General features: G+C 69.8%; 57 protein-coding genes (2 of these 57 only partly in view). 33 read left to right on the forward strand and 24 right to left on the reverse strand.

Features of this window, described 5'->3' with window-relative positions; all coding sequences use genetic code 11:
* From ggt to J3P44_RS01785, 11 genes are all read left to right on the forward strand, one after another.
* On the forward strand, window positions 1-99 hold the 3' end of the coding sequence (ggt, locus tag J3P44_RS01735) for a gamma-glutamyltransferase (protein ID WP_255888501.1). The gene continues 1,761 nt to the left of window position 1, outside the view; only the last 99 of its 1,860 coding nucleotides appear in the window; its start codon lies off the left edge, out of view; it ends in the stop codon at window positions 97-99.
* A gap of 28 nt (window positions 100-127) precedes the next feature.
* Window positions 128-913 carry a diaminopimelate epimerase gene (dapF, locus tag J3P44_RS01740; RefSeq protein WP_255888502.1) on the forward strand — a complete coding sequence of 262 codons (786 nt, stop codon included), beginning with the start codon at window positions 128-130 and terminating at the stop codon, window positions 911-913.
* A gap of 78 nt (window positions 914-991) precedes the next feature.
* Window positions 992-1,768 carry an SDR family oxidoreductase gene (locus tag J3P44_RS01745; protein WP_255888503.1) on the forward strand — a complete coding sequence of 259 codons (777 nt, stop codon included), beginning with the start codon at window positions 992-994 and terminating at the stop codon, window positions 1,766-1,768.
* Between the two features lie 20 nt (window positions 1,769-1,788).
* Window positions 1,789-2,802, forward strand: coding sequence for a thrombospondin type 3 repeat-containing protein (locus tag J3P44_RS25720; RefSeq protein WP_372496448.1), 1,014 nt, complete (start codon window positions 1,789-1,791; stop codon window positions 2,800-2,802).
* Window positions 2,803-3,025: 223 nt separating this feature from the next.
* Window positions 3,026-4,060, forward strand: a complete 1,035-nt coding sequence (locus J3P44_RS01755) for a thrombospondin type 3 repeat-containing protein (protein WP_255888504.1) — start codon at window positions 3,026-3,028, stop codon at window positions 4,058-4,060.
* A gap of 148 nt (window positions 4,061-4,208) precedes the next feature.
* On the forward strand, window positions 4,209-4,937 hold the full coding sequence (locus J3P44_RS01760; RefSeq protein ID WP_255888505.1) for an NYN domain-containing protein: 729 nt from the start codon (window positions 4,209-4,211) through the stop codon (window positions 4,935-4,937).
* A 101-nt stretch (window positions 4,938-5,038) separates the two neighbouring features.
* Entirely contained in the window at window positions 5,039-5,818 is a 780-nt protein-coding gene (locus J3P44_RS25725) for a thrombospondin type 3 repeat-containing protein (RefSeq protein ID WP_255888506.1), read from the forward strand.
* A 43-nt stretch (window positions 5,819-5,861) separates the two neighbouring features.
* Window positions 5,862-7,430: a GTPase HflX gene (gene hflX / locus J3P44_RS01770; protein WP_255888507.1), complete on the forward strand. Its 1,569-nt coding sequence runs from the start codon at window positions 5,862-5,864 to the stop codon at window positions 7,428-7,430.
* 128 nt (window positions 7,431-7,558) lie between these two features.
* Complete coding sequence (gene secD, locus J3P44_RS01775; RefSeq protein ID WP_255888508.1) at window positions 7,559-9,844, forward strand: protein translocase subunit SecD; 2,286 nt, start codon at window positions 7,559-7,561, stop codon at window positions 9,842-9,844.
* 139 nt (window positions 9,845-9,983) lie between these two features.
* Window positions 9,984-10,118, forward strand: a complete 135-nt coding sequence (locus J3P44_RS01780) for a hypothetical protein (protein WP_255888509.1) — start codon at window positions 9,984-9,986, stop codon at window positions 10,116-10,118.
* A 148-nt stretch (window positions 10,119-10,266) separates the two neighbouring features.
* The gene (locus J3P44_RS01785; RefSeq protein ID WP_255888510.1) at window positions 10,267-12,270 is read left to right on the forward strand and encodes an ATP-dependent DNA helicase; all 2,004 of its coding nucleotides are present in this window, start codon (window positions 10,267-10,269) and stop codon (window positions 12,268-12,270) included.
* On the opposite strand, the gene J3P44_RS01790 is transcribed toward J3P44_RS01785, so the two are convergent.
* The 4 genes from J3P44_RS01790 to lexA all read right to left on the reverse strand — a co-directional run bounded on the left by J3P44_RS01790 (window position 12,252) and on the right by lexA (window position 15,414).
* Window positions 12,252-12,647, reverse strand: a complete 396-nt coding sequence (locus J3P44_RS01790) for a DivIVA domain-containing protein (RefSeq protein ID WP_255888511.1) — start codon at window positions 12,645-12,647, stop codon at window positions 12,252-12,254. The genes J3P44_RS01785 and J3P44_RS01790 overlap by 19 nt on opposite strands.
* Window positions 12,648-12,649: 2 nt before the next feature.
* Window positions 12,650-13,381 carry a sulfotransferase family 2 domain-containing protein gene (locus tag J3P44_RS01795; protein WP_255888512.1) on the reverse strand — a complete coding sequence of 244 codons (732 nt, stop codon included), beginning with the start codon at window positions 13,379-13,381 and terminating at the stop codon, window positions 12,650-12,652.
* Between the two features lie 26 nt (window positions 13,382-13,407).
* On the reverse strand, window positions 13,408-14,625 hold the full coding sequence (locus tag J3P44_RS01800; RefSeq protein WP_255888513.1) for an NAD(P)/FAD-dependent oxidoreductase: 1,218 nt from the start codon (window positions 14,623-14,625) through the stop codon (window positions 13,408-13,410).
* 66 nt (window positions 14,626-14,691) lie between these two features.
* A complete protein-coding gene (gene lexA / locus J3P44_RS01805; RefSeq protein ID WP_255888514.1) occupies window positions 14,692-15,414 on the reverse strand; it encodes a transcriptional repressor LexA in 723 nt (240 codons plus the stop codon).
* Between the two features lie 138 nt (window positions 15,415-15,552).
* Between lexA and J3P44_RS01810 the strand changes: the two genes are divergently transcribed.
* From J3P44_RS01810 to J3P44_RS01825, 4 genes are all read left to right on the forward strand, one after another.
* Window positions 15,553-16,338, forward strand: a complete 786-nt coding sequence (locus J3P44_RS01810) for an SDR family NAD(P)-dependent oxidoreductase (protein ID WP_255888515.1) — start codon at window positions 15,553-15,555, stop codon at window positions 16,336-16,338.
* Window positions 16,339-16,536: 198 nt separating this feature from the next.
* Complete coding sequence (locus J3P44_RS01815; RefSeq protein ID WP_255888516.1) at window positions 16,537-16,890, forward strand: LysM peptidoglycan-binding domain-containing protein; 354 nt, start codon at window positions 16,537-16,539, stop codon at window positions 16,888-16,890.
* Window positions 16,891-17,207: 317 nt separating this feature from the next.
* Window positions 17,208-17,726, forward strand: coding sequence for a hypothetical protein (locus tag J3P44_RS01820; protein WP_255888517.1), 519 nt, complete (start codon window positions 17,208-17,210; stop codon window positions 17,724-17,726).
* Complete coding sequence (locus J3P44_RS01825; RefSeq protein WP_255888518.1) at window positions 17,723-18,496, forward strand: hypothetical protein; 774 nt, start codon at window positions 17,723-17,725, stop codon at window positions 18,494-18,496. Before J3P44_RS01820 ends, J3P44_RS01825 begins: the two co-directional genes overlap by 4 nt.
* Window positions 18,497-18,580: 84 nt before the next feature.
* Here J3P44_RS01825 and J3P44_RS01830 read toward each other — a convergent pair whose 3' ends face one another.
* A complete protein-coding gene (locus J3P44_RS01830) occupies window positions 18,581-18,919 on the reverse strand; it encodes a hypothetical protein (protein ID WP_255888519.1) in 339 nt (112 codons plus the stop codon).
* A 336-nt stretch (window positions 18,920-19,255) separates the two neighbouring features.
* Here J3P44_RS01830 and nrdR point away from each other — a divergent pair, with 336 nt between their 5' ends.
* The 3 genes from nrdR (at window position 19,256) to J3P44_RS01845 (ending at window position 23,849) form a co-directional block, all read left to right on the forward strand.
* The gene (gene nrdR / locus J3P44_RS01835; protein WP_255888520.1) at window positions 19,256-19,732 is read left to right on the forward strand and encodes a transcriptional regulator NrdR; all 477 of its coding nucleotides are present in this window, start codon (window positions 19,256-19,258) and stop codon (window positions 19,730-19,732) included.
* Between the two features lie 103 nt (window positions 19,733-19,835).
* Window positions 19,836-22,736: a vitamin B12-dependent ribonucleotide reductase gene (locus tag J3P44_RS01840; RefSeq protein WP_255888521.1), complete on the forward strand. Its 2,901-nt coding sequence runs from the start codon at window positions 19,836-19,838 to the stop codon at window positions 22,734-22,736.
* Between the two features lie 183 nt (window positions 22,737-22,919).
* The gene (locus J3P44_RS01845; protein ID WP_255888522.1) at window positions 22,920-23,849 is read left to right on the forward strand and encodes a hypothetical protein; all 930 of its coding nucleotides are present in this window, start codon (window positions 22,920-22,922) and stop codon (window positions 23,847-23,849) included.
* Here the strand turns inward: J3P44_RS01845 and J3P44_RS01850 are convergent.
* On the reverse strand, window positions 23,846-24,250 hold the full coding sequence (locus tag J3P44_RS01850) for a very short patch repair endonuclease (protein WP_255888523.1): 405 nt from the start codon (window positions 24,248-24,250) through the stop codon (window positions 23,846-23,848). The genes J3P44_RS01845 and J3P44_RS01850 overlap by 4 nt on opposite strands.
* Before the next feature lie 16 nt (window positions 24,251-24,266).
* Window positions 24,267-25,415, reverse strand: a complete 1,149-nt coding sequence (locus J3P44_RS01855; protein ID WP_255888524.1) for a DNA cytosine methyltransferase — start codon at window positions 25,413-25,415, stop codon at window positions 24,267-24,269.
* A 225-nt stretch (window positions 25,416-25,640) separates the two neighbouring features.
* Here J3P44_RS01855 and J3P44_RS01860 point away from each other — a divergent pair, with 225 nt between their 5' ends.
* The 3 genes from J3P44_RS01860 to J3P44_RS25355 are packed head-to-tail and all read left to right on the forward strand — an operon-like array spanning window position 25,641 to window position 28,922.
* Window positions 25,641-27,596 (forward strand): hypothetical protein, encoded by a 1,956-nt coding sequence (locus J3P44_RS01860; protein ID WP_255888525.1) that lies wholly within the window; start codon window positions 25,641-25,643, stop codon window positions 27,594-27,596.
* 40 nt (window positions 27,597-27,636) lie between these two features.
* A complete protein-coding gene (locus J3P44_RS01865; RefSeq protein WP_255888526.1) occupies window positions 27,637-28,050 on the forward strand; it encodes a hypothetical protein in 414 nt (137 codons plus the stop codon).
* A 32-nt stretch (window positions 28,051-28,082) separates the two neighbouring features.
* A complete protein-coding gene (locus J3P44_RS25355; RefSeq protein ID WP_255888527.1) occupies window positions 28,083-28,922 on the forward strand; it encodes a DEAD/DEAH box helicase in 840 nt (279 codons plus the stop codon).
* Here J3P44_RS25355 and J3P44_RS01875 read toward each other — a convergent pair.
* The 5 genes from J3P44_RS01875 to J3P44_RS01895 form a co-directional block, all read right to left on the reverse strand.
* Window positions 28,919-29,374, reverse strand: coding sequence for an endonuclease/exonuclease/phosphatase family protein (locus tag J3P44_RS01875; protein ID WP_255888528.1), 456 nt, complete (start codon window positions 29,372-29,374; stop codon window positions 28,919-28,921). The genes J3P44_RS25355 and J3P44_RS01875 overlap by 4 nt on opposite strands.
* Window positions 29,375-29,749: 375 nt before the next feature.
* Entirely contained in the window at window positions 29,750-30,343 is a 594-nt protein-coding gene (locus J3P44_RS01880; protein WP_255888529.1) for a hypothetical protein, read from the reverse strand.
* A 97-nt stretch (window positions 30,344-30,440) separates the two neighbouring features.
* Window positions 30,441-30,644: a hypothetical protein gene (locus J3P44_RS01885; protein WP_255888530.1), complete on the reverse strand. Its 204-nt coding sequence runs from the start codon at window positions 30,642-30,644 to the stop codon at window positions 30,441-30,443.
* Between the two features lie 168 nt (window positions 30,645-30,812).
* Entirely contained in the window at window positions 30,813-31,262 is a 450-nt protein-coding gene (locus J3P44_RS01890) for a methyltransferase family protein (protein WP_255888531.1), read from the reverse strand.
* Window positions 31,259-31,561, reverse strand: a complete 303-nt coding sequence (locus tag J3P44_RS01895) for a hypothetical protein (RefSeq protein WP_255888532.1) — start codon at window positions 31,559-31,561, stop codon at window positions 31,259-31,261. The genes J3P44_RS01890 and J3P44_RS01895 overlap by 4 nt, the downstream gene beginning before the upstream one ends.
* A gap of 169 nt (window positions 31,562-31,730) precedes the next feature.
* On the opposite strand from J3P44_RS01895, the gene J3P44_RS01900 reads away from it, so the two are divergent.
* The 3 genes from J3P44_RS01900 (at window position 31,731) to J3P44_RS01910 (ending at window position 36,470) form a co-directional block, all read left to right on the forward strand.
* Window positions 31,731-33,608: an ATP-binding protein gene (locus tag J3P44_RS01900; RefSeq protein ID WP_255888533.1), complete on the forward strand. Its 1,878-nt coding sequence runs from the start codon at window positions 31,731-31,733 to the stop codon at window positions 33,606-33,608.
* A 10-nt stretch (window positions 33,609-33,618) separates the two neighbouring features.
* The gene (locus tag J3P44_RS01905; protein ID WP_255888534.1) at window positions 33,619-35,001 is read left to right on the forward strand and encodes an FAD-binding oxidoreductase; all 1,383 of its coding nucleotides are present in this window, start codon (window positions 33,619-33,621) and stop codon (window positions 34,999-35,001) included.
* Window positions 35,002-35,099: 98 nt separating this feature from the next.
* A complete protein-coding gene (locus J3P44_RS01910; protein WP_255888535.1) occupies window positions 35,100-36,470 on the forward strand; it encodes an FAD-binding oxidoreductase in 1,371 nt (456 codons plus the stop codon).
* 80 nt (window positions 36,471-36,550) lie between these two features.
* On the opposite strand, the gene J3P44_RS01915 is transcribed toward J3P44_RS01910, so the two are convergent.
* The 5 genes from J3P44_RS01915 to J3P44_RS01935 all read right to left on the reverse strand — a co-directional run bounded on the left by J3P44_RS01915 (window position 36,551) and on the right by J3P44_RS01935 (window position 41,438).
* Window positions 36,551-38,170 (reverse strand): LuxR family transcriptional regulator, encoded by a 1,620-nt coding sequence (locus J3P44_RS01915; protein WP_255888536.1) that lies wholly within the window; start codon window positions 38,168-38,170, stop codon window positions 36,551-36,553.
* Window positions 38,171-38,202: 32 nt separating this feature from the next.
* Window positions 38,203-39,330 (reverse strand): flavin-containing monooxygenase, encoded by a 1,128-nt coding sequence (locus J3P44_RS01920; RefSeq protein ID WP_255888537.1) that lies wholly within the window; start codon window positions 39,328-39,330, stop codon window positions 38,203-38,205.
* Window positions 39,331-39,416: 86 nt separating this feature from the next.
* Window positions 39,417-40,070 (reverse strand): nucleoside/nucleotide kinase family protein, encoded by a 654-nt coding sequence (locus J3P44_RS01925; RefSeq protein ID WP_255888538.1) that lies wholly within the window; start codon window positions 40,068-40,070, stop codon window positions 39,417-39,419.
* Between the two features lie 45 nt (window positions 40,071-40,115).
* Entirely contained in the window at window positions 40,116-40,697 is a 582-nt protein-coding gene (locus J3P44_RS01930) for a hypothetical protein (RefSeq protein ID WP_255888539.1), read from the reverse strand.
* Between the two features lie 9 nt (window positions 40,698-40,706).
* Window positions 40,707-41,438, reverse strand: coding sequence for a YwaF family protein (locus J3P44_RS01935; protein ID WP_255888540.1), 732 nt, complete (start codon window positions 41,436-41,438; stop codon window positions 40,707-40,709).
* A gap of 165 nt (window positions 41,439-41,603) precedes the next feature.
* On the opposite strand from J3P44_RS01935, the gene J3P44_RS01940 reads away from it, so the two are divergent.
* Genes J3P44_RS01940 through J3P44_RS01950 form a run of 3 tightly spaced genes read left to right on the forward strand, consistent with a single transcriptional unit; the run spans window position 41,604 to window position 44,905 of the window.
* Window positions 41,604-42,545, forward strand: coding sequence for an ABC transporter ATP-binding protein (locus J3P44_RS01940; RefSeq protein WP_255888541.1), 942 nt, complete (start codon window positions 41,604-41,606; stop codon window positions 42,543-42,545).
* A gap of 12 nt (window positions 42,546-42,557) precedes the next feature.
* A complete protein-coding gene (locus tag J3P44_RS01945; protein ID WP_255888542.1) occupies window positions 42,558-43,733 on the forward strand; it encodes an ABC transporter permease in 1,176 nt (391 codons plus the stop codon).
* Between the two features lie 8 nt (window positions 43,734-43,741).
* Entirely contained in the window at window positions 43,742-44,905 is a 1,164-nt protein-coding gene (locus tag J3P44_RS01950; RefSeq protein WP_255888543.1) for an ABC transporter permease, read from the forward strand.
* Between the two features lie 4 nt (window positions 44,906-44,909).
* Here the strand turns inward: J3P44_RS01950 and J3P44_RS01955 are convergent, their stop codons facing one another.
* On the reverse strand, window positions 44,910-46,361 hold the full coding sequence (locus J3P44_RS01955) for a PhoX family protein (protein WP_255888544.1): 1,452 nt from the start codon (window positions 46,359-46,361) through the stop codon (window positions 44,910-44,912).
* Window positions 46,362-46,407: 46 nt separating this feature from the next.
* Window positions 46,408-49,530 carry a M14 family metallopeptidase gene (locus tag J3P44_RS01960; protein ID WP_255888545.1) on the reverse strand — a complete coding sequence of 1,041 codons (3,123 nt, stop codon included), beginning with the start codon at window positions 49,528-49,530 and terminating at the stop codon, window positions 46,408-46,410.
* Window positions 49,531-49,813: 283 nt separating this feature from the next.
* Between J3P44_RS01960 and J3P44_RS01965 the strand changes: the two genes are divergently transcribed.
* Window positions 49,814-50,035, forward strand: coding sequence for a hypothetical protein (locus tag J3P44_RS01965; protein ID WP_255888546.1), 222 nt, complete (start codon window positions 49,814-49,816; stop codon window positions 50,033-50,035).
* A gap of 6 nt (window positions 50,036-50,041) precedes the next feature.
* On the opposite strand, the gene J3P44_RS01970 is transcribed toward J3P44_RS01965, so the two are convergent.
* Entirely contained in the window at window positions 50,042-50,410 is a 369-nt protein-coding gene (locus J3P44_RS01970; RefSeq protein WP_255888547.1) for a hypothetical protein, read from the reverse strand.
* Between the two features lie 84 nt (window positions 50,411-50,494).
* Here J3P44_RS01970 and J3P44_RS01975 point away from each other — a divergent pair, with 84 nt between their 5' ends.
* The 3 genes from J3P44_RS01975 to J3P44_RS01985 are packed head-to-tail and all read left to right on the forward strand — an operon-like array spanning window position 50,495 to window position 52,111.
* Window positions 50,495-50,734, forward strand: coding sequence for a hypothetical protein (locus J3P44_RS01975; protein ID WP_255888548.1), 240 nt, complete (start codon window positions 50,495-50,497; stop codon window positions 50,732-50,734).
* 4 nt (window positions 50,735-50,738) lie between these two features.
* Window positions 50,739-51,239 carry a mycothiol transferase gene (locus tag J3P44_RS01980; protein ID WP_255888549.1) on the forward strand — a complete coding sequence of 167 codons (501 nt, stop codon included), beginning with the start codon at window positions 50,739-50,741 and terminating at the stop codon, window positions 51,237-51,239.
* A 5-nt stretch (window positions 51,240-51,244) separates the two neighbouring features.
* Complete coding sequence (locus J3P44_RS01985) at window positions 51,245-52,111, forward strand: MOSC domain-containing protein (protein ID WP_255888550.1); 867 nt, start codon at window positions 51,245-51,247, stop codon at window positions 52,109-52,111.
* Here J3P44_RS01985 and J3P44_RS01990 read toward each other — a convergent pair.
* Window positions 52,023-52,763 carry a matrixin family metalloprotease gene (locus J3P44_RS01990; protein ID WP_255888551.1) on the reverse strand — a complete coding sequence of 247 codons (741 nt, stop codon included), beginning with the start codon at window positions 52,761-52,763 and terminating at the stop codon, window positions 52,023-52,025. The two genes, J3P44_RS01985 and J3P44_RS01990, sit on opposite strands and share 89 nt — an antisense overlap.
* Window positions 52,764-53,132: 369 nt before the next feature.
* Between J3P44_RS01990 and J3P44_RS01995 the strand changes: the two genes are divergently transcribed.
* Window positions 53,133-54,356, forward strand: coding sequence for an HNH endonuclease signature motif containing protein (locus tag J3P44_RS01995; protein ID WP_255888552.1), 1,224 nt, complete (start codon window positions 53,133-53,135; stop codon window positions 54,354-54,356).
* Window positions 54,357-54,428: 72 nt separating this feature from the next.
* Window positions 54,429-54,944 (forward strand): hypothetical protein, encoded by a 516-nt coding sequence (locus J3P44_RS02000; RefSeq protein WP_255888553.1) that lies wholly within the window; start codon window positions 54,429-54,431, stop codon window positions 54,942-54,944.
* A gap of 47 nt (window positions 54,945-54,991) precedes the next feature.
* Here the strand turns inward: J3P44_RS02000 and J3P44_RS02005 are convergent, their stop codons facing one another.
* The 3 genes from J3P44_RS02005 to J3P44_RS02015 all read right to left on the reverse strand — a co-directional run.
* Window positions 54,992-55,339, reverse strand: a complete 348-nt coding sequence (locus tag J3P44_RS02005; RefSeq protein WP_255888554.1) for a DUF7674 family protein — start codon at window positions 55,337-55,339, stop codon at window positions 54,992-54,994.
* Between the two features lie 249 nt (window positions 55,340-55,588).
* Window positions 55,589-56,020 carry a DUF7674 family protein gene (locus tag J3P44_RS02010; protein ID WP_255888555.1) on the reverse strand — a complete coding sequence of 144 codons (432 nt, stop codon included), beginning with the start codon at window positions 56,018-56,020 and terminating at the stop codon, window positions 55,589-55,591.
* A gap of 45 nt (window positions 56,021-56,065) precedes the next feature.
* Window positions 56,066-56,181 carry the 3' portion of a contact-dependent growth inhibition system immunity protein gene (locus J3P44_RS02015; RefSeq protein ID WP_255888556.1) on the reverse strand. It continues 169 nt past the right edge of the window, so the window shows 116 of its 285 coding nt (coding positions 170-285); its start codon lies off the right edge, out of view — the gene reads right to left on this strand; its stop codon occupies window positions 56,066-56,068.

Here is a 56,181-nt window from a genome sequence, read left to right on the forward strand (position 1 = left end):
GCGACCGCGATCGAGTTCGGTCCGGGCGGGCTGATGACCGCGGTGGCCGAGCCCACTCGTCGCGGTGGCGGAGCGGCCAGGGTGGTCGACCGCCAATGAGCCCCCGCCGTCCTGTCACACTGGGGGCGTGAGCTACCCCTTCCTCAAGGGCCACGGAACCGAGAACGACTTCGTGGTCCTGCCCGACCCGGACGGCTCGGTCCACGGTGACCTGCCGGCCGAACGGGTGCGCGCGCTGTGCGACCGTCGCGCCGGTCTGGGCGCCGACGGCGTGCTGCGTGCCGTACGCCGCGGGGACGGCTGGTTCATGGACTACCGCAACTCCGACGGCTCGGTCAGCGAGATGTGCGGCAACGGCATCCGGGTCTTCGCGCGCTATCTCCACGAGCGCGAGGGCGAGGACTTCCCGATGCAGGTTCAGACCCGCGACGGCGTCAAGACCCTCGAGCGCGCCGGCGACGAGCTCACCGCCGACATGGGCAGGCCCGAGGTCTTCGGGGACACGAAGGTGACGGTGCTGGGCACGACCTGGGCCGCCCGTCACGTCTCGATGGGCAACCCCCACGCGGTCGCCTTCGTCGACGACCTCGCCGACGCCGGGCCGCTGCTCCAGGCGCCGGAGCACGACGAGGCGATCTTCCCCGACGGCGTCAACGTCGAGTTCGTGGTCCGTCGCGGCGAGCACCACGTCGCGATGCGGGTCCACGAGCGGGGTGCGGGCGAGACGCGCTCCTGCGGCACCGGCGCCTGCGCCGTCGCCGTGGTGGCCGCGCTGGCCGACGACGCGCCCCGCGGCACGGCGTACCGGGTCGACGTCCCCGGCGGCACGCTCAGCGTCGTCTGGACCGAGGACGACCGGGTCCTGATGACCGGGCCTGCCGTGCTGGTGGCCGAGGGCGTCACCGACCTCTGAGGTCTCGCGGCGCAGTCGAGTGCTGAGGCCGTCGTAGCGGTCGCGGGGCCGCGCACTCGACTCGCTAGCATCCGCGGCATGGACATCAACGGATCCACCGCCATCGTCACCGGCGGCGCCAGCGGCATTGGCGCCGCGGTCGCCCGTGCCCTCGCCGCGTCGGGCGCCACGGTCGTGGTCGCCGACCTCAACATCGAGAGGGGCGAGGCGCTGGCCACGGAGATCGGGGGCGTCTTCGCTCCGGTCGACGTGACCAGGACGGAGCAGGTCGCGGCCGCCGTCGAGGCCGCCGCCGAGATCGCCCCGCTGCGCGCGTGCGTCAACTCGGCCGGCATCGGCTGGGCACAGCGCACCATCGGCCGGGACGGACTGCTGGAGTCCGCCCACGACCTCGAGGCCTTCCGCAAGGTCGTCGAGATCAACCTGATCGGCACCTTCGACGTGACCCGTCAGGCTGCGACCGTGATGAGCCGCAACGAGCCCGACGCCGACGGCCAGCGTGGGGCGATCGTCAACCTGGCCTCCGTCGCCGCCTTCGACGGGCAGATCGGCCAGGCGTCCTACTCCGCCTCGAAGGGCGGTGTCGTGGGCATGACCCTGCCGATCGCGCGCGACCTCTCCGCCGCCGGCATCCGCCTCAACACGGTGGCGCCCGGACTGATCGACACCCCGATCTACGACTCGTTCCCCGACCCCGAGGAGTTCAAGGCCAACCTCGGCCAGAACGTCCTCTTCCCCAAGCGCCTCGGTCGCGCCGACGAGCTGGCCAGCATGGTGGTGGAGTGCCTGACCAACTCCTACATGAACGGCGAGACCATCCGGGTCGACGGTGGCATCCGGATGCCTCCGAAGTGACGGGCGTCTAGGATCCCCGCATGAATCGGGGGATTCGGGTCGCTGTCGGTGTGCTGGTGGGAGCCGTGGCGCTGAGCCCCGTGGTCGTCTCGGGCGGGAGTGCCGCTGCTGCCCCGATGCCCTGCACGCACACGCAAGGCGTCATCAACCACGAGGTGCAGCCCAGCGCGACCGTCAACCACCGGTTCGTCGTCATCGCGGACGCGTTCCCCGCGGGCGCCACGCTCGTGGACCTCGACGTCGGCCTCGGGTTCGACGACTACTCCGGGGGCGCCGGCGTGTGGCTCACCCACGCGGGACGAGAGATGCAGCTGATGGGCCCCTACACCCCGGTCCCGTCGCCGCAGCCGACCTACGACCTCGTGTACGACGACGAGGCCGCGGCTCCGTTGTCGCCGGACTCGCCGAGCGGTGGTCGCTACCAGCCGCCGCAGGGCTCCCAGTACCCACCGCTGGCTGTCTTCGACGGAACACCGGTCGGCGGGGACTATGTCCTGCGCATCACCAGCTACGGACCGGTCGTCAAGATCAAGAGGCTCCGACTCGTCATGACGATCTCCACGTGCGACTCCGACGGCGACGGCGTCGAGGAGAAGGCCGACAACTGCCCGACCCTCGCCAACTCCGATCAGGCCGACTGGGACGGCGACGGGATCGGCAACGTGTGCGACTCCACACCGGGCACGGCGCCCCCGACCGCCACGTCCACCGTGCCCCCGCCCACCAGCATCCCGGGCTGCACGGCCGGCTGCGCCTACGAGCGATCGGTCGGACTGCGCCACCGGGCCGCCAGGCATCGACTGGTGGGGAAGGTCGAGTCCGTGGCCGTGGGATGTCGTCGCGTCGTGCCGGTCACGATCTGGCTCAAGCGATCGGGCGCCGACCGCAAGCTCCTCGTCGTCACCACACGGTCGACCGGTGGCTTCCACACGTTGGCTCCCCGCCGCCCGGGTCGCTACTACGCGACGGTGGGCTCGGCTGCGGAGCCGCTCTGCGCGCGCGACCGGTCGCGCACCGTGCGGATCCGCCGCTGAACGGCGAGACCATCCGGGTCGACGTGGCATTCCGGATGCCACCGAAGCGAGCCGTTTGGTCGCTCACCCACGGGGGTAGGACCCCTCCCATGGGGGATACACGAGGACGTCGTTCGCGCTCTGCTGCTTGGTGATCGTGCTGGTGACCGGGCTGATGACCGGGTTGGTGACTGCTGTCACGAGCTCTCCTGCCCGGGCGGCCGGGCCGTTCCCACCCTCATGTGTGGAGTCCTACGGGGGCGAGACGGTCACCTTCGACGACTATGCGGCCGCCCGCCTCGTCGACCTCGACATCGGGCTCCCGTGGCGCAGTTGGGAGATGCAGCGCGAGATCGCCCTCGTCAACGGCCAGCCCGGGTCGTCGTACCCAGGCGGAACCGGCGAGCGCCGGGTCCTCACTGACATGGGCGGCCGGCTCGACAACGGCAACTACTCCCACGTCACCTTCGACGACGATGCGCAGCTCGGCTACTGGGACCCGATCCCGTACGGGACGAGCGAGGTACGGGTCCGGCCGCGCGACCCGCTTCCGGACTACGTGTCGGCCAACTACCCGAGCTGGTACCTCGAGGTGGACGGCGACCGTTTCGCCCACTACTTCTTCACCGCGACGGTGACCTGGTCCGACTGTGACGAGGACCGCGACTACTCCGGCGACAGGACGGAAGACAACTGCGTCGGCCTCCACAACCCCGACCAGCGCGACCGCGACGGGGACCGTGCCGGTGACGCGTGCGACCCCGACGACGACAACGACGGGGTCGTCGACACCAGCGACAACTGCCCGTTCGTCGCCAACCCCGCCCAGACGGACTGGGACGGCGACCGGGTCGGCAACGCCTGCGACACCACACCGGGCACGGCGCCTCCCACGCCCACGCCGACGGCCACGCCGACGACAACGCCGACGACAACGCCGACGACAACGCCGCCACCCCCGGCCACGAGCATCCCGGGCTGCACGGCCGGCTGCGCCTACGAGCGCTCGGTCGGACTCCGGCACCGGGTCGCCAGGCATCGACTGGTGGGGAAGGTCGAGTCCGTGGCCGTGGGATGTCGTCGCGACGTGCCGGTGACGATCTGGCTCAAGCGATCGGGCGCCGACCGCAAGCTCGTGGTCGTCACCACCCGATCCACCGGTGCCTACCGCACGAGGGCTCCCCGCCGCCCGGGTCGCTACTACGCGACGGTGGGCTCGGCTGCGGAGCCGCTCTGCGCGAGCGACCGGTCGGGCACCGTGCGGATCCGCCGCCGCTGACCCGGGCTCTCTGTTCCAGCACCGCGGTGGTCTAGGCCGAACGTCCGGACTTCGGGCATTCGACTCACGCGACCGCGAGTCCGGGGGGATGGTGCCTGTAGAAGAGCACACCGATTCATCAGGCCTGTGGGGGGCAGCGATGACAAACATGAGAGAGCCGCTCGGAGCGGTGGAGGAGAACGACCGGGCGACGGGCACGGCCGTGGACGGCGAGCTGACCTCGTTGGTCCGTCGCTGGATGGCCGTGGGAACCACGGTGCAGGACCGCGTCCGGCGCGAGAGCATCCTCCGGGTTGCCCCGGAGCCAGAACGAGTGCAACCAGACCGAATGGGCGGCACACACGTGGCGCCCGTCGACGTCGACCGGGTGCTGGCCAGCGCGCCGCTCCCGCCGCTCCCGCGGCGCACCACGGACACGGACACCAGCCAGGGCAACCGGATCGCCCTGCTCATCGACGCGCGTCGCATGTCTGCCGATGTGGCGACCGGACTCCTTGCCCGAGTGGGGGAGCGTGGCTCGGTGTACGTGTGCCGCGCCTATGCCGACTGGGGCAGCGCCGACCTCGGTGACTGGGCGAGGCGTTTGCGGCAGGAGGGATTGCACTCGTTCCACCAGTTCTCCGACGATGGTGAGCAGGCCCTCGTGGCGATGACCATCGACGCGATGGACATCGCTCGCGATGCCGCGGTCGACGAAGTGGTGATCGCGGGGGACCTGACCTCGGCACTTCCCCTGGTCCATCGGCTCCACGGCGCCGGCGTACGCGTCGTGGCGGTGGGCGCCGGACACACGCCGCACGACGTCCGCGCAGCGTGCGACGAGTTCATCGACACCGAGTTCATCGACAGCGTGCTCGAGGGTCGCCACCGCGCGTGAGACCGGCCTGCGGGGCAGTCCGACGCCCAGGTCGCTGATCCGGCGCTCACCACTTCGCGTCGACGGGTTTGGCCCCGTGCCCGGGTGGGAAGAGGCCCGCCATGGGAGAGCGCATCGGGAGCAGGATCTTCGTGGGCGTGGTGCTGGCTGCCGTGGCGGCCATCGGCATGACGCAGCCCGGCGCGTCGGCGGAGTCGGCGTCGCAGCCCGCGCCGGCTGCTCCGACGGCCTGTCCGGCGCCGCCTCCGGCCGCAGCCACGCAGGGCGCGGCCGAGCCCCAGTCACAGCTCCCGTGCGAGCCGGTCGAGCGGGACTCCGACGGCGACGGGTGGCTGAACTACGAGGACAACTGCCCCTTCGTCTTCAACCCCGGCCAGGAGGACTCAGACCTGGACGGCATCGGCGACGCGTGCGACTCGACGACGCCGCCGACCACCCAGCCGCCGACGACGCAGCCGCCGACGACGCAGCCCCCGACGACGCAGCCCCCGACGACGCAGCCCCCGACGACGCAACCTGCCACCAGTCCGAGTCCGACGCCCACCACCATCCCGGTGCCCGCCCCGACCGCCATCCCTGGTTGCCAGACCTCGTGCGCCTACGAGCGCCAGGTCGGCCTGCGCGTGAAGGGCACCCGGCTCCGCGGCACGATCACCTCGCCCGCCGTGGGCTGCCGGGCCGGAGCGACGATCACCCTCTGGCGCCAGAAGAGGGGTGCCGACCAGCGCCTGGTCGAGCCGGTCGTCCGGGGCGTTCGTCACCCGGCGTCCGGTCCGCGCCGGCACCTACTACGTCACGGTCGCCTCGCCCGAGCAGCCGTTGTGCGCGTCGGCGACCTCCCGCGCCGTCCGGATCAAGCGCGCCTGAGCCGATCCGGCTAAGTCATTCGCGCAGGTCAGGTCGGCGACCTACCCTTGTCGGTATATGACGAACGCACCTGACTTCCCGGCGCACGACTTCAACCTGCACGACGCCCTCGACGCCACCCGCGCGTGGGACGACGAGGACGCCATCGAGCTCGACGGCACCCTCGACAGCGACCCGGCTGACGACAGCGACGACTTCGAGTCCGGCTACGCCGACGACACGTCGTACGACGACGAGTTCGGCGACGCCGACCCCGAGGAGCTGACCATCGGCGCCCAGGAGCTGGCCGAGCGCCATGCCTTGCGCCGCGTCGACGGTCTGCGCACCGAGCTCGAGGACATCACCGAGGTCGAGTACCGCCAGCTCCGCCTGGAGCGCGTGGTGCTCGTCGGGGTGTGGACCGAGGGCAGCGTCACCGACGCCGAGAACTCGATGGCCGAGCTCGCGCTGCTCGCCGAGACCGCCGGCTCCGAGGTGCTCGAGGCCGTCTTCCAGCGTCGCCAGAAGCCCGACCCGGCGACCTACATCGGACGCGGCAAGGTCGACGCGATCCGCGAGATCGTGCAGGCCACCGGCGCCGACACCGTCATCTGCGACGGCGAGCTCGCGCCCAGCCAGCTGCGCAACCTCGAGGACAAGATCAAGGTGAAGGTCGTCGACCGCACCGCGCTGATCCTCGACATCTTCGCCCAGCACGCCAAGAGCAAGGAGGGCCAGGCGCAGGTCGAGCTGGCCCAGCTGCAGTACATGAAGCAGCGCCTGCGTGGATGGGGTGGCAACCTCTCCCGCCAGGCCGGTGGCCGCGCCGCCGGCGGTGAGGGCATCGGTGGCCGCGGTCCCGGTGAGACCAAGATCGAGACCGACCGCCGCCGGATCAACACCAAGATCGCCAAGCTCCGCCGCGAGCTCAAGGAGATGCGCGGCACCCGCGAGGTGAAGCGCCAGTCGCGCCGTCGCAACCACATCCCCAGCGTCGCGATCGCCGGCTACACCAACGCCGGCAAGTCCTCCCTGCTCAACCGGCTGACCGACGCCGGGGTCCTGGTCGAGGACGCGTTGTTCGCGACGCTCGACCCCACCACCCGGCGTACGACGACCAGTGACGGACGCATCTACACGATGTCCGACACAGTCGGCTTCGTCCGTCACCTCCCGCACGGGCTCGTGGAGGCCTTCCGCTCGACGCTGGAGGAGGTCGCCGACTCCGACCTCCTGCTCCATGTGGTCGACGGCTCTCACCCGGACCCCGAGGGACAGATCGCCGCGGTGCGGGTGGTGCTCGCCGAGATCGGGGCCACCAAGGTCCCCGAGATCATCGTGATCAACAAGGCCGACGCTGCCGACCCGCTCGTGATCAGCCGGCTCCGGGCGCGTGAGCCGCACAGCGTGGTCGTCAGCGCCAAGACCGGCGAGGGCATCGACGAGGCACTCGCGACCATCGAGTCGGAGCTCCCGCGCCCCCAGGTGGAGTTCGACGTGCTGCTCCCCTACGAGCGCGGCGACCTCGTCAACCGGATCCACCAGGAGGCCGAGATCGGCTCGATGGAGCACACCGGCGACGGCACGCTCGTCGTAGGCCGCGCCAACGCCGACCTCGCCGGCGAGCTGTCGGCGTACGCCCGCTGACGCTGATTCAGGTTCCCGCGGCCAGCTTGACCCCCGCGCACCCGGCGGAACTCTCCCGTACGGTCGCGCGTTGAGCCCTCCGTGCCCGGATTCGGGCGTTCGAAGTCTCGTAGTAGAGGATGTCGCGCATGTCACGTGGTGTGTGGATACGCTTCATTCTCGTGCTCGGCCTGCTGGCCGGGTGTGCGGCGCTGGCGCTCAACGTCAAGCCCAACCTGGGCCTCGACCTCGAGGGTGGTGCCCAGTTCGTCTTCGAGGCGGAGGGCACCGAGGAGGTCCCGGCCAACGCGGAGAACGTCGACAAGACCCTCCGGGTGCTGCGCGGGCGCGTTGACGCGCTGGGCGTCGCCGAGCCGACCCTGGTCCGCCAGGGCGAGAACCGCATCCTCGTCGAGCTGCCCGGCGTCGCGAGCGACGCGGAGGCGCAGGAGGCCGAGGAGACGATCGGCCAGACCGCCAAGCTGACCATCCACGAGGTGCTGTCCACCACGCAGCCGGATGCCGAGCCGAGCAAGAAGGACAACCTCGTCCTGCCCTCCGACCAGGGCGACACCCTCGAGGTCGGCCCCGCTGTCATCCAGGGCGACGAGATCACTGGCGCCAGCGCGGTCCAGCGAGAGACGAGCGTCGAGTGGGTCACGGCGATCGACTTCAACGGCAAGGGTGGCGACACCTGGGCCGACATCACCGGCACGGCCGCCTGCAACCCCACTGGTGACCCGAAGCGACGCATCGCGATCGTGCTCGATGGCGAGGTCATCACCTCGCCCGAGGTCCAGGACGGCATCGGCTGCGAGGTCGGCATCCGCGGTGGCTCCACCGACATCACCGGCAACTTCACCTCGAAGGACGCCAAGGACCTCGCCGCGCTGATCGAGGGCGGGTCCCTGCCCCTCGAGCTGACCGCCATCTCCGACCGCCTCGTCGGACCGACGCTCGGTGCCGCCGCGATCGACGCCTCCATCGAGGCCGGCATCATCGGCCTGATCCTGACCGGCCTCTTCATCGTCGTGGTCTACCGCCTGGTCGGCGCGATGGCCACCATCGCGCTGGGGTCGTACGCCCTCCTGGCGTACGCCATGCTGCTCGGCCTCGGCTCCACGCTGACCCTGCCGGGTCTGGCGGGCTTCGTGCTGGCCATCGGCATGGCGATCGACGCCAACGTGCTCGTCTTCGAACGCGCCCGGGAGGAGTACGCCGCCTATCCGTCCGCCGGCCTGCGGCGGGCGCTCGCGGTCGGCTTCAACAAGGCCTGGAGCGCGATCATCGACTCCAACGTGACCACCCTGCTCGCGGCCGGGCTGCTCTTCTTCCTGGGCTCTGGCCCGATCAAGGGCTTCGGTGTCACGCTCTCCATCGGTGTCATCGCCTCGATGGTCTCCGCGCTGATCATCGCCCGGGTGCTCTGCGACCTCGCCGTGGCCAACAAGCCCATCAACGAGCGGCCCGCGATCAGCGGGCTGAGCAACGTCGGCCGGGTGCGCACCTGGCTCGACGAGACCGCTCCCGACATCATGAAGAACCGCGCCCGCTGGCTGGCGGTGTCGGCCGTGGCGCTGGTCATCGCGGTCGCGGGCATCGTCATCAACGGGCTCAACCTCGGGGTGGAGTTCACCGGCGGTCGCCAGCTCGACTACCAGGTGAGCAACACGATGACGATCGACCAGGCCCGCGCCGCGGTGTCCGATGCCGGCTTCCCCAATGCAGTCGTGCAGACGGCCGAGACGGCCAACTTCACCGTCCGCGTGGATGACATCTCCAACGAGGAGGAGCAGCGCATCGAGGACGCGCTGGCCGTCGACGGCGGCGAGGTCGACAAGATCGACGACCAGCGGATCAGTGCGTCCCTCGGCGAGCAGCTGCGCAACAACGCGCTGATCGCCTTCGGCGTGGCCTTCCTCGCGCAGCTCCTCTACCTCGCGATCCGCTTCAAATGGACGTTCGGCGTCGCAGCCGTCCTGGCCATGGCGCACGACGTCGTCCTCGTGGTCGGGATCTTCGCGTGGCTCGAGAAGCCCATCGACGGCATCTTCCTGGCGGCGGCGATGACGATCGTCGGTCTCTCCGTCAACGACACCGTGGTCGTCTTCGACCGCGTACGCGAACGCTGGTTCGGCTCGAGTCCCGACGAGGAGTTCAACGCTCTGGCCAACAAGGCCGCCGTCGAGACGGTGCCCCGCACAGTCAACACCGGCCTCGGCTCGATGTTCATCCTGGGTGCGCTCGCCGTGCTCGGTGGCGACTCGCTGCGCGACTTCTCGATCGCGCTGCTGATCGGCCTGATCGTCGGCACCTACTCCTCGGTCTTCACCGCCACGCCGATGCTGACCTACTTCCAGGAGAAGTGGCCGATGGGCCGGGTCAAGAAGGAGAAGGTCGTCCGCACTCCGGAGGACTCCGGCGCCGTCGTCTGAGGGTTGCTGGGTCTGGTTGGTCGCCGGGTTGGTTTCCCCGCGTACGCGGGGAAACCCGCAGCGCGAGGGGGTTGCAAACCCCTCGGAGTGCAAGTTCTCCCCTGGAGGTCGGGCTTGCGGGGCCGCGTACGCTCACTCCATGTTCATGTTCTGGCTCGTGCTGATCGTGGTCCTCGGTGTCGTGGCCTATCGCTACCGGGTCAAGATTCTGGCCAAGGTGCTCGGCCAGCCCGAGAGCCGCATCCAGCGCCAGATCGGCCGCAAGAAGGACTGACCGGAGCACACTTGTCGCGTGCCGTGGTCGCTGGGCGCGCGGCATGCCGCGCGTCGAGCGGACCTACGGCCGCCTGAGTGGGCCGTGGTCGCGGCGCGTTGTGGATGGCGTACGCCGAGGTGTCGGCGCCGCCGCGTAGGGTTCTCTGGTGCCCGAGACCGCGACTGCCACCACCCCCGTCGCGGCGGTGCTGGCACGCGCCGTCGAGGCCCTCGGCGGGCAGCAGCGCGACGGTCAGGTCCGGATGGCCGACGAGGTCGCCGAGGCCATGCAGGAGGGCCGCCACCTGCTGGTGCAGGCCGGCACCGGCACCGGCAAGTCCCTGGGCTACCTCGTCCCCGCGATGCTCCACGACAAGCGGGTCGTGGTGGCGACCGCGACCCTCGCCCTCCAGCACCAGCTCGTCGAGCGCGACCTGCCGCGGCTGGTCGAGGCGGTCAAGGACGTCCCGGGCATCGACACGTCGTACGCCGTCCTCAAGGGCCGCTCCAACTACGCCTGCCTCCACCGCATCCGCGCCGGCGTTCCCGACGACCAGGGCACCCTGGTCGACGTCCCGCTGGGGTCGATGGCCGAGAAGGTCCTCGAGCTGCGCGCGTGGGCCGAGGAGGAGTCCGAGCAGGGGGCGAGCGGCGAGCGCGACAACGCCCCGCGCCACACCGACCGTGAGTGGCGGCAGGTGTCGGTCAACCACCGTGAGTGCCTCGGCGCGAGCAAGTGCCCGTTCGGCGCGGAGTGCTTCGCCGAGCTGGCGCGGGAGAAGGCGCAGCGCAGCCACCTGATCGTCACCAACCACTCCCTCCTCGCGATCGACGCGATCGAGGACGTGCCGATGATCCCCGACTACGACACCGTCGTCATCGACGAGGCCCACGAGCTGACCGCACGGGTCACGCAGGCGGCCACCGACGAGCTGGCCGCCACCGACATCGAGCGCGCTGCCCGTCGGTCGAGCCGGTGGACCGAGAGCGCCGAGGGCGATCCGGCCGGCGACCTCGAGGACGCCGCGGGCGCGCTGGCCGAGGCGTTCGAGGCGATGCCGCCCGGTCGCATCGACCAGGTCCCCACCCAGCTCGCCGACGCCCTGGTCCTCGTCCGCGACGCCGCCCGGTCGTGCCTGTCCGCCTACCCCCGCGAGTCCGGCGGCGAGGGCGAGGGCGACGCCGGGCGCACGCAGGCCAAGGGCATGGTGCAGGAGGTCTTCGTCAACGCCGAGCGGATGGCTGCCGGCTCCCAGGCCGACGTGCTGTGGCTGGGCGAGGCCCGCGACCGCTTCCCCGCCCGGCTCCACGTCGCGCCGCTGCAGGTCTGGGGTCCGATGCGCGACAAGCTGCTCACCGACAAGACGGTGATCTTCACCAGCGCCACCTTGATGCTCGGCGGCGACTTCAGCGCGGTGGCGACCTCGCTCGGCCTCAAGCCCACCGAGCGCGTCGACTTCCCGGTCGCGACGCCGGGCGACGAGACGGCGCTGCCGTGGAAGGGCCTCGACGTCGGCTCGCCCTTCGACTACGGCCAGCAGTCCATCCTCTATGTCGCCCGCCACCTGCCGCAGCCCGGCCGCGACGGACTCGGCCAGGCCCAGCTCGACGAGATCTGCGACCTCGTCGACGCCCTCGACGGACGTACGCTCGGCCTGTTCTCCTCCCGCCGCGCCGCCGAGGTCGCGGCCGAGGCGGTGCGCGCCAGGCTGCCGCACCTCACCACCCTCGCCCAGGGCGACGCCCAGCTCCCCGAGCTCGCCAAGCAGTTCGTCGAGGACCCGCACACCTGCCTGTTCGGCACCCTCTCCCTCTGGCAGGGCCTCGACGTGCCGGGCGAGACCTGCCAGCTGGTGATCATCGACCGGATCCCGTTCCCGCGCCCCGACGACCCGCTGATGTCGGCGCGGGCCAAGGCAGCTGACGCGTCCGGTGGCAACGGCTTCATGGAGGTCTCCGCCACCCACGCCGCGCTCCTGCTCGCCCAGGGCGCCGGGCGGCTGATCCGTACGACGACCGACCGCGGCATCGTGGCTGTGCTCGACCCGCGGCTGGAGACGGCCCGCTACGGCCGCTTCCTCAAGGCGTCGCTGCCGCCGATGTGGTCGACGACCGACCCCGCCCTCGTACGCCAGGCGCTCAAGCGGCTGGGTCAGAAGCGCGACACGTAGATCAGCACCGTCACGACCAGGGTGACGACGATGATGGCGGCCGCCTGCCACCGGTCCATGGCCGCCTCCGACATGGCCGTGTCGTCAGTCACCTGCTCCAGCGGGGGCGCCACGACTGGCCCCGGTGGGAGCGCCTCGACCGGTCGGCCGCCCAGCGCCACGACGACCTCGTCCAGCCAGCCGTCCACCTCGCCGATGTCGTAGCCCGCTCCGAACCTGATGGGCTTGAAGCGAAGCTCCGCCACCTCGCCCGCGCCGATGCTCGGGTGCGTTGCGGAGAGGCTCTCCATGATGCGGTCGACGGCGCGGTCGACGTCTGCGCAGTCGTAGCCCTCGCGGACGCGGGTGCGGGTGAAGGTGGGACGCTCGACGCCCACGGTCACGGCTCCGGACGTGGGTAGCCGAAGACCTGGTAGTCGCGGCGATACATCTGCCCCACCAGCTCGCGCAGCTCGTCGGAGACCTGTCGGTCACGGCCGCCGGGGGCGGTCTGGTTCTGCGGCGCGGTCGGCACCGCCGGTGCGCCGACGCGGTCGCACACCTCGGCGAAGTCGCGGTCGAAGGTCTCCAGGCGCCCCACGAAGTCGACGCGGTTGAGGTCGATCATCCGGCTCTGCAGCGTGAGGTGCTGGTCGGTGCCAGGCACGGCCGAGAGGTCCTGCGCCGCGGTCCAGCGGGCGAACTCCTCGACCTCCTGCATCCGCTCGTGGGTGGCCGGATCGAAGTCGTAGTAGTTGGCGTTGACGACCTTGTCCTGCCACGCCGAGACGAAGCGGTCCAGCGGGTCGCGCACGAAGGCGAAGGTGAAGTAGTCGGCGAACGCCGCCAGCGGGTAGCGCACTCGCATCGCGTGGTCGACGTCGAGGCTGACCCCGTGGGTCTCGCAGTGGTGCCGGATGGTGCGGGTCGCGACCTTCGCCACGCGATACCAGACGAAGCGGTGGCTGTGGCTGATCGTCAGGTTGTACGCCAGCGGGCTGAGCCACCCCGACTCCTCGCCCGCCGCGGACAACCCCTCCAGCGTGGACTCCGCGGCCGGCGTCAGGCGACGACGGTTGCCCGGGCGGGTGCGGAACACCTCCGGGGACAGGTCCTCGTCTGGGCGTGACATCGCGGCGAGGCTACACCGCGCCGAGCTCAGCCCAGCGGGATCCGGCCCCGGAGCGACTCCGGGTCGGCGACCGGCTCCCTTCCCGTCTCCGCGATCAGGTCGCGCGCCTTGTCGACGCTGTCCCAGACGTTCCACAGCACCACGCCGCGTACGTGTCCGGAGCCCAGGTAGTAGACGACGCCGGTGCCCCCCGGGCTGTCCTTCCAGTCCTCCACCATCTCGAGCTTGCTGCTCGTCTCGCCGATCGCCTCGTAGCCCGCGTCGAGGATGTCGGACCAGAAGAACGGCGTGTAGTCGTACGTCGCGTCGGCGCCGGCCATCACGCGACCGGCGAGCTCGCCGGACTTCTGCGCGTGGTCGACGTGCTCGACCCGACGCCGACCGAGGAGGGCGTCGGGGTAGGACGCGACGTCGCCCGCGGCGTACACGTCCGGTGCGCTGGTGCGCAGGTGCTCGTCGACGGTGATGCCGTTGTCGACGTCGAGGCCGGCCGCCTCGGCCAGGCCGGTCCGCGGCAGGACGCCGACGCCGATGACCGCGGCGTCGGCAGTAACGTCGCTGCCGTCGTCGAGGCGGATCCGCACGCCGTCGGCGGTCTCCTCGCCGCCGGCGACCGAGCCGTGGACCACGGTGACGCCGCGCTCCTGGAAGGCGAGGGTGAGGCTCGCGGCCAGGGCGCGGGGGAACATCTGCTCCTGCACGTCCTCGAGGTCGAGCACCAACGTCACGGAGACGTCGTTCTGCACGAGCGCCGAGGCGATCTCCGAGCCGATGTAGCCGCCTCCGACGACCGCCACGTGGCGGCCGGCAAGGACGAGGTCGCGCAGGCGCCGGTAGTCCGCCGCGGTGCGGTAGTAGACGACCCGCGGGCTGGGCTCGAGCGCGAGGGTGCGCGGCTCGGCGCCGGTGGCCAGCAGGAGCTTGCCCCAGCCGACGCTGCTGCCGTCGGCGAGGCGTACGACGTGCGCGCCCGGGTCGATCTCGGTCACCGTCGTGTCGGTGACCAGGTCGACGGCGTCGTCGTCATCGAGGTCGCCGGCGAGCGACGAGCCCTCCAGCGTGGCGTCGTCCTTGAGCCACAGACCCTTGGACAGGTCGGGGCGGTAGACGGGCTTGTCCGGCTCCGCGCCCAGCACTGCGATCGTGCCGCTCGCGTCCTCGGAGCGGATGCCCTTGACCGCGCTGGCCGCGGCGACCCCACCTCCGACGACGACGTAGTCGTAGGACTCCCGGACGTTGCTCATGCGCGCTCCCGACGGTTGGCCAGGTCGCCATCGTGGCCCTCACGACGTGAGCGCGCAACGGCGCTCTCAGAGGCTGCGCAGCACCGCGGTCACGACACCGAGGATCGTGGCGTTGTCGCCCGGGATCGGGTCGTAGGCCTCGTTGTGCGGCAGCAGCCAGACGTGGCCGTCCTTGCGCTGGAAGGTCTTCACGGTCGCCTCGCCGTCGATGAGCGCCGCGACGATCTGGCCGTTGCTCGCCGTCTGCTCCTGGCGGATCACGACGTAGTCGCCGTTGCAGATGGCCGCGTCGACCATCGAGTCGCCGGAGACCTCGAGCAGGAAGAGGGTGCCGTCGCCGACGAGCTGCTTGGGCAGCGGGAAGACGTCGGTGACCTGCTCCTCGGCGAGGATCGGGCCACCGGCGGCGATCCGGCCGACGACCGGGATGTTGACCGCGGTCGGAGCGATGTCGCCGATGCCGGTCTCGTCGACGCTCGACTCCTCACCGCTGCCGAGCGAGCGACGGGCGGCCATCACCTCGGGGAGGAAGACCTCGAGGGCACGCGGCCGGTTGGGGTCGCGCTTGAGGAAGCCCTTGCCCTCGAGGACGCGGAGCTGGTGGGCGACGCTGGAGGAGGAGGTGAGACCGACGGCCTGGCCGATCTCGCGCATGCTGGGCGGATAGCCCTTGTTCTCGATCGAGTCCTTGATCGTCGCGAGGACGCGCTGCTGGCGCGGGGTCAGGCCGGTCGCGTCCGGGGGTCCGTCGGGCATCTCGATGACGTTCTTGCCGTCCGACTTGGGCATCTCTGGAACCTCTCGACGCGATGGGCCACCCCTCGGGCTCACGAGGGCTGACGAGGTGGCTGGTGAGACCACCGTAGCCCTCACGGTGCCTCGGGATCAAACACCTGTTCGAACTCGCGTGTCGCTACTGTCCGCTGCATGGTGACCTCGTGCGTCGTGACCGGTGGAGCCCGCGGGATCGGGCGGGGGATCGCGGAGCTGATGGTCGCGCGCGGGCACCGCGTCGTGGTCAGCGACCTCGACGGAGCGGCCGCGGCAGCGACGGTGGCGGAGATCGGCGCCGCCGTCGGCGTCGAGCAGGACGTACGCGACCCGGAGTCGCATCGCGCCGTGGCCGCGGAGGCCGCGCGGCACGGCGCGCTCACCGTGTGGTTCAACAACGCCGGGGTCGGCGACGACGGCACGCTGGCCTCGCTCGAGGACGAGCAGGTACGCCGGCTGGTGGACGTCAACCTGCTCGGCACCCTGTGGGGGACGCGGGCCGCCCTGGCCGCCTTCGGCCCGGCCGGGGGAGACGTGGTCAACATCGCCTCGCTCGCCGGGCTCGGTCCGGTGCCGGGCTACAGCGTGTACGCCGCCACGAAGGCAGGGGTCGTCTCGCTGAGTGCCTCGGTCAACGCCGAGACGCCGGGCCGGGTGCGGGTGCACGCGCTCTGCCCCGACGGCGCCGACACCGCCATGCTGGCCGCCCAGGATCCCGCCGGCCTCGGCTCCCAGCTCGTCCACTCTGCCCGGATCCTGACGGTCACGGAGGTGGCACAGGCGGCGGTCTCGCTCGTCGGGTCGCGGCGGGTGGTGCAGACCCTGCCGGCGTGGCGCGGGGGAGTCGTGCGCACCACCACGCTGGCACCGGGCGTCTTCCAGCACGCGGCGGGGCTGTTCGCGGCGCAGGGTCGACGGGCGATGAGGAAGCGCCAGCGCTGATCTCGCGGGGATTTTCGACACGCCGAACAATTGTTCGACTGGAGGCTTGCGCTGTTCGAACACGTGCTCTAACGTCGTACACCTGTTCGATCGAACGTCTGATCGACACCGATCTCGGGTCCAGGCCCACTGTCGGTGGCTCCGACTAGACATCGCTTCGACAGCAACGACCGGCTGATCTTCCCCAGGAGGCCACAAATGAGCACCCTCAGCCTTGCCCCCGTCTTCACCCCCGCACCTGCCCGACCGCGCTCCACCGTGCGGCTGACCCGACGCGGCCGGCTCGTGGTCTTCGTGACCTCGCTGCTCCTGGTCCTCGCGGTCGCCTTCGCGCTGGCCGGCGGCGCCGTCGGCACCGACTCGGCCGGTGAGCCGATCCCGACCGAGATCGTCCAGGTGACGCCCGGCGACACCCTGTGGGGGATCGCCAGCGACATCGCCGCCGACGGTGACGTCCGCTCGGTGATGACCGAGATCGAGCGCCTCAACGCGCTCGAGACCACCGGCCTCCAGGCCGGCCAGAAGCTCCGCGTTCCAGTCGTCTCCGACTGACGTGTGAGGCCTCCATCAGCCGCTTCGACCCCGGCTGGTGGAACCAAAGGGGAAGACCGAGGGGCGGGCCACTGGCCCGCCCCTCGGCGCATTTGTGTTCATCTTGTGTCGCGCACCGGGGGCGTGCGGCTCGAAGGTGGCGGCGTACGACATGTCGGGGCCGAGGGTGGCGGCGTACGACATCTCCGCGGGGCTGGATCATGTCGTTCGCCGCCACTTGCGACCGGGGTTATCCACAGGCTCGACACCCGGGTGGTTGAGCGGTCGTGAAATGGGTAGTTTCTGGCGTGCTGACGTTGGTCTCGGGAAGGCACCTCATGCACGTACGCCGCGCACTCGCGCTCGCTGTCTCCGTTCCCCTGCTCCTGGCCGGGTGCACGGACGACCCCGAGCCCACGCCGAAGATTCCTGACCCGACGACATCCTCGTCCACTCCTTCGCCGACCGAGACGGAGACGCCGGAGGCGGAGAATCCCGAAGAGTTCGTTCGGCGGTGGGTGGAGGCTGGGGACGAGATGCAGGTGACCGGGGAGACGGACGAGTACTCCGCCATGGCTCCGAACTGCAAGCCGTGCCAGGGATTCGTGACCAGTGTGAAGGACGTGTATCGCGCCGGCGGCAGTGCTGAATTCGCAGGGACAGTGATCACTGACATTCAGCGTTACGCGACCAACCCACCTACGTATGACGTGTCGCAAAGCGTGCCGGAGACCGTGATCCATCACGGCGACACGGGCAAGACCGAGCGACTGCCTGGCGGCAAGACCCGCATTCGCGTGATCCTCAAACGCGCCAGTTCGGAGTGGCTGGTCACCTACTTCGGAATTCTGTCGTGACGGATGTCCAGATGGTTTGCCGGTTGGTGACAGTTCTCGCCCTTACCGTTTCGGCCTTGTTTGTCATGCCTGACCGAGCGCTGGCGCAGAGCTGTGTAAGCGTCGGGTGGGCCCAGGTCGACGCAGATTGCCCTATGACGTGGGGCGAGTTTCAGCAGGCGTCCTCTTCCGGCGACGGTCACACCTGGGTCGTCTCCATCCAATGCGGCAACGGCGGCATCTGTGCCGAGCAGGTGGAGTGCAACGAGAACGGCGAGACGGGGTTCGTGCATGACGTCTACATGGACGGGACGGACGTCGGTGACGTCTGCGTGCCGGACGACGAGGTGGACCAGGTCGACATTGCCCAGTTGATCCTCCGCGAGTTCAAGCGCATCGAGTGGCCTGGCTCGGAACTCGTGATCCAACCCCCGGGTGGCAAGACGCTGGTCAACTTCGAGACGAACTTCTACACCCTCGACAAGGAGCCGATCTCCCAAGAAGTCAGGATCGCTGGCCGGCGGGTGACCATCCTGGCGGTGCCCACGACGTACACGTTCCACTTCGGCGACGAGACGAGCACGACGACCTCCAGCCCGGGTGCACCCCACCCGGACCTCGACGTCACCCACGCCTACCAACACACCGGCAAGGTCGCGGTCACGACCTACAGCGGTGAGTATCGGATTGGTGATGGCGAGTGGGTCGCCATCCCGGACACGCTCACGGTGCACGGTACGGCGCAAGACCTACAGATCGTCGAAGCCCTCCCGCAGCTCGTCCTGGAGTGAGCGGCCGAACCCCTAGGTCGAAGATCACTCGCGCATGCCGCGAGCAGAGTTCGAGCTAGGCAACAGCAGCCGCACGAACACCCCTCAGCGCGCCGCGCGCTTCCCACCCACCGGCCGCGGCTCGGAAGGAGCGTCGGAGGGGGGAGGGGAGGTGATCCCGAGCGCCCGCATCAGTCGCGCGATCAACAGCAGCCCGATGAAGAGGCACGCGATCGCGCCCAGGCTGGCCAGCGCCATGAAGAGCCAGGCCGAGCCGCCGGAGCCCCCGCGCGCGGCCGTACCGAAGTCGATGGCGGCGTAGACGAGGTAGCCCCAGGCGATCACGCAGAAGGTCATCGCGGCGCCGAGGAAGAGGGCCGTCTTGTTGATCGTCCGGGGTGGCGGGGTGCTCCTGCGCGACCCTGCTCGTTTACCCGTGGACACGGCCTCATTGTGGCGGAAGTGACCTGAGGGGGACAGTGGAATGGACCAGTTGCCCACCCCGACACGCCGCCGCCGGGAGTGCCGCAACGCACTGACCTGCGGTTTTACCGAGCGCCAGATTTTCCTCGGCAGATCCCACGCGTTTCTTGCCAAGTCTTGTGGTCGCGACGTATGGTTACCACTACATCTAGTATTACACCGATGTAGTTATCCCCAGCTCGCTCACAGAAGGACGGGGCTTCGCCCACACCTTCAGGCTGGTTATCCACAGCAAGTGCACACCCAATCCGAGGGTGTATCAAGCGCGCCCGCACACGACCCGAGAGGAGACCCGCGATGCACTGTCCCTACTGCCGGCAGACCGACACCCGGGTCCTCGACTCGCGCGTCGCCGACGACGGCGGCTCGATCCGCCGCCGCCGCGCCTGCTCGGAGTGCGACCGCCGGTTCACGACGGTCGAGAAGATGCAGCTGACGGTGCTCAAGCGCTCCGGCGCCACCGAGCCGTTCAACCGCGACAAGGCGATCGCCGGCGTCCGCAAGGCCTGCAAGGGCCGACCGGTCACCGACAACCAGCTCGCCTGCCTCGGCCAGGAGGTCGAGGACACGCTGCGCCTGAGTGGCCAGGCGGAGTTCGACGCCAACGAGATCGGTCTGGCCATCCTGGCCCCGCTCCGGGCGCTCGACGAGGTGGCCTACCTGCGCTTCGCCTCCGTCTACCGCGCGTTCGAGTCCGCCGACGACTTCGAGGCCGAGATCTCGATGCTCCGGCTTGAGCGCGCCACCCATGATCAGCCCGCTCGTTCGGGCTGACCCCAATCGGCCCGGCAGGTAGTGGGGAAGCTGCCTGCCGGGCTTACCAAGCAACCGCGAGACGACTCGTGACGTTCAGCAACGACCAGGGATAGAGGATCGAATGACCGAGACGGTGAGCACCCGCGCCAAGGGAGCCAAGGGCAAGGGCCTGACCCTGCAGCGTGTCTTCAGCACCGAGGGCACCCACCCCTACGACGCCATCACCTGGGAGCGTCGCGACGTCGTCCAGCAGAACTGGAAGACCGGCGAGACCGTCTTCGAGCAGCGCGGCGTGGAGTTCCCCGACTTCTGGTCGGTCAACGCCTCCACCATCGTCACGACCAAGTACTTCCGCGGCGCGGTCGGCACCGACGTACGCGAGTGGAGCCTCAAGCAGCTCATCGACCGGGTCGTGAAGACGTACACCAAGGCCGGCATCGACCACGGCTACTTCGCGACCGACGGCGACGCCGAGATCTTCGAGCACGAGCTGACCTGGCTGCTCGTCAACCAGTACTTCTCCTTCAACAGCCCCGTCTGGTTCAACGTCGGCACCGCGTCGCCGCAGCAGGTCTCGGCCTGCTTCATCCTCTCGGTCGACGACTCGATGGACTCGATCCTCAACTGGTACAAGGAGGAGGGCTTCATCTTCAAGGGCGGCTCCGGCGCCGGCCTCAACCTCTCCCGCATCCGCTCGTCCAAGGAGCTGCTCTCCAGCGGCGGTACGGCGTCGGGTCCGGTCTCCTTCATGCGTGGCGCCGACGCGTCCGCGGGCACCATCAAGTCGGGCGGCGCCACGCGTCGGGCGGCCAAGATGGTCGTCCTCGACGTCGACCACCCGGACATCGAGGAGTTCGTGATGACGAAGGCGAAGGAGGAGGACAAGATCCGCGCCCTCCGCGACGCCGGGTTCGACATGGACCTCGGTGGCGCCGACATCACGTCCGTGCAGTACCAGAACGCCAACAACTCGGTCCGCGTCACCGACGAGTTCATGCGTGCGGTCGAGGACGGCGCCGAGTTCGGCCTGCGCGCCCGCGGCACCGGCGAGGTCATCGAGACAGTCGACGCCCGCGACCTGTTCCGCAAGATCAGCGAGGCCGCCTGGGCCTGCGCCGACCCGGGCCTGCAGTACGACGACACGATCAACGACTGGCACACCAACCCCGAGACCGGCCGCATCACCGCGTCCAACCCGTGCTCGGAATACATGTCGCTCGACAACTCCTCGTGCAACCTCGCCTCGCTCAACCTGCTGAAGTTCCTCAAGGACGACGACACCTTCGACGCCGCCCTGTTCGCGAAGGCCGTCGAGTTCATCATCACCGCGATGGACATCTCGATCTGCTTCGCCGACTTCCCGACCGAGCCGATCGGCGACACCACCCGCGACTACCGCCAGCTCGGCATCGGCTACGCCAACCTCGGCGCGCTGCTCATGGCGATGGGCCTGGGCTACGACTCCGAGGGTGGCCGCTCGATGGCTGCTGCCATCACGTCGCTGATGACCGGTACGTCCTACAAGCGCTCCGCCGAGCTCGCCGGCATCGTCGGCCCCTACGCCGGCTACGCCCGCAACGCCGAGGCCCACAAGCGCGTGATGCGCAAGCACCAGGCGGCCAACGACGTCGTACGCGTGCTGCACACCGAGGACAGCCGCGTGCACAAGCTGGCCACCAAGGCGTGGGCCGACGTGATCAAGACCGGTGAGAAGAACGGCTTCCGCAACGCGCAGGCCTCGGTGCTCGCGCCGACCGGCACCATCGGCTTCATGATGGACTGCGACACCACCGGCATCGAGCCCGACTTCTCCCTGGTGAAGTTCAAGAAGCTCGTCGGCGGCGGCTCGATGCAGATCGTCAACCAGACGATCCCGCGGGCGCTGCGGAAGATGGGCTACCAGCCCGAGCAGGTCGAGGCGATCGTCGCCTACATCGCCGAGCACGGCCACGTCGTCGACGCTCCCGGCCTCAAGACCGAGCACTACGAGATCTTCGACACCGCGATGGGCGCCCGCTCGCTCAAGCCGATGGGCCACGTGCGGATGATGGCTGCCGCGCAGCCGTTCCTCTCCGGCGCGATCTCCAAGACGGTCAACCTGCCGGAGTCGGCCACGGTCGAGGAGATCGAGGACGTCTACATGCAGTCCTGGAAGCTCGGCCTCAAGGCGACCGCGATCTACCGCGACAACTGCAAGGTCGGCCAGCCGCTGTCCGACGGTGGCGGCAAGGCCAAGAAGGACGCCGCCGACGCCAAGGACGCAGCCGACGCCGCGAACACCAAGGTCGTGGAGAAGGTCGTCTACGCCCCGGTCCGCAAGCGCCTGCCGAAGTCGCGCGTCTCCCGTACGACGTCGTTCACCGTCGGCGGTGCCGAGGGCTACATGACCTCCGGTGCCCACGACGACGGCCAGCTCGGCGAGGTCTTCCTCAAGCTCGGCAAGCAGGGCTCGACCCTGGCCGGCGTGATGGACGCCTTCTCGATCGCGGTGTCGATCGGCCTGCAGTACGGCGTCCCGCTGGAGACGTACGTCTCGAAGTTCACCAACCTGCGCTTCGAGCCCGCCGGCCTGACCGACGACCCGGACGTGCGGATGTCGCAGTCGATCATGGACTACATCTTCCGCCGCCTCGCCCTGGACTACATGTCCTTCGAGGAGCGCTCGATGCTCGGTATCTACTCCGCCGCGGAGCGCCAGCGCCACCTCGAGACCGGCTCCTACGAGCCGATCGTGGAGGAGACCGGCTCCGCTGCCGAGCTCGTCGAGGCGCACTCCGCCCCCGCCTCCGCCGAGGTCATCGACGCCGAGGAGGTCGAGGCCAAGGACACCCACGGCAACGAGGCCCGCGAGGTCCCCGCCCGCGTCACCACCGGCGAGGCCAAGACCACGGCCGAGCTCTTCGAGCAGCTCACCGGCACCGCCGTCGACTCCCCGCTCTGCATGACCTGCGGGACGAAGATGCGGCCGGCTGGGTCGTGCTACGTGTGCGAGGGGTGTGGGAGCACCAGCGGCTGCAGCTGACCATGGCGCGGAAGGGCCCGTCCCGTGGGGGCGGGCCCTTCGTGCTGCTACTACCCATACCTTCCTGCTTGCCCAGCGCATCCCCCTGGGGAGCCAGGTCGGCTCCCTCCACTCTGTTCTGCCCAGTGGTCCGAACCGTCAACCATCTCCGCAGATGTTCCGTATGTTTTGCGGATGCCAGTCGTGTCGACCGAATCCAGCTCACAGCTCCCGCCTCTTGCAAGTGCGCTACAGCAGGCAGGGGAGCGCCCACCTACGCTGCCGCGGACCGGTGGCGGCACGAATCAAAGCCTCAAAAAGAATTGGGCGCAAAAGTTCAGCAATGCCTTAGCTACAACTGTGGCGAACGGCTTGCGTGTTTACTACCCAAAGGCATTGATTACGCCTGAGCCGGATGGGAGCAAACAGGAGTACACGGTCGGCGGAAAGGTTGACCGCAAGAAGACCGACGTCGCGGTGATTGATGACATGGCTGGCCTGATTGCCGGCGTCTCAATTAAGACCCTGACGTTTCGGGACACACATCAGGACCCGAAGACGAAAGAACGGTCGATCGGCCGCTACCAGCGCAACGTAAAACGCAACGACATGGAACTTCGCGATGAGGCCGACACGCTTCATCGCCGGCAGCCGTTCGCCGTTCTAACTGCTCTAATGTTCTTGCCAGAGGACGGTTGTTGGGACGGCGTCAACGGGCACAGCAGCTTCGCCCACATTGTCTTCACTCTGCGGAAGCGCACGGGGCGCGACTCTCCCGAGGGCCGATTCGATTTGTTCGAGAATGTATACGTGGGGTTGATCGATTTCGACGGGAACGTGAGGTTCTTCGATGTGCGCGACGCCCCACCCAAAAACCAGCCACCCAACGAGAAAGACACAATCAGTTTCGATCAACTAATGGAGAGAATCGACCAGGCAGTGGAGATGCGCAACGCCGGAGTCAGCGCTGCGGAAAAGTACGCCACCCCCGACCTCAGGTGGGCGCCACCTGCCGACAGCCTTCCCGACGGCCTTGAGAACGAGAAGCCCCTAACCCTGGAGTATGTGATTGAGAGCGCTGGCGAGACCGAGGACGACTTGAGGTTGTTTGGCGACCAGGGCGACGAAGGTTAACGAACGGCTGCCTCGACGCGCTTGGCTGCCTGTTCGGGATCCTCGTGCTCCCAGATGCGCACAACCTCCCAACCGAGCTCCGCCAGTCGACGGTCGGTGTCGCGATCCCGAAGCACGTTGGCCTCAAGCTTCTCCGCCCACCAAGCACCATTGGATTTTGGCTCGGTACCGTGAGTCGGACACGCGTGCCAGTAGCACCCGTCAACGAACACGGCGACCCGCCGCTTGGTGAACAGGATGTCTGCGCGACGTCGGACGCCTTTGATCGGCAGAGCCGCGTCGACTCGATACCGGAGGCCGCGAGCGTGGAGGAGTCTGCGCAGCGCCAGTTCGGGTTTCGTCCCGACTCGCTTCTGGCGCTGCATTCGCCGGAGATACTCGGGGCTGCTGGCCTTCGGCATGCCTCGAACTTAGCCTTCAGGCAGTAGCTGCGACGTGCTCAGAGACGTCTGCCCGGAACTGGGGGTCGAAGCGAAGCGTGGAGCGTTCCATCCGGCTCTTGAAGCCTGCGGCGGCCCGGTGGCTGAGCGGCTTGCCCTCGGAGACGTCGACCGTCTCGAGCAGGTGCTTGTATGGGGCCTGCTCGGGCCACATGGAGACCGGCGACTCGAAGACCTCACCGTTGCCACCCCACGCGGCGAGGGGCCACTTGCCACCAGGCACACGCACACCGTCCATGGCGTCGTGGTCACTGGGGGAGACCAGCCGGCGACCGAGCCACTCACTGATCCCGACGGTCACGGCGTTGCCGACCAGCTTCCAGCGGGGCCCGTTGGTCCGGCCGAGGTCGGCTGCCTGAGTCCAACCACGAGCGAAGCCCTGGAGCTCCTCGGCCTCCTCAATGCGTGGCATGACCAGCTTGTGCCCCTCGGGGCCGTCGGGCACCCAGATGGCGGGCGGGCTGGGGATGCCGACGGTGCTGCCGCCCTTGAGAGTGGGTACCGCATCGTGCGCCCAGCCGAGACCGCGAAGACCCTCGGTCCAGTAGAAGCCGTAGGACGATCCCTTGTAGAAATCCGGACCCGGCTCACCGGCGTCGTCCACCAAGAGGACGTCGGCAGGATTCTCCGTCTGGCTGGCGACCATGATCACCCGCTGCCGGCGCTGGGCAACTCCGACGCTACGGCTGTCTACAAGGCGGTATGCCCACCGGTAACCGCGCTCCTCAAGGGAGTCAACCAGGTAGCGCATGGCCTTCCCGCCGTCGAGCACGAGCATGTTCCGGACGTTTTCGAAGACTAGCCATGTCGGCTGTGCGCTTTCCAGCAGTCGGAAGACGTGGGTGACCAAGCCGCTCGCCTTGCCACCGATTCCAGCGGTGCGGCCGGCCTGCGAGAGGTCGGTGCACGGGAAGCCGGCGGTCATCACGTCGACCTTGGGGGAGGATTTCAGGACTGCGACGTCGCCCTGCAGGTCGGCGTGGGGAAAACGGTCGGCGAGCACCTGCTGAGAAGGGGTCCAGTTGTCGACCAGCAACACGGCGTCGGAGGCGCCAGAGCGGCGGAGGCCCTCTTCCACCCCGCCGATGCCAGCGAACAGGCCTACGCCGGTCATCCGTGTGGTCATAGGCATCATTATGCGGACTACATGAGTGTAACTCCAGTCCGAATCGTCGAAAACTTGTTCGAAGTTCTCTGGTGAGCCCTCTAGTCAGAGCTATCTGGGTCCGGGTATCTTCTCTGCACTGCAACTTCTGGCAACGGAGCACGATTTCGGTCCTCCTCTCGCGCCGGCACGCGCAGTGAACCCGACACCGGCTCACTCCGAGCCGCCTTCGAGAGAGAACTCAACATGTTTCATGTAGACAACGCCGACTTCATTGCGGACAAATTGGCAGCCGAGCTGCTGCCCAACCAGGAGTACCGCGAGGCAGCCAAGAACAGCGCCGAGGCCATCGCCCGGCGCGTCGCCTCCCGCGGCGGCCCCAAAGGCCGCGTCGAGTATGACGTCGACTGGGCCATGCTCAGCGAGACCGAACCCCCGGCCTGGTACCTCTCCTGTGCCGACAATGGCGACGGCATGACGCGCCATGAGCTGGGCGTCTACACGACGACCCTGGCCGTTCGGGGCGCTAACCAGAACCAGTCGCTTACCGGCAACCAGGGGATGGGCCTCAAGATCAGCGGCCCGACTCGCCACAAGGAGGGCCTCCTCATCCGCTCGCTCAAGGCGGGGGAAGCCAGCATGGTGCAGGTTGGCTGGAACAAGCAGACCAAGCAGTACGGCCTCATCCCGCTCGGCGACGGCGGCGAGGAGATCGTCTCCGTGCCTACGGAGTTCTTCCCGGACTTCATCATCGAGGCGGGGTCGGGGACCGTGGTCACCTTCCTCGGCAACTCCTCGGGCGAGAACACCTTCGTGCCTGCGGGCAGCCCGCGCGGCTGGCTCTTCAAGTATCTCAACCAGCGCTTCTACCGCTTCGAAGACGAAGGCATCGAGATGCTCGTACGCGTTCCAACCGGTGACGTCGAGGACTGGCCGATCAGCCGCGAGGAGGCTGTCGAGCGCACGAAGGGCAAGGGTCGGTCGTTCAACCTCTCGCGGGTCAACGGCACGGCCGCGGTGTGGGACGACGCCAGCAAGAAACTCGGCGACCACTACTCCGGGACCGTGACTGTGGCGGGCGACCCCGCCGTCGGGCACCCCGCTGCCAACGTTCACTGGTGGGTCCTGCCGACCGGCCCCGGCTCAGACGTGTCCACCCGCACCTTCAGCGGTGGCTCGATCGGCATCCTGTACCAAAACGAGGTCCATGACTGGCGTACGAGCAGCATGGCCAACGCGTACTTCGCCCGCTTCGGGGTGCTGCTCGGCAAGAACCGCGTGGGCTTCGTCGTCGAGCCCCTGGGCGACACCGTCACCTCCGACTTCGCCCGCGCCCACGTGCTCGTCGGCGGCAAGCCCGTGTTCGAGCACGAGGCCTGGGTCTTCTGGGCCGAGCAGTTCCGCTCCACCATGCCCCAGGAGATCAGGGACGTCATGGCTGACGAGCAGGAGCGCATGCAAATCGAGGACCCCGACCGCAACAAGCGGATCAAGGAGCGCCTCAAAGACGTCATGTCCCTACTGCGGCCCGTCCGTGCTCGTCGTCGCGCGGACGGCAGCGTCAAGGCCTCCGGCCCCACTGTCAGCGGTGGCACCAGCGGCACCAAGTCCAATGGGACCTCGACGTCCTCGTCGTCCAGTTCCATCACCCGCAAGAGCAGCGGCGCTAGGGGTATCGGCTCGCTGCTGAGCCAGCTCAGCGACGCCGGCGAGTCGGCCGACCTCGTCTACTCCTCCTTGGAGCTGGAGCCGATCTGGCGCACCGAGGAAGAGGCATCAAGCTACGCCCTCGTCGGCGGAGACCTCCGGGGCCTGCACGACCGTGCTGCCGCTCTGGTCGGAGAAGACGGCGCCACCGCGCCGCTTCTCGTGCTCAATAAGCAGTTCCGCGGATATACGGCAATCGTCGAGGCCGTCAACGAGTGGGCGAATCCCGAGGGTGACGAGACCAAGGCCGAAGTAATCGAAACCCAGACCCAGGAGTGGATCACCCAGAAGATGCTCGAGGCAGTTTCGGGGCTCCGCCAGCTCGAAAACGGGTCGAGCTGGACCGCTCAGACCTTCAACGAGGGTCTGAGCCCGGTCGCGTTGACAAGTGCCTTCATGGCGGACCGTTACCACACGCTGCGTGAGGTGAAGCGTCACGTGGGCAGCCTTCGGCAGACGATTCCCGCGTCCACAGAGACTGCTGACGCAAGCTGACGCCCCGTCTTCCCGGGCGGCCACGTGGTGGCCGCCGCCGATGCTTCTCGTGGCTAAGGCGACGCCGGGGCAGTCCCCGGCCACAACGACCGTCAAGGTGTTTGTCTGTCCCGGCCGTATCACCGTGCCCCCGGCACGGCTCGACCTGGACGGCGACGTACTGCGGCAGGAGTTGTGGGAGGCCAGCTCCGCTGGCTCACGCTCGAGGGGCAAAAACGTTGCCGAACGCGCGCGTGCCCTTGAGATCCTCCTCGACGCGGTCGCTGCACATGCAAGCTCGAACCAAGCGTGGCTGCAGGACCGCCGATTCGAGGGCCTGCTGACACCGAACGGCAAGCGCCGCGCCAAGATGGCGCGTGAGCTGCACGCGTTGTTGCCGAGCGGCTCCGACACGTGGCGGCCGCTACGCGAGGCGTTGGAGAAGCTGAGGGTCGCGTCCGAGGACGACAGCTAGGTCCCGCGGTCCAGCTGTTGCAGAGTTGATGCGTGGGACCTAAGCACCGTCCCGCCTTCGTCGCCACCTTCCACGCCTTCGGCCAGCAGTGGGGCCCAGCCGAAGGGGATCGCACGGACAGTGAGTTCTGGGAAGAGCGGTTGCCTGCCGAGATGGCCGAGCTCGCCGGTGGGTTGCCGGACAAGCAGAAGTACGACGCTGTCATCGTCGACGAGGCGCAGGACTTCGCCGACTCATGGTGGACCCCGGTGCTGCGATCGCTGCGGGACGAGGAGAAGGGCGGGCTGTTCGTCTACTCCGACGAGAACCAGCGCATCTTCGCCCGCTTCGGGCGGCCGCCCGTGGCACTGGTCCCGCTGGTGCTGAACCACAACATGCGCAACACCCGCCAGATCCACGAGTCGTTCGGGCCGCTGGCGCCGAGCCGGATGTACTCACGTAGAGGTGTCGGACCTGCCGTGCGGTTCGTCTCCTCGCCGCCGGAGGATGCGCTCGAAGCGGCTGATGACGCGGTAGACGCGCTTCTGGAGGAGGGCTGGGAGCCACGCAACGTCGCGCTGCTGACGACCGGTCACCGCCACCCCGTTCAGGTCGAGCGCACCGACTTCCACGATCAGGAGGGCTACTGGCGCACCTACTGGGACGACGACGTCTTCTACGGCCACGTGCTGGGGTGCAAGGGCCTCGAGCGCCGGGCGGTCGTGCTGTGCCTCAACGAGGACGGGTCACGCGACCGCGCACGCGAGCGGCTCTACGTCGGGATGTCCCGCGCTACCGACGAGCTCGTGGTGGTCGGGGACCGAGACCGTACGGCGCGTGGCCGGCGGGGATGTGGCGAGGCGGCTCGGGCTCGGCTGAAGGCTTGCCTCTAGAGAGCGACCTCGACCACGTAGGCGTCGTGGTCGGACAGGCGCTTGCCTTCATGGGTCACGTCAATCCGTGACGCCACGGCCCGGAGACCAGCTGGCACGGCCACGTGGTCGATGGTCAGCAGGCCGTCGATCGCGTGCGGCAGGTCAGCAGTAGCCGATCGAAGGCCGAGTGCGTCGAGAGCCCCGACCACGGCGCCACGCCCTCCTTGCGAGCCGACGTACTCCTTGCCGGTCAGGGCGTGGTTCCAGTCGCCACCCCACACCAAGGAGTCGGCAGCGCGAAGGCGTACGAGCAGGTCGTCGACTGTGTTGCGGGTCTTGTCGGCGTGACTCTCCCCGGTCCAGGGAGGCAGGGATCGGCACCCCTTCCACGGCAGGATCGAGCTGACGTACGTCGTCGAACCGACGCGCACCTGAGCGCTCGCCGGGTGCGGGTCGGGGCTCGAGGTCATCAACAGCCGGCTGGCGATCCCTGCCCAACGCCGGCGCGGTGCCATCAGTGACTGCGACAGATGCACCGAGTAGCCGGGGAGGCATGTGCGCTCGTTGACCTCGGTCAAGAGCCAGAGGTCGCAGTCGGCCTCCAGTATCAGATCACGGTGCTGCTCGGACCAACGTCCAGCGAGGTTCCACGTCCCTATGCGCACGAGGCGAGCATGACGCATTTACCTGCGCGCGAAAGCGGCTCGTTCCTAGAACCCACGCCCGGTGGGTCTCGTACGCCGTCCCGAACCGCTCGCGCAGCCACCGTTCCTCGCGCACCACCACTGGTGCAGCAGCGCCGCGCCGGCCAGGGCTCCCGAGAGCCCAGTGACCGACAGACTTTCTCAGCGAGACTCGAACCAAGGGCGGTGCAGGTCGTAGAACTGCGCGTCCGCCATGGCGTACTCGAGGTCGGACCTCACCTCGGGCGGCGGCTCGAGCTGCTCCCCGTGCCGCGCCGCTTCCTCGCTGGTGAACGCGACGGTCTCGGTGAAGGTGCCGTCCGGCTCGATGGCGAGGGTGCCGCCGATGATCTCGGGTCGCATCTGGTGCAGCGACTCGGTGTCGGCGGACATCATCGACCTGAGTCGGTCGACGTCGTCGACCCGGCCCCGGATGACCTGGACGAAGCCCGCGCTGTCGGACCCGCCGTCCAACAGGAGGGTGACGTCCTCGCAGTCATGGAACTCGACAGGCCCGTCGAAGAGCTCCATCATGCGGGCGGCCCACGCGTCCTGCTCGGGTCTGCCGGAGTTGGACATCGCGGACTCCCGCGACTCGAATCGGACGACGCCCACGAACATGTCGTCGTCGGTGAACCCGTAGGTCCCTCCGAGCCAGCCCGGTGCTCCGGAGCTGAGCTCGTTGCGCCACGTGTCCAGGTGCTCGTGGAGCTCCTGCTGGCGCGTGCACTTGCCTTGGATGATCTGGATGAACACGCTGCTCCTCCTCGGTGGGGTCACCCACCTCTCGGGATCGGGGGGTGGGAGGGCAGTCCTTGAATGTACGCCCGTGAGGGGGGCGGTGACAGGGGCGTCAGGTGGGTCTAGACCGCTCGGCTTGGCCTTCGTCGTCAGGCGCCCAGGGCGCCAAGCCCGTAGTAGACGGCGAAGGCCGGCCAGACGATTGCCAGAAGCCGTCCGCCTGCATCCAGAAGTACACCCACGCGCCGAACATGCCGATGCCGTAGATGGCGTTGCCCGCCTGGCCCGAGGCGGTGCTGCTCGTCCGCTCACCCATCGTGACCTCCCTCGTCAACGACGCTAGTGCGACGCGCGAGCGGCTCATAGGGCCGTTGGACCCGACTCCACAGTGAGCAAGACCCGCGGTGAGGTCGAGCTCGGCGGTCGTGCGCTCAAGCTGCTCGAGACCTTCTGGACGGCTGACGGCACCGGGAACCGCCGGCGGTCACAGGTACCGAGGAACCCGCGCCCGGTAGGTGTCGTACGCAGTCCCGAACCGCTCCCGCAGCCATCGTTCCTCGCGCAGCACCCACAGGTGCAGCAGCACCGCGCTCACCGGAGCCGCCGTCAGCATCCAGCCGTTCCGGGTCACCCCGGCGAGGCCGAGCTGGACGACCGTGCAGCCGACGTACATCGGGTTGCGGGAGAGCCCGTGCACCCCCGTGGTGACCAACGTCGAAGGCTCCTCCAGGGACCCCGGTCCCCGCTCCCGCACCGCGGCCACCACAAGTGCCAGGCCGCCGAGCGAAAGCACAGCACCAATGGGCCGAGCGCCGGCCGGGAGGGCCCACGGTCGTGCTCGTTGCAGCACGACGCCGACCAGCACGCCGACGAGCGTCTCGGCCGGCAGCGGGATCCGGTCCGCGGCCGCCCGGGCCCGCGCACGGGCGGTCATCGGAGCGCCGCGGGTGCCGGGCTGGGGTCACGCTGCACCTGCCGACCGCGGAGATACCAGTAGAGCATCAGCGCCGACGTGATCACGTAGAACGTGTGCAGGACCCAGATCGGTCCGGGCGGCAGGTTGAAGACGTAGACGCAGTGCACCGCGTTGCCGACGTTGGCCAGCGCGATGTTGCCGAGGCTGTAGGACGACAGCTCCCGCGTGCGGAGCGCCTTGTGGAGCATCGGCAGCACGCTGCCGGCGAAGATGGTCGTGGAGACCATTCCCGCGAGCATCGGCAGGGTCGTGTCCATGTCTCGACGCTAGGGGTCCGGCCGGCGGCCGGCATCGGCTGAACCATGCATCTCGTCAAGAGCCGCGCGTGGGGCGGACGACCCATACGCGGGCTAGAGCAGCGCCGAGTCCGCCTGCCCAAAATCAGCGCTCCGACTTACCCTCGACGAAGGCGATGCGAGGAAGTGGGTGGACGGAGACCAGGGACTTCAGCTGCACGTGCTCGGCGAGCTCACGGCCACGCGGGACGGCGCGGTCGTGGACCTCGGCGGGCGGCGTCAGCGCGCCGTGCTGGCCGGGCTGGTCCTCCTGCGCGACCAGGTGGTCCCGGCCGATCGGCTGGTCCACTGCGTGTGGGGCGACCGACCTCCCGCCGACGCCTCCGGAGCGCTGCAGGCCTATCTGAGCCACCTCCGCCGGCGGCTCCAGCCCGACGCGACGGCCCGGCACCGCGACGGGGTCATCGCTCGCGCCGGTCCGGGCTACGTGCTGCGGCTGCCGCCCGACGCCGTCGACGCGTGGGCCTTCGAGACGGCGGTCGAGTCGGCGGCAGGCCAGGCGCCGGGGGAGGCGGTGTGCACCCTGGACACCGCGCTCAGGATGTGGCGAGGACCTGCCTACGCCGACTACGCGGGAGAGGCGTGGGCGGAGGCGGAGATCGCCCGGCTCACGGAGCTGCGGGAGGTGGCCCGCGAGAGCCTCCTCCGGACCCGTCTCGAGCTGGGGGAGGCCCAGCTCGTCATCGGCGACCTCGAAGCCCTCGTGAAGGACGACCCGCTCCGGGAGGAGCGCTGGCGCCTCCTCACCGTCGCGCTCTACCGGGCGCACCGTCAGGCCGCGGCACTCGAGGCACTGCGCCGGGCACGCACGGTGCTCGCCGACGAGCTCGGCGTCGACCCGGGTCCCGCCCTGCGCTCGCTCGAGGCGGAGGTCCTCGCGCAGTCGCCGCATCTCGATGCCCCCACTTCCTCCGCGGCGCGGGACGCGACCCGGCTCGTGCCGCGGCCACGGACGCCCGACGGGCTCGTGGACCGCGAACGCGAGCTGGCCGTCCTGCGCACCGCGATCGATGAGCTCGGCGACGGAGTGTCGGGTTGCCTGCTGATCGAGGGTCCCGCCGGCATCGGGAAGACCCGCCTGCTCGAGGAGGTACGCCGGCTGGCGGCCGGCGCCGACGTACCGGTCAGGTCGGCCCGGAGCAGCGCCTTGGAGCACGACTTCGACTTCGGGGTGGTCCGGCAGCTCTTCGGGGCCGAGGTCGACGACGTACTGCGCCGGGAGGAGCGCTTCGCCGTGCTCCGCGGGCTCTGCGAGGTCACGACGAACCTGGCCGAGACCGCCCCCTTGGTGCTGTGCGTCGACGACATCCAGTGGAGCGACGAGCCCTCTCTCCAGTTCCTCGCCTACCTGGTGAAGCGTCTCGACGGTCTTCCTGTGCTGGTGGTGCTCGCCATGCGCACCGGCGAGCCGCACCACGCTGACAACCTGCTGACCTGGCTCGCCGGGGACGAGTCGGTCTCGGTGCTGCGCCCCGCGCCCCTCTCCGAGGAGGCCACCGCACTCCTCGTGACCGATCGTCTGGGTCGAGGCGCGGACACGTTCGTCGCCGCTTGTCACCGGATGACCTCGGGCAACCCGCTGCTCCTGCGCCAGCTGCTGCGCGCCCTGGCGGACGAAGGGGTCCCGCCCGACACGGCACACGTCGACACGGTCAGGGCGGTGGGGTCGCGTGCGGTCACGTCCCTGGTGACGCTCCGCCTGCGGCGCATGCCGGCGACGGTCGCGACGGTCGCCCACGCGGTGGCGGTGCTCGGCCCGGACGCCGACCTGATGAGTGTCACCGACCTGGCGCAGCGTCCGGAGGAGGACGTCGCGGCGGCCATCGACGTCCTGACCCGCAGCGAGATCCTCCTCGACCGGCAGCCGCTGGACTTCGTCAACCCGTTGGTGCGCGACGCGATCCACGCCGACATCCCGGCCGGCGAGCGCGCGCTGCTGCACCAACGCATGAGCCGTCGGCTCAAGTCGTCCTCAAGTCTCCCGGGCCATGCTGGTGCCAGACCGTGAGGTGGTGACCGTGCCGGAGTCCACATCCCTCCCCACCGCCGACGCCGAGGCGTTGCGCGGGCTGGCCGGCGGTGCCGTCCACCTGCCGGGGGATCCCCTCTACGACGAGGCGCGGATGCCCTGGAACCTCCAGGTGGACGAGCGTCCGGCGGCGGTCGCCTACCCCGCCGATCCGCAGGAGGTCAGCCGGATCGTGCGGGCCGCGGCGGCATCGGGCCTCCGGGTCGCGCCGCAGGGCACCGGTCACGGCGCCCCGCCGCTCGCGGGTCGGCTCGGCGACGCCGTCCTCCTGCGCACCTCGGCCATGACGGGGCTGCAGGTCGACGTCGCGAGCCGTACGGCGCGGGTCGGCGCCGGCGTGCTGTGGGGCGACGTCATCACGCGGGCCGGCCGCGTCGGGCTTGCCGCGAGGCACACGTCGAGCCCGGGTGTGGGCGTCGTCGGGTCCTCGCTGGGCGGTGGCGTGAGCTGGTACGCCCGCCAGCACGGCTTGCAGTGCAGTGCGATCACGGCGGCCGAGCTGGTGCTGGCGGACGGGACGTGCGTGCGCGCCACCGAGACCGAGAACTCCGACCTGCTGTGGGCCGCCCGCGGCGGCAGTGGCGGCTTCGGGGTCGTCACGTCGCTGGAGTTCGACCTGCTGCCGATCCGCACGGTGCACGCCGGGATGCTCGGCTGGGACTGGCGGCACGCCCGGAGCGTCCTCACCGCGTGGGGCGAGTGGGCCGCGGACGCGCCGGAGGCGGTGACGAGCGTGGCGCGGATCTTCCAGGTGCCCGATGTGGACGCGCTGCCCGCGCAGCTGCGCGGCCGGCAGCTCGTCCTGCTCGACGCGGTGATGGAGGGCGATGAAGAGACGGGTGCTCGCACCCTCGCCCCGCTGCGCGCGCTGCGGCCAGAGATCGACACGTTCGCGCAGGTGCCCGCGACTGACATCGCCCACCTCCAGCTCGACCCGCAGGAGCCGACCGCGGTCCACGCCAACAGCGTCCTCGTCCACGGCCTTCCCGCGGATGCAGTGGACGCCCTGGTCGCGTCGGCCGGCCCCGGGTCCGGCAGCGAGCTGCTCTTCGTCGAGCTGCGCCACCTCGGTGGCGCGCTCGCGCGGCCCGCCCCTCGCAGTGGCGCGATGGACCACCTCGACGGATCCTTCCTGGTGCTCGGCGTCGGGCTCGACGTGGGCACCGGGTGGAGTGCCGTGCGCGAGGACGCGACGCGGGTCCTCGACTCGCTCGCCCCCTGGACATCGAGCGCGGCGTACCTGTCGATGGCCTACGAGGCCGCCGCCCGTCGTGGGTGGTCGGCCGCGTCGTACGACCGGCTCCTTCGAATCCGTCGGTCCGTGGACCCGAATGGACTGTTTGTGGCACCTCAACGGGCCGCGGACGACTGATTCCGCACCGATCCTCAAGTCGGACGCAAGTCCGCCTCAACCGCCCGGGTGCACCTTCGTGGGGTCAACGACGACACGTCACACACCCGGAGGGAAGCATGACCATCGCACAGACCAGCACCGAGCACGGCGCCCCGTTCGCGGAGCTGGACGCACTCACGATCGGCACCGTCGCGGTGCCCGGCGACAAGGCGTACGACGCCCTCGTCTCGCCGTGGAACCTCGCGATCCCGGTCCGGCCCGCAGCCGTCCTTGCCGCCCACGACGCCCAGGACGTCGTCGACGCCGTGCAGTTCGCGGCCCGGCACGGCATCCGCGTGACGCCGCAGGCCACGGGCCACGGCCCGATGGCCGCCCTGACCACGGAGCTCCTCGTCACCACGAAGGGGCTCGACGAGGTCGTCATCCACCCGGAGGAGGGCTGGGCCCGCGCCGGAGCCGGCGTCAAGTGGCTCAAGGTCGTGGAGGCAGCCGCGCCCTACGGCCTGGCGCCTCTCTCGGGATCGATCACCGACGTCGGCATCGTCGGCTACACCACCGGCGGTGGACTCGGGCCGATGGCCCGCACCTACGGGCTCGCCATCGACAAGGTGCGCGCCATCGAGGTCGTCACCGGCGACGGCGTGCTCCGGCGGGTGACGCCGACGGAGCACCCGGAGCTCTTCTTCGCCCTGCGTGGTGGCAAGGGGATGCTCGGCATCATCACGGCGATCGAGTTCGACCTGGTCCACCAGCCGACCTTCTACGGCGGCTCGCTGTGGTTCGACGGCTCGGACGCGCCGGCCGTCATCGACACCTGGCGTGCCTGGTCGGCCGAGCTGCCCGAGGAAGGCACCACGTCCTTCGCGCTGTTCCAGCTGCCCGACATGGAGGGGGTGCCGCCGATGCTCGCCGGTCGGCTGACCCTCTCGGTGCGCTACGTCTGGACGGGGTCCGCCGACGAGGGGGAGCGCTGGTTCGCCGCGATGCGTGCGGCCGCTCCCGTGATCCTCGACGACGTGGCCGACAAGCCCTACACCGCGATCGACTCGGTCCACACGGACCCGCTTGACCCGACCCCGGCGTACGAGGCGGGCAACGTGCTCACGGACTTCCCGCAGGAGGCGGCGGACGCCCTGCTCGCCCTCACCGGTCCGGGAGTGGCGTCGCCGCAGATCCTGGTCGAGGTACGCCAGCTGGGCGGCGCCTTCTCGCGTCCGGGGGAGCACCCGAGCGCCTTCGCCTCGCGCGCCGCGGCGTACTCGCTGCTCATCGTCGGGATCTCGGAGATCCCCGGGGTGGAGGACCACGCGGCCGCGATCCTCGACGCGGTGGCGCCGTGGGTGGGGGAGCACCGGCTGCCGAACTTCACGTTCACGCCTGAGGAGTACGTCGACGCCTACGACGAGCTGACCCTCGCCCGGCTTCGCCGGGCCATCCGGACCTACGACCCCGACGGCGTGATCACGATCGGAGGCGTGCTCGGCTGAGGAGTCGAGATGGTCGTACGCGCGCGGTGAGGGTGGGCCTGGCCACCCTCACCGCGCGTGGCACGTATGCGCGACAGCCCTCAGACCAACCCGTGCTCGTACGCGTACGCCGCCGCGGCGGTGCGGGAGGACACGTCGAGCTTGGTGAAGATGTTGGAGAGGTGGCGGGCGACCGTCTTCTCCGAGAGCACGAGGCTGGCCGCGATCTGGGGGTTGGTGCGGCCGGTCGCGACCAGGCGGAGCACCTCGATCTCGCGGGCGGTGAGTCCGGACGGCGCGGATGCCGGGGCGAGCAAGGCAGAGACCTCGTCGGCCGCGGGTCGGGCGCCGAGCCGGCGGAAGCAGTCGCGCGCGGCCTCGAGCTCGCGACGCGAGGCGTCGGCGTCGCCGAGCCGGGCGAGCGCACGGCCTCGGAGGACGCTGACGCGGGCGGCGTCGTACGGCGCGTGGCCACGCACCCAGAGCTGGCCGGCCTTGCGGAGGAAGGGCAGGGCACCCGCCGGGTCGTCCGCGGCGAGCTCGACCGCGCCGGAGCACTCGGCAGCCATCGCAGTCAGGGGCTCCGAGCAGGCCAGGGAGGTCAGCTCGTCGGCGGCCGCGCGCGCTCGGTCCACCTGTCCCGACGCGAGGAACACCTCGACCGCGGCGGGCAGCATGCGGCACCGCCCCACGGCCCCCATGGTCTCCTCCAGCAACCGCTCGATGGCGGCCAGCGCCGCCGCACCCTGCCCGCGCGCGAGCCACAGCAGGGCGAGTCCCGGCTGCGGGTCGCAGCCGTGGTCGGCGGCGCGCTGGTAGGCAGCGTCGGCTGCGTCGAGGTCGCCGCGCAGGCGCAGGACGTCGCCGGACTCGCGGGCAGTGAGCCCGATGGCATCCGGCGACCCGACCTCGACGTAGCGCTGGGCGGCGCGCGAGAGCTCATCGAGAGCGCCGGCCCAGTCCCCGCGCACGCGGAGCAGCTGGCCGCGGTGCAGGGCGCACTGGCCGGTGAAGAGCAGCAGCCCGGGCTGCGCGGAGCACCACCGCTCGAGGGCGGAGGCCCACTCGGCGACGCGGCCGAAGTCGCTGATCTCCTGGCAGCCCTCGATCGCGGTGCAGTAGACGTGTCCGGCCATGATCGGCGTGCACTCGCCGGCGATCACCCGCACCATCGCCTCGTCGAGGCAGGCGAGGCCCTCCGGGATCCGGTCGGTGTAGAGCCGCAGCCGCCCCTGGCCGGTCAGCCCCATCGCCACGAGGTCGGGGTCGCGGTGCCGGCGCCCCGCGTCAGTGGCCAGGTCGGCCTGCTGTGACGCCTGCGGGATCTCGCCGCGGCCGAGGTGACCGAACATCCGCGCGAAGGCCATCCAGCCCGCCTCGGCGGAGTCCGCGCCCACCTCGTCGAGCAGCGCCTCGGCCCGGGCCGACCATCCGGAGAAGAGGGCGGGTTCCCCGTGGGTGACGCAGCTCATCGCCAGCCGGACGGCCGCGCGTACGGCCCCTCGGGGATCCCCCGCATCCTCGTGCAGCCGAAACTCCCGCTGCAGCGCGAGCACTGTCGTGTCGTGGTGCCCGAGCAGCTCGGCCGCGGTCGCGAAGTCGTCGAGGTCGGCGGCCGTGAGGCGGGCGAGGTCGGTCCCCGACCAGGCGTCGTACGCCTCCGGCCAGTCGCCGCGCTCGTACGCCTGACGCGCACGGTCCACGTCGCCGGCCACGTCCATCGCGCCCACCTCCACTCCGAGCGTACGGCCGCTCAGGCGGCCGCGGAACGGCTCGCGACAGGCTTCCCCCGCGTGCGGGACCGAGCCGCGACCCGGTCGGCGACGAAGGCCGCGTCCCGGCCGACGCCGGTCATGAGCATCGAGCTGAACGAGTACTGGAAGGCCAGCCCGCAGAAGAACAGCCCGGGAGCGTCGGCGACGACGCCGCGCACCTCCCGCGGCCAGCCGTCCTCGCCGAGGACCGGCAGGTGGATCCAGTCGAAGACCTGGCGGAAGCCGGTCGCCCACACGACGGTGGCCACGTCGCGGGGCGTGCCGTCGACGACGGGCCTGCCGTCGCGCGACTCCTCGACCCGGGTGGTGACGCGCTCGACCCCGCGCTCGAGCAGGTCGCGTCGCTTCACGCGGAGCATCGGGCCACCGTGGCGGCGCAGCTCCTCCTTCAGCTTGTCGCGCATCGGGCTGCGCCGGGTGAGGACGTGCTTCCAGGCGAACAGCAGGACCGGGAAGGCCATCCGGAACGCCGGGGACCCGAGCCGCGGCGGGATCTCGCCGCAGTCACGGCCGGCCAGGATCACCGGGTGCGTCTCGGCCAGCTCGTAGGCGATGTCGGTGCCGGAGTGGCTCGCGCCGACGACCAGCACGGGCCCGTCGTTGAGCTGGCTGGGGCGGCGGTACTCGCTGGAGTGCAGCTGGAGGATGGTCGGGTCGAGCGCTCCGGCGACCTCGGGGACGAGGGGGGTCCGGCCGAACGTGCCCGTTGCGACGACGACGTTGCGGCACGTGAACCGTCCGCGGTTGGTCGTCACCACGTACCCGTCCGCGTCGCGGTCGAGGGCCTGCACCCGCGTCTCGAGGCGCATCGGGAGGGCGAAGGTGCGGGCGTAGGTCTCGAGGTAGTCGCCCACGGCGTCCTTGCCCGGGAAGGTCCACCGGTCAGCGGGGAACGGCATTCCGGGGAGGCTGTCGAACTGGGCGGGGGAGTAGAGGCGGAGGCTGTCCCACTGGCGGCGCCAGTTGTCGCCGACGCGGCTGGCCGCGTCGAGGATGACGAACGGGACGTCGCGGCGCTGCAGGTGGTAGCCGGTCGCAAGTCCGGCCTGGCCGGCGCCGATGATCACGGTGTCGATGTCTGTGGTGTGCATGTCTGTGGTGTCCATGCAGCGACGCTATTTCGGCGAGGCCTCTCCGCGCGTCGGGCGGGACACCCATCTCCGGCGGGCGAGGAGATGGGTGGATCGACCCATCAGAGCCGGTCGAGGCGTACGACCACGTCCGCGGCGTCGCGGGTGCCACCCACCACCGCCGCGTTGGCCTCGTCGCTGCGCTCCACCCACGCGCGAGCGTCGGCCGGGGACTTGCCGAACTGCTCGTGCCGACGCACCAGCCGGTCCCGTCGCACGTCCGGGTCGACCTCGACGAACCACGTCTCGGCCAGCAGGGGGCGTACGCGCTCCCACCCGCCACCGGACAGCAGGAGGTAGTTGCCCTCGGTGATCACCAGCCGCATCGAGGGTTCGATGGCGATCGCGGCGGCAACGGGTTGCTCGAGGTCCCGCTCGAAGCTCGGCACGAACAGGGTGCGGTCGGGTCGGTCGTGCAGGCGCTGCAGGGCCGCGACGTAGCCGTCGACGTCGAAGGTGTCCGGCGCTCCCTTGCGATCGCGGTTGCCGAGCCGGTCGAGCTGCACGTCGGCGAGGTGGAAGCCGTCCATCGGCAGGTGGCCGACCGCGTCGGATCCGAGGTTGGCGCGCAGGTGGGCGAGCAGCATCTCCGCGAGCGTGGACTTGCCGGCACCCGGCGGCCCGGTGATCCCGAGCACCACTCGTCCCGGACTGGCCAGCAGCCTCGCCAGTCGCTCCAGGAGCTGGGGCAGCGAGAGCGGCGCGGACACCGTCACTGGCCGGTGCTCGGAGTGACGGGAGAGCTCATGCGCTGAGGGTAGTCACGTCGAGGTCGGCGTCTCCAGGAACGGCACGGCCGGCTGTTGGTAGGCCTCTGTCCAGTCGCGAACGGTCCAGTACTCCAGCTGGCCGGGCCGGCTGGGAGAGGGGTAGTAGCCGGGCGGCATGACGCCTTCGACCGGCGGCCGGACCGGCCGGTCGTGGCGGTCGAGCAGCCAGAGCCCGCGGAGGTCCCACTCCGGACCGGACGCGACGCCGGCGGCGCCCTGGAAGCGAATCCTCCGGCCGACGGCGGACCCGATCATCAGCTCGATGCGGGCGTAGCCGGCTTCGAACTCCCGGAGCTGGAGTCGCGACGTCACCAGGATGCCGGCCACGATGCCAGTGAAGCCCAGCAGGACTGGGATGACGATGATGGGACCGTCCGCCAACGGCATGAACGGGAACATGCCGAAGGTGAAGGCGACGAATCCCCACATGGCCTTCATCGAGCTGAAGACCACAGGCGATGGGGGTTCGGCCGGGACCGACGGGAGCAGCCCCAGTGTCCGTGCGCGCTCGTAGCCGGCCACCTCGGTGGGGTGTGGACCCCGACCGGGACCGTCAGTCAGTCGGAACGCCACGAGCGGAGCCTACGGCGCCAGGCGGGGTCTCGGGGGGTGATCGCGCGAGTCCTGCGGCGCAGGTGCCTCACGCCCTACCCACGGCCACGTCATCAGCGCCCACACCGCCGCAATGATGGCGACCTCCGCGAGGACGTACCAGGGCCAGGGGCCGAGCAGGTCGAGCGCGGTGGCGGCGCCGGGCTTGGCGTTGAGGTAGCCGTAGTTGGAGCCGATCGCGAGGTTGAGGCAGAAGACCGCCACCGCCCAGACGGCGGTGACGGCGACGGCGACGCCGTAGCGGCGCCAGTCCGGGTGGATCCCGCGCGTCCAGGTGAGGTGGACCGCGGCCCACACCGTGCCGATGTGCATGACCCAGAAGAGCAGGAAGGTCAGGTCGGGGAAGTCGGTGGAGAGGTCCGGCGTGATGACGGCCTGGGTGGTGAGCGTGATCCCCCAGAAGTACGTCAGCGCCACAGCCCACCGGAGGTGGGTCCACAGCGCGACCACGGCGACGACGGCCGCGACGTCGCAGAGCTGGACGGGCAGCGTCCGGACGGGGTTCCAGTAGCCCGGCGTGAAGTAGAGGAGCTGCAACGGCAGGACGGCGAGGGCGAGGAAGACGGCGAGAGTCTTGCCGAGCAGGTCGCCCGGGTCGCGCAGTCGCCTGCCCACGGCGAGGAGGACGACGATGCCCAGGACGAGCACCAGCACGGCGCCGAGGTGGGAGGCGCCGTACGCCGTGAAGTCGCGGTCGTCCACGACCTCCCAGTGCCCACGTCAGAGCCGCCGCATCCGCAGCGCCCGCCCGGAAGGCAAGGCCCAAGAAGAGGAGCGCGGGACGGACGGGTCGGCGCGCTCGTGACGTTTGGCCCTGTCCCGAGATGGTCGCGCTGCCTAGCGTGGGAGCAGGAGGAGGCGGGACGGGTGGCGGAAGACGTACTGGTCGTGGACTCGCTGGTCCGCAGGTTCGGCGACCTGACCGCAGTGGACGGGGTGTCCTTCCGGATCGCGCCGGGGGAGACGTACGGACTGCTCGGTCCCAACGGGGCCGGGAAGACGACGACCATCTCGATGATCGCCGGGCTGATCGCGGCCGACGCGGGGTCGGTGACCGTGGCGGGAGAGGCGATGACGCCGCGGACCACCGAGCCCAAGAGACACCTCGGCCTGGTGCCGCAAGAGCTGGCGATCTATCCCGACCTCACCGGACGCGAGAACCTCATGCTCTTCGGCCGGCTCCAGGGACTGACGGGCGCCGGGCTGAAGCAGCGGGTCGGGCACGTGCTCGAGCTGATCGGTCTGGCGGACCGGGCGAAGGACCGCAGCAAGGAGTACTCCGGCGGCATGAAGCGCCGCCTCAACATCGGCATCGGACTGCTCAACCGCCCCACCCTTCTGATCCTCGACGAGCCGACGGTGGGAGTGGATCCGCAATCGCGCAACGCGATCCTCGAGTCGGTCGAGGCGCTGTCGGTCGAGGGGATGGCGGTGCTCTACACGACGCACTACATGGAGGAGGCCGAGCGGCTCTGCGACCGCATCGGCATCATCGACTCCGGCCGGCTGCAGGCCACGGGCACGCGCGACGAGCTGATCCGACTCACCGGCGGCGTCGACACGATCCGTCTCGGCGGCAGCGGTGACCTCGTCGGCGCCGCCGAGGAGCTGCGCCAGATCCCAGGGGTCGAGCGGGTCGACGCCGAACGCCGCTCGGCGACGCTGACGGTCAAGGACGCGCCTGCCCTCGTCGCCCAGGTCGTGGGGACGGCGGCGGCGCGCGGCGTCACGCTCTCCGACGTCGAGATCTCACGCCCCGACCTCGAGTCGGTCTTCCTCCACCTCACCGGCAAGGGCCTGAGGGACTGAGGTGGGACTGACATGCGCCAGCTCCTGGTCCTCACCGCCTCCGACCTCGTGCAGCGGGTCCGCGACAAGTCGGTCATCATCTTCGCGCTCGTCGTGCCACTGGCGCTGATGTCGGTCTTCAACCTGGTCTTCGGCGACGCCGACTCCCTCGAGCTCGAGCGGGTCACCGTGGCGATCAGCGCGCCCCCGAACGACGAGCTCGCTCGGGTCCTGACCGACGTGGTGCGTGACCTCGACGGTGCCGGCGAGCTAGACGTGACGGTCACCGAGGTCGACGAGGCCACTGGCCGCCAGCAGGTCGAGGACGGCGATGCCGCGATCGCCCTGCTCGTGCCCGAGGGCTTCGGGGAGGCCGCCCGGACTGGGCGTGGGGTCACTGTCGAGGCCGTACGCGGTGACGAGGCCGGTGTCGAGGCCGACGTCGTGCTGTCGGTGGTGGACGGCCTCCTGGGTGAGTTCGCCTCGGGCGCGGTCACAGCTCGAGCGGCGCTGGCCGAGGGCGTGAGCCATCGCGACATCGGCGCGCTCGTCGAGCAGGCGACGCAGGGCGGGCCGGCGTACGAGCTCGCCCGGGGGGAGGCCTCCGACGAGCAGCTCGACGCGGGTGCCGCGCTGGTCGCCGGGCAGGCTGGCCTGTTCCTGCTCTTCACCGTCAGCTTCGGTGTCACGGGGCTGCTGCTCGATCGGGAGACCGGGACGCTGGCACGGTTGCGGTCGATGCCGATCCGGGGCGGGCTCATCGTCGCCTCGAAGGCGCTGGTGAGCTTCATCCTCGGGGTCGTGGCGACCGGGGTGCTGCTCACGGCCGGCTCGCTCCTGTTCGACGCCGACTTCGGGTCCGTGCCCGCAGTTGCCGCCCTGGTGCTGTGCGTGTCAGCAGCGGGGACGTCGCTGATGTTCCTGGTGGTTCGCATCGCCCGGACCAGCGAGCAGGCCAGCATCATGACCTCGATCTTCGCCCTCGTGCTCGGCATCGGCGGAGGTGCGTTCTTCCCCGTGAGCGCCGCCGGCCCCTTCGCCGGTCTGCTCGACCTCAACCCAGTGGCGGCGCTGCTCCGCGGCCTCGGCATCACATCGGGCGGTGGCGGCCTGGCCGACATCGGGGTCCCGTTGGGGATCATGCTCGGCTTCGCAGCGGTCATGCTCGTCGCGTCGCGGCTCGTGCCCGAGCGGGGGGCCCTGCGATGAGAGATGCGATGAGGAACGCGCTCGCTGTCGCCGGGGTGGAGCTACGCCTCTTCCTCCGCGACCGCGCCAACCTCTTCTTCGTCTTCGTCTTCCCGCTCATGCTGGTGATGATGATCGGCCTCCAGTTCGGTGAGGGGGCCAACGCGGGCCGGGTCGCGGTGAGCGGGACCGACTCCTCCCTGCAGTCCGCGCTGGTGGAGCAGCTCGAGTCCGACGACGTCGTCGTGAGCGACCCCGCCTGGGACGACGCCCTCGAGCTGGTGGCGCGCGGTCGGCTCGACGTCGCCATCCGTCTCGACGCAGCCTCAGCGACGGCGTACGACGCGGGCCGGGGCGTGACGCTGGAGGTGGTCAGCGGCACCTCGGGCAACTCGAGGGTCGTCGAGCAGCAGGTCCGCACCGCCGTCGACGCACTGCGTGCCGGAAGCGCCCGGCTCGCCGCCCTCGAGGCGCAAGGAGTGCCGGCCGACCGGGTGGTGGCCGCCTTGGTGACGGCCGAGCAGGACGCCAGCGCGCCGGTGCTCGAGGTGACGAGCGTCGACAGGCTGAGCCAGGAGTTCGCCGGACTCGGCCAGTTCGACCTCGGCGCGTCAGGGCAGCTGCTGCTCTTCGTCTTCCTGAGCTGCCTTGCCGGGGCCGCCACCCTCATCCAGGCTCGCCGACTCGGCGTCGTCGCCCGGATGCTCGCCGGGCCGATGACGGCCGGCGAGCTCGTCGCCGGCCAGATCATCGGACGGTGGGCGATCGGGCTCTTCCAGGGCGGCTACATCATGCTCGCGTCCAGCCTGCTCTTCGGTGTTGGTTGGGGAAGCCTTCCGCTCGCGCTCCTGGTCCTGGTGATCTTCAGCCTCGTCGCGGCCGGCGCCGCGATCCTGCTCGGCACGATGCTCGAGAACGAGGGAGCGGCGAACGGGGCGGGCGTGGGTCTCGGCCTGGTGCTTGCCGCGCTCGGCGGTTCGATGCTGCCGCTCGAGCTGTTCCCCGGCCCCATCCGGGCGGTCGCCAACCTGACGCCGCACGCGTGGGCGTACGAAGCCTTCGCCGAGATCCAGCGACGCGGCGGCACGCTCGTCGACGTGCTGCCGCAGCTCGGCGTGCTCGCCGCGATGGCCCTCCTCCTGGCCTCGCTCGGCGCCTGGTCGTTGCGGCGGAGCCTGGCGCGCGCGGTGTGAGGGATCAGACCCCGATCTTGTGCCACGGCCCCCAGATCGCGAAGGTGCGGCCGGCAGAGGCCTGGATGTTGACGAACAGCGTCTTCCCGTCCGGGCTGAAGGTCGACCCGGCGAACTCGTCATTCGTCGGGTTGAGGGCGATGTCCCACAGCTTGCCGTTCTTGGACAGGCCCCGGACGTAGTTGTTGTCGCTGTTGTCCTCGCAGACGACGAGCGTGCCGCGGGGGGACGTCGTGATGTTGTCCGGCAGGTCCAGCTGCATCCGCCCCTGGGACTGGAAGACGCAGCGCAGCTTGCCGGAGGCCGCGTGGTAGGCCCACACCTGTCCGAAGCCGCGCCCGTAGCCGGCGGGGTTCTCGTTGCCTGCCTCGGGCGGGCCACCGCCCTGCGTGGAGGTGAAGTAGACGACTCCGGAGCGGGCCACCTGCCCCTCGAGCCGGGAGAAGTAGGCCGCACCCTGCGCCCACCCCTGGCGCGCGACGTAGGTGAGCGCCGTGTTGTTGGAGGTCGGGGCGGTCACGCCGGTCGTGTAGGGGAAGCTCGGGGCCGGGTCCGCGATCGGGACCCACTCGGTGCGGTACGTCGCGTTCCGCGCCTGCGCGCCCTCGAGGTGGGCGTTCCACGCGCCGACGACCTTGAGCATCTCGAGCGTCCCGCCGTCCTCGAGCCGGCCGACGACCATCGGGTCGCTCGGTGGCTTGTAGCGGTAGAACCCCGAGGCGAAGCCGAAGTCGTCCTCGGTGAGGTAGAGGTAGCCGCTGTGCGGGTCGTAGGAGACCGCCTCGTGGGCGAAGCGTCCCGCCGAGCGGATCGGCGTCCTCGACGACTGACCGGTGCCCTGGAACGCGCTCGCCGGCACCTCGAAGATGAAGCCGTGCGGCTTGGTGAGCGGGATGTTCGACGTGTTGGTGAAGTCGGGGCCGACGTCCGGGCCGTTGATCGTCTCCTCGCACGTGATCCACGAGCCCCAGGGCATCTCGCCGCCCGAGCAGTTCATCATCGTGCCGTTGAGGCTGGTGAACGACCGGACCACCTCGCCCCTGGTCGTGACCTGGATGGTCGTCGTGCCGCCTCCGGCGCGCGAGTCGTACGGCGTCCCGGTGCCGAAGGCGGCGGCTACGGGGTTGTTGATCTCGTGGTTGCGCACCAGGACCACCGTGCCGTCAGGCCCCGGGAAGGACCCCATCCCGTCGTGGCGGCCGGGCAGGGCCGTGCCGTCGGTGAGGAAGACGGGACTCGTGGTGTCGTGGAAGGAGCGGTAGCGGAAGCCCTCGGGCACGTGGAGGCGTACGACTCCGTCGCGCGCGTCGGCGACGGGACTGAGCGGGACGGTCCGGGGGTTGGTGGCGGCCGACGCCTCTGGGGCGGCCACCAGGCCGGCGAAGGGGCCGGCCATGGACGCGGCGGCGACGGTCTTGAGGATCGTGCGCCGCTCGACGGGCTGATCTGTGGTCATGACGAAGGTTCTCCTTGGTGCTGATCTCGAGATGTGTCGTGTTCGGTCACTCCAGCAGGTGCTGCAGGGCCCTCCCCATGACCTCGTTGCGCTCGGCAGGCGTCGCGATCCCCTCGAACCCGAAGCCGAGGAGCAGCGAGCGCGGGGTGGAGATCGCCGCACCGACCGGGAAGCCGGCGGCATCGGTGACGATCCAGTCGTTGCCGTTGTCGGCGCTTCCTGGCGGGGCGCCCGAGACCGTCCAGCCCTCGAGTCCCGTCTCGAACGACTGGCTCGTGCCGTCGGGCAGGGTCACGTCGTCGACGAAGGTGCCGAGGTTCTGGGTGCCCCAGTCGCTGGCGTAGGTGATGGAGACCTCGACCTGGCCGTTGGCCCACTTGCCGAGGTCGACGCTCCACTCCTGCCAGCCGGCAGAGCTGCCGGAGGCCGCGTTCCAGGTGCCCGTCGTGCCGGTGGGCGTACAGGTGGCGGGGTCCGTCGCGTTGACGGTCTGGTAGTGGTCGAGGTGCGGGTGCAGCTCGCGCCAGCCCTCGTGGCAGCTCTCGCCGGTCGACTGCGAGGTGTGGCCGTTGATGTCGGGCAGCGTCGTCCAGTCGTCGCCGTTCGCCGTACGGGCCTCGACGAAGACGTAGTCCCAGTCGATCTCGGTGTCGAAGGACGTCCAGAAGTCCAGCGTGCCGCCGCCGGCCGGTACGTCGACCGTCCGGGTCAGCCGCTTGTAGGACACGTCGGCGATCTGGCTGTAGACGTACTGCTCGCCGCTGTGCGGGTCGAACGGGCCTCCGGGCTTGTCCCACCGCGCCGACGGCCAGCTCTCGAACTGCGGGAACTCGACCACCGGCAGGATGCCGCTTGTCGAGATGAAGGACGACGTGGTGGTCTGGTTGTCGGCCGAGTCGGGGCCGTTCATCGCCCAGTCGATCCCAGCGAACGGGTCGTCGATGCCGGCGACGTCGTAGACGATGCCGTCCTCGTCGTGTCCGTCGCCCGGGACGGCGAGGTAGCCGCCGAACCAGTACTGCAGGACGTCGTTGGTGCCGTCGCCGGAGCCACGAAGCAGCAGGCAGCGCCGATCGTCGATCCCGGCGGGCAGGGGATTGCAGGCGATCTTGCCCTTCGGGTCGTACAGCTGGTTGCCGACCGCGGCGGTGTACTGCTGGCCGGCCCAGTCGCCGGTGTACATCACCTTGCCGCCCTCGTTCATGTAGGCGCGGAACTCGAGCATCTCGTCGAGCGCCAGTCGGTCCGCGTTGCCGCCGATCCGGCCGGCCGTGCGGGTCACGATGTCGTCACCGGTGTACCAGATGGCCGCGTCGTAGTGGCTGAGCACGCCGAGGGCGTCGGGAGCCGTTCGGGCCTTGGCGTCCACGTCGTAGACATCGGCGTCCACGCCGTTGGCGGCGAGCGCGTCGAGGTAGTAGTTCAGGTAGTGGGGCCCGTCGGGGGACTGCACCGGTGAGGCACCGGTGTAGTCCTCGGCAGCGACGACCAGCACGCGGCCGCTCGGCTCGGAGACGGCGGTGTAGGTGAACGACTCACTCTGCTCGCCCCCGCCGGTGAACCACACCTCGACCGAGTCACCCGGCGTCGTGCCGGTCACCATGCCGCGCATCTGGTGGTAGTGCGTGGAGGTCATCCCGAACTTCTGACCCTTGGTCCACTGCGTCGTGGGCGCGGACTGCACGGGGCCACCGTTGATCCGCCACCGGGCGGTCACGGCGCCCAGGCTTCGCTTGGCGAGCACCGCTACCGGTTGCGGGTCGCCGTAGGACTCCTTGAAGGTCAGGTGCACCGACGGGATGCCTTCCTTGTAGGCATCCTCGCTCTCGAGGTAGAAGGGCTTGGTCTTGATGCCCAGGTTGGACTTCGGGTCGTCGGGGTCGGCAGCGGACTCGGCCACCGACTCCGCGAAGGGCAGGTTGCGCAGGAACTCCTTCTGCACCAGCTCCTCATCGTCGGGGAAGACGAAGCCGCAGCCCTCGCAACCGGGCGAGAGCTCGGGGGTCCACGCCAGGGTGCCCGTGGCCTCCTGGGCGTAGCCGTCGATCTCGCCGTTGGTGATGTAGAGGACGTCCGACGACAGGCCCGGGTGGTAGCCCTCGATCGCCGGCTCGTCGAGGTTGCCGGAGAGCGCGTAGTAGATCGGGTCGTCGGCGGTCGGCGTGCCGATCTGCCAGCCGTCGTTGTAGAGCAGCCACTCGCCGTTGGAGTGGTAGTTGATCATGAACTCGGCCTTGGCCGTGTTGAAGAGCTTGATCGCCGCCTGCGTCTCCGGCTCCGACCCCTTGGACGGGCCGCGGTAGGTGTCGCTCGACGGGATGGGCGAGGAGCCCTCGTTGTCGTAGCCCCAGTGGGACGGGAAGTTGCGGTTGGGGTCGACGCCGTCGCCGACCTCGGTGGTGCCGTTGTCGTTGTTGTCCCGCAGGTTCTTCCGCCACAGCCGCTCGTCGGTGAACGTGTACTCGTAGCCGTCGGGGTTCATCACCGGCACGAACCAGAGCTCGGTGGTCTGGAGGAGCTTCTTCGTGGGCTCGTGGTCGGCGGCCCACCGCTGGAGGTAGGTGTTCATGATGCGGCGGGTCATCTCCGGCGCGATCCACTCCCGGGCGTGCTGGGCGGAGCTGTAGATGACGGCCGGTCGGGAGCCGTCCTTGATGCCGCGGGCACCCTGGGTCACCTTGAGCGCGAGGATGTCGCGACCCTGGTGGGTCGTGCCGAGATTGACGAGCTTCGTGACGCCGGGGTACGCCCGGGCAGCCGCGACGAGCTGGTCGCGGTGGCCGCCGGGCTCGTCGTACGAGCGCCACACGTTGTAGCCGTGTGCCGCCTGCGCGGCGGCGAACTGCCGGACGGTCTTGCCGCCCTTCACCCGCGCCAGGCGTACGTCGATGCCTTGGGCGCGCAGCTTCTTCGCCTCGTCCGCGGTCATCACCAGGGACACCTCGCTGGTGTCGCCGGTCGGGTGGGACTCGTGCAGGTCGAAGCCCTGTCGCGCCAGCAGCGCGAGCTGCTCCCCGGTCACGCCCGTGGCCGTCCAGGCGTCGAGCGGCGGGCCGCCGCGCGGCGCGGCAGGGCCCGGAGGTGCGTTCGTGGACGACGGAGGGGCGAGGCCGACCGCGAGGGCGGCTACCGCGACGGCGACGATGGACCCGGACAGAAGTCGGCGCATGACGATCCTCCACGCAGAGAGTGATCCAAGTCACATTGCCATCGTCAAGCGCTCGCTGAAAGAGGCAAATTGTCGTGAAATGACCACGACGCCGAACGACGCCGAGACAGTCCGCCGCCGCCTCGCACCGAGCTCCCGCCTGACGGGACGACCGAGCAACGGAGGAACGTCGCACGTCTCGATCAGGTCTCGTCAAGAGCCGTGACCGTCATCCCCGCAGGTCAGGCACCGATTTCGGGCATGGATGGGTTCATCTCACCCATTTGGGCGCATACTTGAGCAAATGACGAACTCGAGCGGCTCACGGCCGAAGCACCTCAGCAGCAGTCCGTTCGCTCTCCCCGTGGAGCAGGTCATCGACGTCTTCGAGGTCGACGACAGGGTCAGCCACGACCTCTACGGCCTGGGCAAGGTCACCAAGATCGACAGTCACGCGGTGACGGTCGACTTCGGTGAGCAGTCCGTGCGGATCAAGCCCCCCTTCGCGAAGCTCCACCACCTCTGAGCCGGGTCAGTCGCGCTCCCACGGCGCGTCGTCGCCCATCTTGGCGTAGTACTTCGCGAGGTGGTTCTTCGCGCGCTCGGCGTCCTTGGACGGCATGTTGACGCCGCCGCGGCCGCCGACCATCACGTTGCCGGCCGCCATCACGCCGCGCGGGACTGCCCGTAGCCGGCCGTCGACCACGTCGGCGATCAGCAGCTTGTAGGCAGTGAAGTTGTCCTTCTTCTCCGCGTCGTACCAGACGTGGGCGTCGCGGTACTTCTCGTTGGGTTCGTCCTCGGCGCCCGCCCACTCGCGCACTCGCTTCTCCGCGGCGTCGCCGTCCCACTCGCGGTCACGGTCGGCGAGGGGCAGGTCCTGGAAGCTCGTCACAGCCATGCCTCCCAAGGTCCCGCGGAGTCCCCGGAGGGGCCACACCCGAAGAGGGGAGGCGCCTCACCCCAGCCTCGCTAGCGTGGAGGGATGAGCGACCAGGCAGACCAGGCAGCCGTCGAAGCAGCCCAGCGCGTGGTGGAGGAGGTCAGCTCCTGGCAGTACAGCGCCGAGCGCGACACCATCGCCGACCAGCTCGACGAGGGGCTGCGCCGGGCCGGCGTGGCGATCGACGACGACGAGCGCTCCCGCATCCTCGCCGAGATCGACGCGATGAAGGACGAGCAGTCGGCCGCACCCCAGGTGCGCGACGCGAGGCCGGCGAGCTGAGCCGATGGACGTACGCGGACTGCTGACCGAGGGCTTCGGCCGCATCACGGAGCTGTACGTCGACGTGGCGGACGGCCTCGACGACCGCATGCTCCACCATCGGCCGGACGGCACCGGCAACCCGATCGGCTGGCTGCTGTGGCACCTGGCGCGGGTGCAGGACGACCACATCGCCCACCTCGCGGACCAGCCACAGGTGTGGAGCCAGTGGCAGGAGCGGTTCGGGCTGGACAACGGCACCGACGACATCGGCTACGGCCACACGAGCGAGCAGGTCGACGCCGTCCGGATCAGCGACCCCGAGCTGCTCACGGGCTACCACTACGAGGTCACGCTGGCGACCGCGCGCTACCTGCAGACCGTCGACGAGGCGGAGCTCGAGCGCGAGGTGGACCAGCGATGGGACCCGCCGGTCACCGCCGGCATGCGGCTCGTCAGCATCCAGGGCGACTGCCTCCAGCATCTCGGGCAGGCGGCGTACGTCAAGGGGCTGCTGCAACACTGAGGCGCATGCCCAACGAGCTGGTCGTCCGCGCCGCGAGCTTCTCGCCGGTCAAGGGGATGCGGCACCTCGCCCACGACCGGATCGACCTCGACGGGCGAGGGCCGGTTGGTGATCGCGCGTTCTGCGTCGTCGACCCGGAGCGGGCGCGGGTCCTGCGCACCGTCCAGCACCCGACGCTGATGTCGATCGTCGCGCAGCTCGACGAGGGCATCCTCTCGATGACCGCGCCGAGCGGCGAGAGCGTCGCGTCCCAGCCGGTGCCGAGCGGTGAGTCGCTGGCCTGCGACTACTGGGGACGCACGGTCGACCTCGAGCTGCTCGACGGACCGTACGCGGTGGCGCTGTCCGACTTCCTCAGCCTCGACGTACGCCTCGCTGCCGCACCGCGCGGCGGAGTCGTCTTCGACGCACCGGTGACGATCGTCGGCACCGCGTCGCTGCGCGACCTCGCGGACAGGACGGGCCAGCCCGTGGCCGCTGAACGCTTCCGGGCGACGCTCGTGGTGGAGACCGACGAGCCCTACGTCGAGGACACGTGGCTCGGCAGCGAGGTCACCGTGGGGGAAGCGCGGCTGCGGATCGGCGGTCCTGTCCCGCGGTGCGCGGTGATCGACCACCACCCGGAGTCGGGAGTGAAGGACGTCCGGCTGCTCAAGGCACTGGTGCAGCGCAGGCCGGTCAACAGCGCGGGGGAGCCGATGGTCGGGGTGTACGCCGAGTGCACACGGCCCGGAGCGGTCCCGGTCGATCCGTCGCTGAGCTCAACCACGGATCACCAGCACGTCAGCCGCAGGGGACCGTTCCCAGGAGCGCCAGTCCCTCGCGGTCTCCCGGTCCCAGGTCCAGGCGGCCGGAGTTCTCGTCGGCCATGAGCTCGCCGGTGTCCTCGACGTGGGCGAGGCCGACGACGTGGCCGAGCTCGTGCAGGACGATCGCCTCCATCTGCTCGGTCCGCAGGGCTACCGACTCGTCCGTGAAGGTGTCCGTGCTCAGCGCGATCCCGCCGGTCACGTAGTAACGGCGCCCCGTGACTCCCTGCTCGGAGGCAGCGCCCCCGAGGCCGGCGATGTCATCGGCGAACCTGGGGAACTCCGAGGCATCACCCCATGCGATGACCACCGGCTGTGCCGTGCCGAACGGGACGAACGCGCCCGTGAACGGTCGCCGGTCGGTGTCGCCCGCGTCCACGAACTCCAGGCCCGTCGCCTCCGACATCCGGGAGATCGCCCGATCGACCAGGTCGCGTGCGCCGTCCGGCATCCCGTCCGGGTTGACGGCGTACGACACGGGCTGGCAGGGGTTCCAGCCGACCGGGGCGGTCGATCCGGGCTGCGCCGCGGAGAAGGCGTAGACCCCGTAGGAGGATCCGATCTCCGGGACCGCCAGCACACGCTCGTCGCCGACGCCGACGAGCCGGCGTACGGCCGCCATCTCCGGAGAGGGATGGAGGACGACGACCCCGCCGACCAACGCGGCGGTCAGGACGACCGAGAGCGCGGTCGAGGTCCGGAACGATCTCTGCACGCGACGAGTATCACCGGCCGCCGCGGCGCGCGTGGCGATTCGGAAGGGTCAGGCGACTGGAGTGTGTGCACCGCGCGGCTGCCACCGCGGGCTGAAGTCCGCGGCTTGGATTCACAGGGCTTGCGCGCCTATTCGAACAGGTGTACGATCGTGCGTAGCACGTCGATCCCACCGGATCCCAGCATCCGGCGGCCCTGGCTCCTCGAGGAGACGGTCAGGGACGAGGGTCGGGAAAGTCATCCATAGAACCCGTCTGGTGCTGCGGGATGCCTCTGGCTCTCGGATGACGAGCTGGCAGCCGAGCCGACATGCCTCACACACCACCGCCCGTCCGGGCCGTGGTCTGCGAGCTGTCGAGGAGGTGGGCCGATGCATCCGATCATCGAGTGCGCCACCGACATCTCTGCGGCGGTGAAGGGTGTGGCGTCGGTCGAGCCGACGTTCATGGCGACGGCGGAGAAGGAAGCCGCGCTGGTCGCGCTGACCGAGGCTCGGTCGCGATTGGACGCGCTGACGATGCGGGTGCTCGCGGCCTCCGACGACATCGCGCAGGAGCACGGGCTGCGAGATGCGGCGGGGTGGTTGGCGGTTGAGACGCGTACGACTCAGCGGGCCGCACGGCGCGACCTCACGCTGGCCCGGTCCCTTTCGGCGCACACGTTCGTCGCCGACGCGCTGATGTCGGGGGCACTGCGCACCGAGCAGGCCAAGGCGATCGCCGACGCGGTCGATGCGCTGCCGGCCACGGTCGAGGCCGAGACGCGGGACCGTGCGCGGCAGACGATGCTGTCGCTGGCGGCCGAGCACGACGCGAGGGACCTCGGGCAGATCGGCAAGCGGATCCTCGACGTGGTCGCCCCCGAGCTGGGCGAGTCGCAGGAGGCCAAGGTGCTGGCGGCGGAGGAGGCGCGTGCGGACGCGACAGTCGAGCTGACGGTGGTGGACGACGGGAAGGGTCGGTGCCGCGGGTGGTTCACGGCCCCCTCACACGTCGGCAAGATGTTCCGACGCCAGCTGCTGGCGATCGCCAACCCGGCGCGCCACGACGAGGCGGACCTCAAGGACGAGTCGGGGCAGTGGAAGCCGTTGCGGCGGCGGTTGGGGGAGGCGTTCGTTGAGTACGTCGAGCGCTTCCCCGCCGACCGTACGCCCGTCACCGGCGGCGTCAACGCCACCGTGGTCGTCACGATGACCCTCGAGCAACTGCTCTCCGACAGCGCCACCGCGCTGCTCGACGACGGCAGCCGGATGAGCGCCGGCCAGGCCAGGCGGCTGGCATGCGAGGCCGGCATCATCCCGGCCGTGCTGGGGAAGAAGTCGCAGCCGCTGGACCTGGGACGTCAGGCGCGGCTGTTCACCAAGGCGCAGCGCATCGCGCTCGGGCTTCGCGACGGAGGGTGCACCGCCCAGGGTTGCGAGACCTCGGCGTCCGGATGCCACGCCCACCACGACGACCCTTGGTCGCGCCGCGGCCTGACCGATCTCGCCAACGGTCGGTTGCTCTGTCCCAGACACCACCGCCTGGCCCACGACCCGCGCTACGAGAGCCGCATCGATGCCGACAACTCCGTGACCTTCACCCGACGCAGATAGGCCGACGAACTCGGTTGTCCACAGGTGCGCGGCGGCGAGTTTTCTCGGGCCCGCACCGGGCACGTGTTCCTCATGACGTCGACCGGCTTCATCGGCCACATCCGGATCCACCCTGCGCTCAACGAGGCGGAGTGGTCACACCTCTTCACGCTGGTGGAGTCCGACGGGACGCTCCGGGGTACGCCGACAGGCCGGGGTGATCGTGAGGTGCCCTTCGCTCGACTGGCGTGGGAGCTCTGCTCGGTCGGGTGCTGCCTCACGTGGAACCCGGACCTCGAGGCGTCGAGGATGATGCTGCCGTCGCTGCGGTTTCTGATCGACCACCTGCTCGGCAGCGGTGCGAAGGCGCAGGGGCGACGGGAGTTCGAGGAGTTCACCTTCGACCACGTCCTCGAGGGTGCTGTGATGGGTCGTGACCACGGTGACCGCCACGCGCGGCTGGTCGAGGTCACGGACAACGTCGTGTCCGAGCGAACCCTCGTCCCGTGCGACGGGGCGGAGAAGCAGCGCCCGCAGGCAGCGGGCGGCAGGTCGCGAGGGCGGCGGCTGCCGTCGAACGTGATCGAGTTCCGGCCGCGGCGGGCGTGAGGCGGAATCGTTCGACAGGCAGCCTCTATCAGGCTGGCCGCGAACGGTCAGGAGTCGAAGAGGTGCATGTCCTCGGCGAGCTCGCGCAGCCTGGGCCCGAGCAGGTTCAGGACGGCGTCACCCTCGGGCGACTGGGGGAGCATCTCCACGAAGCCGTCTCCGATCAGGTCCTGGATGCCTGCTTCGCCAGTCGCGTACTCACGCTCGAGCAGTCGCATGAGCTGAGAAACGCGGTCGGGCACCTGCGTGGAGCTCTCGTGCGCCCAGCGCGCTACGTCTGCCATCAGGACGTAGGGCTGCATGTCGCCGTCCTGGTCCACGAGGTGCTGCTGGAGAAGGGGCTTGAGCTCCCGGATCTCGGTCGTCAGACGGTTTATCAGCGCTGCCTCGGTCATCGGTCCAACGCCTCCGTGGGTTCTTCATGGGTGATCGTGTCAGCTCTCAGTGGCAGTGTGACGCATGGGGGTTCCTGTCTCGCCAGTGATCGACTATCGGGCATGTTGCTGTCCAGGCTCGGTACGAGCGGCCGCTGTCCGAGGAGGCGGTGCCAGACGTCGAACGTGGTCGAGTCCCGGCCGAGGCTGGGCGTGGTGAGGCGGACGCGGCAGCGCGCCTGGGATCCGTCGAGAGCACGCCGCATCGGCCTACCCGGACGGCCGAAGCAATCCGAGCTCGTCAGCCACCTGCGTCAGGTGAGGCCCAAGCCTGACGAGGAGAGGTGCCCCTTCGGGGGGAAACGGGATGACTTCTACGAGTCCGAGACCGATGAGGTCCCTCTCGGCCGGTTCGGCGGCTTCGAACTCGACCTCCAGCCAGTCCAGCAAGCGTCCCACCGTCTCCGGATCCGATGCGTACGCCGCCTGAGCCCATCGAGCCACATCGGCCATGAACAGGTAGGGGAGAAGCTCGCCTTCCTGGTCATCGAGGTGCTCGTCCATGACCGGCGCCAAGCCTGGAAACCGGTCCACGAGCCTGACCGCGAGGTCTTGCGACGGGGTCATGAGTTCAACGCCTTCCGCGCCCTTGTCCTCACACCAGTCGTGGTGAAGTTGGACGCCCGCGACGAGCCCCAACACTGGGAATGATCTCGGAAGGAAGGCATCACGCGTACCGGGACAAGCTCACGTGACCCGAGCCAGCCGCTCGCGGATCTGCTTCAACCACGTGGCGTGCGCGTTCGGCTCTTCGCCGGGGTGACGGTAGTTGCCCATGGCATCCAGCCGTTCGCCGACAGTGG

Source organism: Nocardioides astragali (assembly GCF_024436375.1).
In the GTDB taxonomy this organism is placed as follows: domain Bacteria; phylum Actinomycetota; class Actinomycetes; order Propionibacteriales; family Nocardioidaceae; genus Nocardioides; species Nocardioides astragali.

Bases quoted from the DNA above. Each gene is read 5' to 3' on its own strand.
- J3P44_RS01745 (WP_255888503.1), top strand. From the start codon at position 992: ATGGACATCAACGGATCCACCGCCATCGTCACCGGCGGCGCCAGCGGC.
- J3P44_RS25720 (WP_372496448.1), top strand. From the start codon at position 1,789: ATGAATCGGGGGATTCGGGTCGCTGTCGGTGTGCTGGTGGGAGCCGTG.
- J3P44_RS01760 (WP_255888505.1), top strand. From the start codon at position 4,209: ATGAGAGAGCCGCTCGGAGCGGTGGAGGAGAACGACCGGGCGACGGGC.
- J3P44_RS25725 (WP_255888506.1), top strand. From the start codon at position 5,039: ATGGGAGAGCGCATCGGGAGCAGGATCTTCGTGGGCGTGGTGCTGGCT.
- hflX (WP_255888507.1), top strand. From the start codon at position 5,862: ATGACGAACGCACCTGACTTCCCGGCGCACGACTTCAACCTGCACGAC.
- secD (WP_255888508.1), top strand. From the start codon at position 7,559: ATGTCACGTGGTGTGTGGATACGCTTCATTCTCGTGCTCGGCCTGCTG.
- J3P44_RS01780 (WP_255888509.1), top strand. From the start codon at position 9,984: ATGTTCATGTTCTGGCTCGTGCTGATCGTGGTCCTCGGTGTCGTGGCC.
- J3P44_RS01795 (WP_255888512.1), bottom strand. From the start codon at position 13,381: ATGTCACGCCCAGACGAGGACCTGTCCCCGGAGGTGTTCCGCACCCGC.
- J3P44_RS01800 (WP_255888513.1), bottom strand. From the start codon at position 14,625: ATGAGCAACGTCCGGGAGTCCTACGACTACGTCGTCGTCGGAGGTGGG.
- lexA (WP_255888514.1), bottom strand. From the start codon at position 15,414: ATGCCCAAGTCGGACGGCAAGAACGTCATCGAGATGCCCGACGGACCC.
- J3P44_RS01810 (WP_255888515.1), top strand. From the start codon at position 15,553: ATGGTGACCTCGTGCGTCGTGACCGGTGGAGCCCGCGGGATCGGGCGG.
- J3P44_RS01815 (WP_255888516.1), top strand. From the start codon at position 16,537: ATGAGCACCCTCAGCCTTGCCCCCGTCTTCACCCCCGCACCTGCCCGA.
- J3P44_RS01820 (WP_255888517.1), top strand. From the start codon at position 17,208: ATGCACGTACGCCGCGCACTCGCGCTCGCTGTCTCCGTTCCCCTGCTC.
- nrdR (WP_255888520.1), top strand. From the start codon at position 19,256: ATGCACTGTCCCTACTGCCGGCAGACCGACACCCGGGTCCTCGACTCG.
- J3P44_RS01840 (WP_255888521.1), top strand. From the start codon at position 19,836: ATGACCGAGACGGTGAGCACCCGCGCCAAGGGAGCCAAGGGCAAGGGC.
- J3P44_RS01850 (WP_255888523.1), bottom strand. From the start codon at position 24,250: ATGCCGAAGGCCAGCAGCCCCGAGTATCTCCGGCGAATGCAGCGCCAG.
- J3P44_RS01855 (WP_255888524.1), bottom strand. From the start codon at position 25,415: ATGACCACACGGATGACCGGCGTAGGCCTGTTCGCTGGCATCGGCGGG.
- J3P44_RS01860 (WP_255888525.1), top strand. From the start codon at position 25,641: ATGTTTCATGTAGACAACGCCGACTTCATTGCGGACAAATTGGCAGCC.
- J3P44_RS01865 (WP_255888526.1), top strand. From the start codon at position 27,637: ATGCTTCTCGTGGCTAAGGCGACGCCGGGGCAGTCCCCGGCCACAACG.
- J3P44_RS01875 (WP_255888528.1), bottom strand. From the start codon at position 29,374: ATGACCTCGAGCCCCGACCCGCACCCGGCGAGCGCTCAGGTGCGCGTC.
- J3P44_RS01885 (WP_255888530.1), bottom strand. From the start codon at position 30,644: ATGGGTGAGCGGACGAGCAGCACCGCCTCGGGCCAGGCGGGCAACGCC.
- J3P44_RS01890 (WP_255888531.1), bottom strand. From the start codon at position 31,262: ATGACCGCCCGTGCGCGGGCCCGGGCGGCCGCGGACCGGATCCCGCTG.
- J3P44_RS01895 (WP_255888532.1), bottom strand. From the start codon at position 31,561: ATGGACACGACCCTGCCGATGCTCGCGGGAATGGTCTCCACGACCATC.
- J3P44_RS01910 (WP_255888535.1), top strand. From the start codon at position 35,100: ATGACCATCGCACAGACCAGCACCGAGCACGGCGCCCCGTTCGCGGAG.
- J3P44_RS01915 (WP_255888536.1), bottom strand. From the start codon at position 38,170: ATGGACGTGGCCGGCGACGTGGACCGTGCGCGTCAGGCGTACGAGCGC.
- J3P44_RS01920 (WP_255888537.1), bottom strand. From the start codon at position 39,330: ATGGACACCACAGACATGCACACCACAGACATCGACACCGTGATCATC.
- J3P44_RS01945 (WP_255888542.1), top strand. From the start codon at position 42,558: ATGCGCCAGCTCCTGGTCCTCACCGCCTCCGACCTCGTGCAGCGGGTC.
- J3P44_RS01950 (WP_255888543.1), top strand. From the start codon at position 43,742: ATGAGGAACGCGCTCGCTGTCGCCGGGGTGGAGCTACGCCTCTTCCTC.
- J3P44_RS01955 (WP_255888544.1), bottom strand. From the start codon at position 46,361: ATGACCACAGATCAGCCCGTCGAGCGGCGCACGATCCTCAAGACCGTC.
- J3P44_RS01960 (WP_255888545.1), bottom strand. From the start codon at position 49,530: ATGCGCCGACTTCTGTCCGGGTCCATCGTCGCCGTCGCGGTAGCCGCC.
- J3P44_RS01965 (WP_255888546.1), top strand. From the start codon at position 49,814: ATGACGAACTCGAGCGGCTCACGGCCGAAGCACCTCAGCAGCAGTCCG.
- J3P44_RS01970 (WP_255888547.1), bottom strand. From the start codon at position 50,410: ATGGCTGTGACGAGCTTCCAGGACCTGCCCCTCGCCGACCGTGACCGC.
- J3P44_RS01975 (WP_255888548.1), top strand. From the start codon at position 50,495: ATGAGCGACCAGGCAGACCAGGCAGCCGTCGAAGCAGCCCAGCGCGTG.
- J3P44_RS01980 (WP_255888549.1), top strand. From the start codon at position 50,739: ATGGACGTACGCGGACTGCTGACCGAGGGCTTCGGCCGCATCACGGAG.
- J3P44_RS01985 (WP_255888550.1), top strand. From the start codon at position 51,245: ATGCCCAACGAGCTGGTCGTCCGCGCCGCGAGCTTCTCGCCGGTCAAG.
- J3P44_RS01995 (WP_255888552.1), top strand. From the start codon at position 53,133: ATGCATCCGATCATCGAGTGCGCCACCGACATCTCTGCGGCGGTGAAG.
- J3P44_RS02000 (WP_255888553.1), top strand. From the start codon at position 54,429: ATGACGTCGACCGGCTTCATCGGCCACATCCGGATCCACCCTGCGCTC.
- J3P44_RS02005 (WP_255888554.1), bottom strand. From the start codon at position 55,339: ATGACCGAGGCAGCGCTGATAAACCGTCTGACGACCGAGATCCGGGAG.